We start from the raw sequence: 41,942 nt of genomic DNA, 5'->3' as shown, positions 1-41,942 counted from the left end.
CGTTGCGCCGGGGGGGGGGGGGTGGTTGGGGGGTGGGGTGCGGGGCCTCGGGGGCGTGGTGTGTGGACTGCTTCGCTTTACGTCCACACACCAGGCCCCTCCGGCCCGTCCCCTCCCGTAGGGGGAGTGAGTACAGGTGAGTGGGGGCGGGCGTCGCCCAAGGGCATTTCCACGATCTCGCCGAGCCGCACCGGACCAGCCGCCCAAGCCCCCACCCACCGTTTTTCCCATCCCCCAACGGGAGGGGACGGGTCGGAGCGGGGGGGGGGGGGGGGGGGGTAAACCCGCCCCCCCCCCCCCCCCCCCCCCCCCCCCCCCCCCCCCCCCCCCCCGCCCNNNGGTCGGAGCGGGTGGGGTGTGCCGGACGTAAAGCGAAGCAGTCCGGCACACCCCACCCGCGCAGGCCCGTCACCGCACCCGACAGCCCCGCGCAGCGGCAACGCCCGCCGCAGGCGCAACGGCGAGTACCAGACAAGCATCGGCCGAGGCAAAGCGCAGCGAACCGGCGAGCAACAGACAAGCATCGGCCGAGGCAAAGCGCAGCGAACCCCCACGGCGGGAAAGACAAAAACGTGGGGCCCAAAGAATTTCCTTGCGCCACACCCCTGCGGCTAACCTCCTGGGAGTCACCTTTCTTACGCAGGAGAAACTCCATGGCCCACGCCGCACAGGTCCAGCGCATGTCCCGCTTGATGATCAAGACACTGCGTGACGACCCGGCCGACGCCGAGACCGCCAGCCACAAGCTGCTCGTCCGCGCCGGGTACGTCCGCCGCTCCTCCGCCGGCATCTGGACGTGGCTGCCGCTCGGCAAGAAGGTCCTGGAGAACGTCTCCCGCGTGGTGCGCGAGGAGATGGACGCGATCGGCGGTCAGGAGGTCCTGCTGCCGGCCCTGCTCCCCAAGGAGCCCTACGAGGCCAGCAACCGCTGGGAGGAGTACGGCGACCTGCTCTTCCGCCTCAAGGACCGCAAGGGCGCCGACTACCTCCTCGGCCCCACCCACGAAGAGATCTTCACCCTCACGGTCAAGGACCAGTGCTCGTCCTACAAGGACCTGCCGGTGATCCTCTACCAGATCCAGACCAAGTACCGCGACGAGGCCCGCCCCCGCTCCGGTGTGCTGCGCGGCCGCGAGTTCCAGATGAAGGACTCGTACAGCTTCGACACCACCGACGAGGGCCTGGCGGAGTCCTACGCCCTGCACCGCGAGGCCTACCAGAAGATCTTCCAGCGGCTCGGCCTGGACTACCGCATCGTCTCCGCCGTCTCCGGTGCGATGGGCGGCTCCGCCTCCGAGGAGTTCCTGGCCCCCGCCGCGGCCGGTGAGGACACCTTCGTCGACTGCCCGGCCTGCGACTACGCCGCCAACACCGAGGCCGTCACGGTCAAGGTCGAGCCGGTCGAGGGCGCCGAGGACGGCCCCGTCGAGGAGCTGGACACCCCCGACACCCCGACCATCGAGGCGCTCGCCGAGTACCTGGGCGTCCAGGCCTCCGCGACCCTGAAGAATCTCCTGGTCAAGGTCGACGGCGAGATCGTCGCGGTCGGCGTCCCGGGCGACCGCGAGGTCGACCTCGGCAAGCTCGGTGAGCACCTGGCCCCGGCCACCGTGGAGCTGGTCACCGCCGAGGACTTCACCGGCCGCCCCGAGCTGGTCCGCGGCTACGTCGGCCCGCAGGGTCTGGCCGGTAAGGCGTTCCGCTACATCGCCGACCCGCGCATCGCCCCCGGCACGGCCTGGATCACCGGCGCCAACAAGGAGGGCAAGCACGCCAAGAGCGTCGTCGCCGGCCGGGACTTCGAGGTCGACGACTACCTCGACGTGGTCGTCGTCGAGCCCGGCGATCCCTGCCCGAAGTGCGGCACCGGCCTGAAGATCGACCGCGCCATCGAGATCGGCCACATCTTCCAGCTCGGCCGCAAGTACGCGGACGCCTTCGCGCTCGACGTGCTCGGCCAGAACGGCAAGCCCGCCCGGGTCACCATGGGCTCCTACGGCATCGGCGTCTCCCGCGCGGTGGCCGCCCTCGCCGAGCAGACCCATGACGAGAAGGGCCTGTGCTGGCCCCGCGAGATCGCCCCGGCCGATGTGCACGTGGTCGCGGCCGGCAAGGCCAAGCAGACCGAGCTGGCCCTGGAGGTCGGCGAGCAGCTCGGCGCCGCGGGCCTGCGGGTCCTCGTCGACGACCGGGCCGGTGTCTCGCCGGGCGTGAAGTTCACCGACGCCGAGCTGCTCGGTGTCCCGGCCATCGTGGTCGCCGGCCGCCGGGCCGCCGAGGGCGTCGTCGAGGTCAAGGACCGCCGCACCGGCGAGCGCGAGGAGCTGACGGTCGAGGAGGCCGTCGCCCGCCTCAGCGCGTAACCGTCGCACGGCGAACGGGCCGGTCCGGGGATGCCCCGGCCGGCCCGTTCGCGGTGTCCGCTACAGCCCGGCCGCGAACTCCAGCAGCAGCTCCCCGCGCTGCCGGTCGCCCACGGCCGCCTCCCGCACCCCGCTGTCCACGGCGTGGTACAGCGTCCAGTCGCGCAGCCGGTCCCGGTCCACGTCCAGGGAGTCGGCCAGCTTGGCCACCCGGCGGCGGACCGCGGCCGCCGCACCGGACCCGGCCAGCAGGTCCTCGAACCGGTCCAGCACCAGCGCCGCGAGGTCGTACGCCCGCTCACCGACCACCGGCGCCGGGCCGACCGCCAGCCACGGCGTCCGCGTACCGGCCAGCACCTTGCCCTGCCGGAACGCGCCGTGCAGCAGAAACTCCTCGTCGGACCCGGCCGGCAGGCCGCGCCGCAGTTCCGCCGCCCGCTCCACCAGCGGCTCGGCGGTCCGGATCAGGCCTCCGGCGGTGCGCAGCCCCGCCACGGCCTCCTCGGTCCGCCCGGCCAGCGTCTCGAAGGGGTGGCCGGGGTCCGGCCGCACCCACAGCCGGCGCACCGTACCGGCGGCCTCCAGCAGCGCCTTGGCCTCCGGCAGCGCCCGCAGCGACACCCCGCCCTGGAGCCGCTCCAGCAGCAGCGCACCGCTCGTGTCGTCGGACCGCAGCAGCCGCACCGCGCCCCAGCCGTCCCACACCTCCAGCGCCGCCCCCTCGTGCGCCGACACCCGCCCCGGCACCGGGAACTTCAGCGCCGCCGGCGTCCCGTCCTGCTGCCGTACGAGCGCCAGCAGACTGCTGCGGCCACCGGGCGCGTAGACCCGCTCCAGCGTCAGCTCCCAGGCGTCCAGCTGCTGCTGAACCAGCGTCGGCAGCGCCGTGAGCCACTGCCGCACCGGGCTCTCCGGATCGCCGCTCAGCGAACTCACCAACCGCTGTGGCGGTTCGATGGGGGCCGTTGCCATGCGTGAGCTGTCCCTTTCCTGGAGGCGGCGACCGCGGAGCGGCCGGTCGTTCAGAGCGCGCCCGCTGCGGGGCTCGCGGAGCCGGACGGAGCGGCGTCCCCGGCCCGTTCGACGAGCCCCGGGAAGGCTACGCCGCCGCCGCGCCAGCGCACCGACCGCACCGCGGCCTCGCGCAGCGCGGCCGCCGCCTCCCGGCGCCGCACCGCGCCACCGGCCCGTACGAGATCCGCGTACACGGCGGCCAGCCGGTCCTCCAGCTCCGCCGCCAGCCGGACCGCGGCCGCCGCGTCCGGCACCGGGAACGGCAGCTCGTAGGCGGCCGCCGCGGCCTGCGGGGTGCCGCCCAGGTCGCGCACCACACGGCGCAGCGCGTCCCGGCGCGCGCGATGTCCGTCGTACGCCGCCTGTGCCTCGGTGCGCCGGTCGCCGGCGATCCGCCCGCCCACCACACCGTAGCCGTACACCGCCGCGTGCTCGGCGGCCAGCGCCGCCTGCACGGCCGTCAGCTCCTCGTGGCCGCTGTCGTCGTTGTCGCGTCTGCTGCCGCGAGCCGTTCCGGCCGTCATCCGCCCGCTCCTTCGCTGGTCTGTGTCCGGTGCCCCGCCGTGCCCGTCATCCGGCCTTCTCCGCCAGCAGATACGCGTGCACCGCACCGGCCGCGGCGACCGAGGCCAGCAGCCGGGCCAGTTCCGGGGGCGCGGCGAGCAGCGCCTTGGTGCGGGTGTCGGCGAGCCGGCGTTCCGCGTCGGCGAGCGCCGAGCGGGCGGCACCCTCGTCCCGGGGGACCGCCGGACCGGACGGCCGGTCACCGTGCGGCGAGGGGCCGTCCGAGGGCGCCCCGGCCTCCCGCGCCGGGCCGTCGGAGGCCTCGCCGCCGGGGGAGGCGGCGGCGCGGTCGTCGCCGAACGCCTCAGCGTGCCGGGCGACTTCGGAGCGCAGCGGGCGCAGCCGCGACTCCAGCGCCGGGTGCGCGGCCAGCGTCGCGTCGTAGCGCGCCAGCAGGGCCGTGCTGTCGCGGGCCGAGCGTTTGCGCAGCCGTTCGGCGGCGGAGGAGTGTTCGGCCTGTTCGGGGCCGGAGTCCTCGGAGCAGCCCGCGAGCAGCGCCACGCCCCCGAGGGCGGCGCCGGCCAACAGGGTCCTTCTACGCGCGTACGCCACATTCGGCACGTTGCACTTCCCGGGGTCTTCCGTCGTGATCACCGCAGGCGAGAGTATCCGTGACCACCCACCGAATCGTCAGTACCCCGCCGGAACCGATAGGCTTTGACCCGACACGCGACCTACCCACAACAGCACACGCGGCCGAGGAGTCACCCGGATGAGCACCACCCAGAGCGAGAGGCTGCGCGGACTGCTTGAACCGCTCATCGCCGCGCGCGACCTGGATCTGGAAGAGATCGAGGTGACACCGGCAGGCAAGCGGCGGGTGCTGAGGATCGTGGTCGATTCCGACGAGGGCGTCCAGCTGGACGAGTGCGCCGCGCTGAGCCGCGAGGCCTCCGAGGTCCTGGACGACTCCGACGTGATGGGCGGCGCCCCGTACACCCTTGAGGTGACCTCACCGGGCGCCGACCGCCCGCTGACCGAGCTGCGGCACTACCGCCGCGCCGTCGGCCGCCTCATCAAGGCCCAACTCCACGAGGGCGGCGAGCTGGTGGCGCGGATCACCGCCGTCGACGACGCCGGACTGGACCTTGAGGTGCCGGGCGTCAAGGGCCGCAAGCCGACCGCCCGCCGGGTCTCCTTCGACGAGATCGCCAAGGCACGCGTCGAGCTGGAGTTCAACCGTAAGCCTGACACGTCGGACAAGCGCGACGCGCAGCACGACGAGAAGATCGACGAGAACAAGGAGGAGGCGTAGCCGTGGATATCGACATGAGTGCCCTGCGGGGTCTGGTGCGGGAGAAGGAGATCTCGTTCGACCTGCTGGTCGAGGCGATCGAGTCGGCCCTCCTCATCGCCTACCACCGCACCGAGGGCAGCCGCCGTCGGGCGCGGGTGGAGCTGGACCGCAACACCGGGCATGTGACGGTGTGGGCCAAGGAGAACGCCGAGGACCTCACGGACCTCCCGGAGGGCGAGGAGCCCCGCGAGTTCGACGACACCCCCTCCGGCTTCGGGCGGATCGCGGCGACCACGGCCAAGCAGGTCATCCTGCAGCGGCTGCGGGACGCCGAGGAGGAGGTCACGTTCGGTGAGTACGCCGGACGGGAGGGTGATGTCGTCACCGGCGTCGTCCAGCAGGGCAAGGACCCCAAGAACGTCCTGGTCGACATCGGCCGCCTGGAGGCCATCCTGCCGGTGCAGGAGCAGGTCCCGGGCGAGGACTACGCGCACGGCACCCGGCTGCGCTCGTACGTCGTACGGGTGGTCAAGGGTGTCCGCGGCCCGTCCGTGACGCTCTCGCGCACCCACCCCAATCTGGTGAAGAAGCTCTTCGCCATGGAGGTCCCGGAGATCGCGGACGGTTCGGTGGAGATCTCCGCCATCGCCCGCGAGGCCGGCCACCGCACCAAGATCGCCGTACGGTCGACGCGCTCGGGCCTGAACGCCAAGGGTGCCTGCATCGGCCCGATGGGCGGCCGGGTGCGCGCCGTGATGGCCGAGCTGCACGGTGAGAAGATCGACATCGTGGACTGGTCGGACGACCCGGCGGAGCTGGTGGCGAACGCGCTGTCGCCGGCGCGGGTCAGCAAGGTCGAGGTCGTGGACCTGGCGGCGCGCTCCGCCCGGGTCACCGTGCCCGATTACCAGCTGTCACTGGCCATCGGCAAGGAAGGGCAGAACGCCCGGCTCGCCGCCCGTCTCACGGGCTGGCGGATCGACATCCGTCCGGACACCGAGCACGCGCCGCAGGACTGAGAGCGTCCGAGGCGGCCGGGCGCCGCGGCCTCCGAAAATTCGGTGGTGCCGCGGCGCCCGGCCGGGAATTCTGGGCAGCTGTCCGGCCCTCACCCCATCGGGGGCGGACCGCTGCGGGGAGGTAGACTTAAGCAGTGTCTGGCCGGACGCATGCCCGCGCATGCCCTGAGCGCACCTGTCTGGGATGCCGGGAGCGAGCGGCCAAGGGCGATTTGCTGCGCATCGTGGAGATCGAGGGTGAGTGTGTCCCCGATCCTCGCGGTACGCTGCCCGGCCGGGGTGCATACGTGCACCCCACAATGGTCTGTCTCGACCTGGCGGTTCGCCGCCGGGCGTTCAACCGGGCCTACCGGGCCCGGGGACCGTTCGACGCGACGGCCTTGCGCCAGTACGTCGAACGCACCGAGCAGCCCCTGCAATAACGCACAGCACCACATGCACAGCGCACGGAAAACCGTGCGGTCAGGTACCTCGCGAGTCGGAAGTAGGTCGAGATTGCGATGAGCACTCGATGAGTACGCGATGAGTACGCCCATGAAGTAGCGACGGTCCGGTGGACAAACCCGGACCTAGAAGGAGCGAAGTGGCTAAGGTCCGGGTATACGAACTCGCCAAGGAGTTCGGCGTTGAGAGCAAGGTCGTCATGGCCAAGCTCCAAGAACTTGGTGAATTCGTCCGTTCGGCGTCCTCGACGATCGAGGCGCCGGTTGTTCGCAAGTTGACCGACGCTTTCCAGGCAGGCAGTGGCAACGGCCGCGCCGCCGGTAAGCCCGCGGCGCCGCGCAAGTCGGCCCCCGCGAAGCCGTCCGCGCCGTCCCCGGCGCAGGCGGCACGTCCTGCTGCCCCGAAGCCGGGCGCCCCCAAGCCGGGCCCCGCGGCTCCGGCAGCCCCCGAGGCACCGAAGGCCCCCGAGGCCCCGGTGGCTCCCAAGAGCACTCCCGCCGCCGGCCCCACCCCGGGCCCGCGGCCCACGCCGGCGCCGAAGGCTCCGGCACCCAAGCCCGCTCCGGCCGCCCCCGCGCAGCCCGAGTTCCAGGCTCCGCCGTCCGCGCCGGCCGCTCCCGCCGCCGGCCAGTCGGCTCCCCGTCCGGGTGCCACCCCCGGCCCGCGTCCGGCCCGTCCGGCGTCCGGTCAGGGTGGCCAGGGCGGTCAGGGCGGCCAGGGCCGCGGTAACGCTCCGCGTCCCGGTGGCGAGCGTCCCGGGCCGCGTCCCGGCGCCCGTCCGTCCGGCCCCCGTCCGGGCAACAACCCCTTCACGTCCGGCGGCTCCACGGGCATGGCCCGTCCGCAGGCCCCCCGTCCCGGTGGCGCGCCGCGCCCCGGCGGTCAGGGTGGTCCCGGTGGTCCGCGTCCGCAGGGCGGCGGCCAGGGTGGTCCCCGTCCCCAGGGCCAGGGCGGCGCGCGTCCGACTCCGGGCGGCATGCCCCGTCCGCAGGGTGCGGCTCCCGGTGCCGGCGGCCCCCGTCCCGGTGGCGGCGGCGGTAACCGTCCGAACCCGGGCATGATGCCGCAGCGTCCCGCTGCCGGCCCGCGTCCGGGCCCCGGCGGTGGCGGCGGTCGCGGTCCCGGCGGTGCCGGTCGTCCCGGCGGCGGCGGTCGTCCCGGTGGTGGCGGCGGCTTCGCCGGTCGTCCCGGTGGCGGTGGCGGCGGCGGTCGTCCCGGTGGCGGCGGCGGTTTCGCCGGTCGTCCCGGCGGTCCCGGTGGTGGCGGCGGCTTCGGCGGTCGTCCCGGCTTCGGTGGCCGTCCCGGCGGTCCCGGTGGCCGTGGTGGCACGCAGGGTGCGTTCGGCCGTCCCGGCGGTCCGGCGCGTCGTGGCCGCAAGTCGAAGCGGCAGAGGCGTCAGGAGTACGAGGCCATGCAGGCCCCGTCGGTCGGCGGCATCATGCTGCCGCGCGGCAACGGCGCGACGGTTCGCCTGTCGCGTGGTGCCTCGCTGACGGACTTCGCCGAGAAGATCAACGCCAACCCGGCGTCGCTGGTCCAGGTCATGCTGAACCTGGGCGAGATGGTCACCGCGACCCAGTCGGTCTCCGACGAGACGCTGCAGCTGCTCGCCGACGAGATGAACTACGTCGTCGAGATCGTCAGCCCGGAGGAGGAGGACCGCGAGCTTCTCGAGTCCTTCGACATCGACTTCGGTGAGAACGAGGGCGGCGAGGACATGCTCGTCGCGCGTCCGCCGGTGGTGACCGTCATGGGTCACGTCGACCACGGTAAGACCCGGCTGCTCGACGCGATCCGCAAGACGAACGTCATCGCGGGCGAGGCCGGCGGCATCACCCAGCACATCGGTGCCTACCAGGTCGCGACCGAGGTCAACGAAGAAGAGCGGCGCATCACCTTCATCGACACCCCCGGTCACGAGGCGTTCACCGCCATGCGTGCCCGTGGTGCCAAGTCGACCGACATCGCGATCCTCGTGGTGGCGGCCAACGACGGTGTCATGCCGCAGACGATCGAGGCGCTGAACCACGCCAAGGCGGCCGAGGTGCCGATCGTGGTCGCGGTCAACAAGATCGACGTCCCGGGCGCCGACCCGACCAAGGTGCGCGGTCAGCTGACCGAGTACGGCCTGGTGGCCGAGGAGTACGGCGGCGACACCATGTTCGTCGACATCTCCGCCAAGCAGGGCGAGAACATCGAGTCCCTGCTGGAGGCCGTGGTCCTCACCGCGGACGCGGCGCTGGACCTGCGGGCCAACGCCGAGCAGGACGCGCAGGGTCTCGCGATCGAGGCCCACCTCGACCGCGGCCGCGGTGCCGTGGCGACCGTCCTGGTCCAGCGCGGTACCCTCCGCGTCGGTGACACGATGGTGGCCGGCGACGCGTACGGCCGCGTGCGGGCGATGTTCGACGACAAGGGCAACAACGTCGAGGAAGCGGGTCCGTCGACCCCCGTCCTGGTCCTGGGTCTGACCAACGTCCCGGGCGCCGGCGACAACTTCCTGGTCGTCGACGAGGACCGTACGGCCCGTCAGATCGCCGAGAAGCGCGCGGCGCGCGAGCGCAACGCCGCCTTCGCCAAGCGCACCCGCCGGGTGTCCCTGGAGGACCTGGACAAGGTGCTCAAGGCCGGCGAGGTCCAGCAGCTCAACCTCATCATCAAGGGTGACGCTTCTGGTTCCGTCGAGGCCCTGGAGTCCTCGCTGCTCCAGCTCGACGTCGGCGAAGAGGTCGACATCCGGGTGCTGCACCGCGGCGTCGGTGCGGTCACGGAGACCGACATCAACCTGGCGTCCGGCTCCGACGCGATCGTCATCGGCTTCAACGTGCGCGCCGAAGGCCGTGCGACGCAGATGGCCGAGCGCGAGGGCGTCGACGTCCGGTACTACTCGGTCATCTACCAGGCGATCGAGGAGATCGAGGCGGCCCTCAAGGGCATGCTCAAGCCGGAGTACGAGGAGGTCGAGCTCGGTACCGCGGAGATCCGCGAGATCTTCCGCTCGTCCAAGCTCGGCAACATCGCGGGTGTGCTCATCCGCTCCGGCGAGGTCAAGCGCAACACCAAGGCGCGCCTCATCCGCGACGGCAAGGTGGTCGCGGAGGACCTCAACATCCAGGGTCTGCGCCGGTTCAAGGACGACGTCACCGAGATCCGCGAAGGCTTCGAGGGCGGTATCAACCTCGGAAACTTCAACGACATCAAGATCGACGACGTCATCGCGACGTACGAGATGCGCGAGAAGCCGCGCGGCTGATCGTGCAGCGGCCCGTGCGGAGTGCGGTCCACCCCGGTGGTGGCCGCGCGACGTACGGGCGGCCGGCCGGGGCCGGTCGGCGGAAGAATTTCCGTCGATCGGCCCCGGCCGTTCCGTGTACGGTTCGAAATGACACGGACACCTAAGGCCCCACGGGTGGCTTCACCCGTCATACATGTACGTAGGGACACTGTCCTTCGACCTGCTTCTCGGCGACGTACGGTCGCTGAAGGAGAAGCGCTCCGTCGTCCGCCCGATCGTCGCCGAGCTGCACCGCAAATTCGCGGTGAGCGTCGCGGAGGTCGGGGATCAGGATCTGCACCGCAGGGCCACCATCGGCCTGGCGGTGGTCTCCGGGGACACGGGGCATCTCACCGATGTCATGGACCGCTGCGAGCGCCTGGTCGCCGCACGGCCCGAAGTGGAGCTGCTGTCGGTACGCCGGCGGCTGCACGGCGACGACGACTGACCTGACGACCAGGCATCCCGCCGCCGGCGGAAGCACAATTGTGGAAGAAAGAAGGAGACGGACCAGTGGCCGACAATGCGCGGGCGAAGAAGCTGGCGGACCTCATCCGGGAGGTGGTCGCCCAGAAGCTGCAGCGCGGTATCAAGGACCCGCGGCTCGGTTCGCACGTGACCATCACGGACACCCGGGTCACCGGCGACCTGCGGGAGGCTACGGTCTTCTACACGGTCTACGGGGACGACGAGGACCGCGCCAGCGCCGCCGCCGGACTGGAGAGCGCCAAGGGCATCCTGCGCTCCGCGGTCGGTGCGGCGGCCGGTACGAAGTTCACGCCGACCCTGGCGTTCGTGGCGGACGCCCTGCCGGAGAACGCCAAGACCATCGAGGACCTGCTCGACAAGGCACGGGCCTCCGACGCTGCGGTGCGCGAGGTCTCCTCGGGCGCGCAGTACGCCGGTGAGGCCGACCCGTACCGCAAGCCGGGCGAGGACGAGGACGACGAGGGCACCGCAGCAGAATGAAGCGTGAGAGCAACAAGCCGGGCGGGCTCGTTATTGTCGACAAGCCGTCCGGCTTCACTTCGCACGACGTGGTGGCGAAGATGCGCGGGATGGCGCGTACCCGCCGGGTCGGGCACGCCGGCACACTCGACCCGATGGCCACCGGCGTCCTCGTCCTGGGCATCGAGCGGGCCACCAAGCTGCTGGGCCATCTCGCGCTGACGGAGAAGGAGTACGTCGGCACGATCCGGCTCGGCCAGACGACGGTCACGGACGACGCCGAGGGCGAGATCACCGCGTCGAAGCCGGCGCACGGCCTGGCCCGTGACGACATCGACGCGGGCGTCGCCGAGCTGTCCGGCGCGATCATGCAGGTGCCGTCGAAGGTCAGCGCCATCAAGATCAACGGCAAGCGCTCGTACTCGCGGGTCCGCGAGGGCGAGGACGTGGAGATCCCGGCCCGTCCGGTGACCGTCTCCTCGTTCCTGGTGCACTCCGCGCACGAGGCCGAGGCCGAGGACGGCACCCCGGTGACCGACCTGCTGGTCTCCGTCGAGTGCTCGTCGGGTACCTACATCCGCGCGCTGGCCCGCGACCTGGGGGCCGGGCTCGGGGTCGGCGGCCATCTGACCGCACTGCGCCGTACCCGCGTCGGCCCGTACAAGCTGGACCGGGCGCGCACCCTCGAACAGCTCCAGGCCGCGGTGGACGACACCGAGGGCGCGGGCCTGCCGGTCATGCCGCTCGGTGACGCGGCCGCCGCGGCGTTCACCCGCTGGGACGTCGCCGAGCCGCAGGCGCGGCTGCTGCTCAACGGGGCGCGGATTCCGATGCCGCGCTTCGAGGGCCCCGGCCCGATCGCGGCCTTCGGGCCGGACGGCCGGTTCCTGGCGCTGGTGGAGAACCAGGGCGGCAAGGCCAAGAGCCTGGCGGTGTTCGCGGTCTAGCGGCTGCGTGCCTGATACAGGGGCCGGGTCCGGGCGTGGAGACACGCTCCGGGCCCGGCCTTTCGCATAGCCGTATATGGGGGCCGAGGCGCCACCGCGGCGACCGCCGGACCGGACCGCCCCTCTGCCACCCCGCGCGCCACCCTCCCCCTCCCCGCCCTCTTCTCCGACAGGTTTCGGCCATTCACTCATTCGGTGAGGCGCTCGAAGTGAACCGAGGTGTGGACGGGGGCGCGTTGCTTGGCCTCCCTCCCGCGACGATCACCGCCTGCCTACCGTGCGGGGAACTGGACAGGGCGAGAGGACCGACGATGGCACTGCTGGACGCCGATGCGGACGCGGCGCTGGTGCGAATCCGCGATCTGGCAGGCCGGACGCGGGGAACCGGCTTCCTCGCGGACCACGACGGCACCGTGGTCACCAGCCACGAAGCGGTGGACGGCGCGGCACAACTGGTGCTCCAGCCCATGGCCGACGGCGCGGGGAGCGGCGCGGCCGGGGGCGGCGGCTGGACCTGCCTGGTGGCGGCCGAGGCGATCACGCCCCTCCCGGAGGCCGGGCTCGCCCTCGTACGGACCGACGGGTTCGGGCCGCACCGGCTCGCCCCGCTGCCCATCGCCACGGGCCGGCCGGCGCCGGACACCCGCGTCCGGCTCTGGGCGGGCGGCTGGCTGGACGGCACGGTCGCCGGGCCGGGCTCCGGGGTGATGTACACCGCCGCCGACCGCGTCCATCTGCTCGAAGAAACGCTGGAACTGGGCCTGTGCGCAGGCGGCCGGGAGGCGCTGCGGCTGGGAGGTCCGGCGGTCGGCGGGCCGGTGCGGGACGCCCGCACGGGGGTGGTGCTCGGGGTGCTCGGCACCGCGCTGCACCCCCAGGCCCCCGGCGCCGTCCGGACGGGGCAGACCCCCGGGCGCCGGGTGGGCGGCTTCGCCGTCCCGCTGCGCGCGGTCGCCGACGCTGCGCCATGGGGCCCGCTCGCCGCGCTCCTGGAGCGCAATGCGGTGACCGTCCCGGCATACGGCAGCGAGCTGAATCCGGCCGGCGCGCGGCATCTCGCCGACGTGGCGCTGGGCTCCGCCACCCGGCCGCGACCTTGGCGCGAACCGGTTGAACGGCCGGACGTGACCGCGGAGTTCACCCGCTTCGGGGACGGCGGGGCGGCAGGCGCCCGGGTGCTGGCACTGGTGGGGGAGCCGGGAACGGGGCGGAGCACCGAGCTGGCCGGGCTGGCCGCCCGCCGGGCGCGGGGACCGGCGCCCGCGCCGACGGTCTGGCTGCGCGGTGCGCAGCTGTGGCCTGACGACGACGGCGTCCGCAGCGCGGTCGAGCGCGCGCTGCGCTCCGCCGGCCGGACCGTCGCCGCCGCGGGCGGAGCGGCCGGTGACCCGGCGGACACCACGGCACAGGGCGTGGCCCGCGCGGCGGCCGCGGCCGGCTGCCCGCTGCTCGTCCTGCTCGACGGGCCGGAGGAGATGCCGGCGGGCCTGCTGCGGCGGCTGGCCGACTGGACCGGGGCGACGGCCGACTGGCTGGGCACGGCCGGGGTGCGGCTGGTGCTCGCCTGCCGCCCCGAGTACTGGGAGCGGGCCGGTGCGCTCTTCCCGCCCGGCCTGCTGCACCGCCCGTACCGCCCGGTGCCCGCACTGCCCGCCTGTGTGGAGCTCGATGACCTTCCTAGGGAGGCGGCGGAGCGCGCCCGCGCCCACTACGGCCTGCCGCCCGGCGCACCGGCCGGGCCGGACGCCCGCCATCCCCTGGCCCTGCGGCTGCTCGCGGAGGTCCGGGCCGCGCTCCCCAAGGGCGGTACGGACGCACCGGACGCCGGGCCCGGCACAACGGACGCCGGGCTCGGCACACCGGATCGCCACCAGATCTTCGACGCCTACCTGGACCTGGTGTGCCTGCGCATCGCCGTACGGATCGCGGCCGCGCAGCGGCCCGTACTGCGCGGCACCGCCGTACGCCGGCTGGCCGCCCAGGTCGCCGGCCAGGTGCACGAGGCGGCCCGCCGCTGTCTCGGCCGCGGTCCGGGAGCGCTGGACCGTGCGTCCTTCGAGGAGGTCTTCCCGCGGGCGGCCGGCTGGGCCTCCGCGGTGCTCACCGAGGGGCTGCTGGTCCCGGCCGGGACCGGATACCGCTTCGCGCACGATGAGTTCGGCGAGTGGCTGCAGGGCGCCCATGTGGACCTCGATCTGCTGCCGGTCCCCGGGCACCGTGTGGGGCCGGTGGTGCAGGCGCTGCTGCGGCTCGCCGGACGTGAGGGCTCGGTGCAACTCACCTTCCGGCTGGCGGAGTTGGTACCGATGGCGACCGCCCCCGCCGCCGGGACACCCGCCCCGCACGCCGTGGACGGCCGCTGGTGGGCCGCCCGCGTGCTCTCCGGGGTGCTGCTCCGGGTCCCCGACGCGGGGCCGTACACGGGCGTGCTGCGGCTGCTCGCCGACCGGATCACGGAACGGTCCCTGCGCGCAGGCGGTTTCGTGCACACCGGGCTGGAGGTCTTCGGACCGTGGTTCTGGGAACGGCTGGCGCTCGCGGACGGCGACCGGATGGACCTGCTGCGCCGCTTGCTCCCGGCCGACGGCCCACCGGCCGGCGCGGGCCGGGGGGCGGGTGGTGCGGAGCGGGATGGCGTGGAGCGGGGAGCCCTGGAGGGGGGTGGTGCGGAGCCGGGAGGTGTGGCGCCGGGTGGTGGTCGGGCGGATGTTGTGGAGGGCGCGCCGTCGGGGCCGCCTCCGCCGCGTACCGGCGGGGTGTCGCCGGCGGCTGCTGTGGCTCCGGGGGCTGCTGTGGCTCCGTCCGGTGTGCTGGCGTCCGGGGCGTCTTCTGGTGCGGCGTCGCCCGAAGCGTCCTCGGGCGAGGCGTCTTCCGGTCCCGTATCGCCCGGCACCGCATCGTCCTCCGGCGGTGCGTCGGGTGAGCTCGTGTCCTCCGGGGAGGAGTCGTCCGGCGGTCGTGCCTTCGCCCGGCCTCCGCGCGTACGGGTGCACCCCACCGATGACCCGTCCGCCGGGCGGTCGTGCGGCGGGGCCTCGAAGGGCGGGACGCACCCGGCCAGGGTTCCCCGCGCGGTCGCCGGAGCGGGGACCGGCGACGGGGCGCCTCAGGCGATCGCCGGAGGGGACGCGGCCGGTGCGCCGCGCTCCGCGCGCTTCCTCGACGCCGCGGCCGAGTTGCTGTGCGCGGACCCCGAGCGGATGCAGCCGCTGCTGTGCGCCTGGTTCGACGACACCCGGCCGCTGCAGCGCCCCGGTGGCGCGGACCGCCGTGGCCCGGCGCCCGGTGAGATCACCGTGGCCGCCGCCGCACAGGCCCTGCTGCACACCCACCGGCGGCAGGCGCTCGACGGGCTCACGGAGGCGCTGGTGGTGGCCGCGCACCCCAAGGGCGACGAGCTGATGGACGCGCTCGCCGAGGACGAACCGGCGGCGGTGTGCCGCGCCGTGGACCGCTGGGCGCACGACGCCCGCCCCGAACGCCGCGCCGCCGCCGCGTCCTACGGCCTGCGGGCCGCCCCGTACGTCACCGCCGCGGCCGACCGCGCCCTGCTGCGCTACGCCGCGCTCTGCCTGCTCGCCCGGACCGCCGACAGCGCCCACCACGGCTCCGCGCTCGCCCTGCTCATCGGCGACCCGGCGACCCGGGAACGCTTCCTCGACCGGGCACTGGCCCGCTTCGTGGCGGGGGACCCGCAGCTGCCGCCCACGGCGTTCCGGGCCGCCCTGACCGACCACCCCGGGCCGGTGCTGGACGCCTTCCGGGCCCGGCTGGTCGGCGGTGCCGGTCCGCCGGTGGCCACCGGGCTGCTGCGGATGCTCGCCCGTACCGAGGAGCCGGTGCTCGCCGCCCGCATCGACGGGCTCGTCCGCGACTGCGCCCGGCACTGCCCGGACCGCGCCGCGCGACCGGTCGCGGAGTTCGTCGAACGCCGCCTGGAGCGCGGACCGGCCGCCCGCGCGGCGCTCCGCCCGCTCGCCGCCGAGCTGCTGACCGGATACCCCGTCCCGGTCCGGTGCGCGCTCGCGACGGTCGTGGCCGAGACCGGCTCCGGAGACTCGGCGCCGCTGCGCCGTGAGCTGCTTGAGGTGCTGCTGGCGCAGGAGGCGTCGTACGCGGCACCGCACGGCGGATACGGCGAGACCGGGCCGGACACCCGGGTGCTGGAGGCGCTGCTGGAGGCGGCCGCGGAGGGGGCGGAGCGGCGGCCGGCCGGGCGTACCCGGGAGCTGGTGCACCGCACCGGGATGCTGCTGGCCCGGACGCCCGAGGGCGCGGCGCGCTTCGACCGGCGGCTGGTGGAGCTGGGGCGGCGGGTGCCCGGGTTCGCGCGGCGGGTGCAGGACTGGGTGGCGGACGAGCCGGGGGAGTGGGCGGCGGTGGTGGGCCCCGGCGCCCGCGCCACGCTCGCCGGAAGCCCCGGCTGACCGGCCGGACCAGGGGGCGAGCGGGGCCGCCTTTCCGGTCCGGCGCGCGCCGCAGTAGCGGTCCGCGCCCGCGGCCCGTCCCTGTGGAGGTGCTGTTCGCCTCCGCAGACCGGTGGCGGGCGGCCGCCTGGGCCACCCTTCGCGCGGAGCACCACCCGCGGCATGGCAGTCTTAGACCTGCGCCATGCCGACGTGGCGCAATGGACGGACAAGGGTTCGGGCGAGGAGCGGGCACAGTGCAGCGCTGGCGTGGCTTGGAGGACATCCCCGAGGGCTGGGGACGCAGCGTCGTCACCATCGGCTCCTACGACGGAGTGCACCGCGGCCACCAATTGATCATCGGCAAGGCCGTCGCGCGCGCCCGTGAGCTGGGGATTCCGGCCGTGGTCGTCACCTTCGACCCGCACCCGAGCGAGGTCGTGCGGCCGGGCACCCACCCGCCGCTGCTGGCGCCGCACCACCGGCGCGCGGAACTGATGGCCGGGCTGGGGGTGGACGCGGTGCTGATCCTGCCGTTCACCAAGGAGTTCTCGAAGCTGTCCCCGGCCGACTTCGTGGTCAAGGTACTGGTCGACAAGCTGCACGCGCAGGTCGTCGTCGAGGGCCCCAACTTCCGCTTCGGGCACAAGGCGACCGGCAACGTCGAAACCCTCGCCGAGCTCGGGACCACCTACGACTACACGGTCGAGGTCATCGACCTCTTCGAGCGCGGTGCGGCGGGCGGCGGCGAGCCGTTCTCCTCCACGCTCACCCGCCGGCTGGTGGCCGAGGGCGATGTGGCCGGTGCGACGGAGGTCCTCGGACGACCGCACCGCGTCGAGGGCGTCGTCGTACGCGGTGCCCAGCGCGGCCGCGAACTGGGCTTCCCCACGGCCAACGTGGAGACCGTCCCGCACACCGCCATCCCGGCCGACGGCGTCTACGCCGGCCTGCTGCAGGTGGAGGGCGAGGCGATGCCGGCGGCCATCTCGGTCGGCACCAACCCGCAGTTCGACGGCAAGGTGCGCACCGTCGAGGCGTACGCCATCGACCGCGTCGGCCTGGACCTGTACGGCCTGCACGTCGGGGTGGACTTCCTCGCCTACATCCGCGGCCAGGAGAAGTTCGACACGCTCGACGCCCTGCTGGAGCGGATGGCGGTCGATGTGAAGCTGGCACGGGGGCTGATCGCGGCGGCGGCCGAGTGAGGGGTCGGCGGGGGGGGGGCGTTGCGGCGCTGCGGTGCTCTCGTCTGGGGTTCTCGGCTGCAGTTCTCTCGTCTGGGGTGCCTCGTCGTTGTGCGGCTTTTGTTGAGCCTTTGAGCCCTTGAGGCGTTCAGGCCTTCAGCTGTTGAGCCGTTGAGTCGTTCTCGCCTCGGCTTTCCGCCGCTTCCGTTTTTTCCCCGCCGCCCACCCCCCTTCGGGGGGTGGGCGGGTGTAGACGTGCGGACGCGCGGCAGTGCGGATGCAGTCAGGTCACAGTTTCCTCAACTCGGCTGGTTCCACGCAGAGTTCGGCGTGAATTGTTTCGCTCGTCCGGGGGATGACGTGATACGGGGCGGGGCCCGACACCTGAGTGGTGTCGGGCCCCGCCCCGTATTGCCCTACGTCCGCCTCACTGCGGAGGCGGCTGCTGCTGCCACCCCGGCCCCAGGCCCGGGCCCTGCTGCTCGGGCTGCGGTGCGTCCGGAGCGGGCTGTTGCTGCTGCCACTGCGCCTGCTGCTGGCCCTGCTGCGGCTGCTGGGTCCAGCCGCCCTGCTGCGGCGGGTAGCCGGCCGGCGGCTGGCCCTGCTGCGGCTGCTGCTGGCCCTGCTGTGCGGCGTACTGCTGTTGCGCGTACGGGTCGCCGCCCATCTGCTGCTGCGCGTACGGGTCCTGGCCCATCTGCTGCTGGGGGTACATGCCCTGCGCCTGCTGAGCCCGCGCGAAGTCCTCGGCCACCAGGGCCGAGAGGTTGAAGTACGCCTCGCGGGTCTTGGGCCGCATCATGTCGAGGTCGACCTCGGCACCGGCGGCGAGATGCTCGTCGAAGGGTACGACCACGACACCGCGGCAACGGGTCTCGAAGTGCGACACGATGTCATCGATCTTGATCATCTTGCCGGTCTCACGGACCCCCGAGATGACCGTGATGCCGCGCTGCACCAGGTCCGCGTAGCCGTGTGCGGAGAGCCAGTCCAGGGTGGTGCTCGCACTGCTCGCACCGTCCACGGACGGGGTGGAGATGATGATCAACTGGTCGGCGAGATCGAGGACTCCCCGCATCGCGCTGTAGAGCAGCCCGGTACCCGAGTCGGTGAGGATGATCGGGTACTGCCTGCCGAGGATGTCGATCGCCCGCCGGTAGTCGTCGTCGTTGAAGGTCGTCGAGACGGCCGGGTCGACGTCGTTGGCGAGGATCTCCAGGCCCGACGGGGCCTGCGAGGTGAACCGGCGGATGTCCATGTAGCTGTGCAGGTGCGGGATGGCCTGCACCAGGTCACGGATGGTCGCACCGGTCTCACGGCGCACCCGTCGGCCGAGCGTGCCGGCGTCCGGGTTGGCGTCGATCGCGAGGATCTTGTCCTGGCGCTCGGAGGCGAGGGTGGCACCCAGCGCGGTGGTCGTGGTGGTCTTGCCGACACCGCCCTTGAGGCTGATCACCGCGATCCGGTAGCAGGACATCACCGGAGTACGGATCAGCTCCAGCTTGCGCTGCCGCTCCTCCTGCTCCTTCTTGGCGCCCAGCTTGAACTTCGACGGCTGCGCGTTGGCGCCCGGCTTGCGCTTCTTGGGCTGGTTGCGCAGCAGCCGGTCGGAGGTCAGCTCGACGGCGGCGCTGTAGCCGAGCGGCGCGCCGGGAGCGGCCCGCTGCTGCGGCTGCTGCTGACCCGGCGGCGAGTACGACGCGTAGTTGGCGGCGGCGTTCGGGTCGCCGGTCTGCTGACCGGGCAGCTGCTGGTACTGCGCCTGTTGCTGGGCCTGTTGTGCCTGGGCCTGCTGAGCCTGGGCATGCTGCTGTGCCTGTTGGGCTTGCTGCGCCTGCTGCTGGGCCTGCGCGTGCTGTTGGGCCTGAGCCTGCTGTGCCTGGGCCTGCGCGTGCTGCTGCTGAGCTTGGGCGTGCTGCTGGGCCTGCTGGGCCTGGGCCTGCGCCGCCTGGGCCTGAGCCTGTGCCTGCTGTGCGTGCTGGGCCTGAGCCTGCGCCGCCTGCTGCGCGGCCTGCTGCTGGTGGTAGCCGGACTGGGCCTGGCCCTGCTGTGGGTAGCCCTGGGCACCGGTCTGCGGATAGCCGTAAGCCGGCTGCGGCGCGGCCGCGTGCGGCTGCTGTGCCTGCTCCGCGTGCGGCTGCGGCTGGGCCTGCTGGGGGTATCCGTACGCGGGCTGCGGATAGCCGTACGCGGGCTGCTGCGCGGGCGCGCCCTGCTGGGCCGGGTAGCCGGCCTGCTGCGCCGCCTGCTGCTGGGCGTACCCGGACTGGGCCTGCTGCGCCTGCGGTTGCTGCTGCTGGGCCGGTGCCTGCTGGGCCTGCTGCGGCTGCTGTGCGGCCGCCTGGCCCTGCGCCATCCGCGGGTCCGCGGGCTGGTACTCCGGCGGCAGCGGCAGCGGCGGCACCGCGCCCTGTCCGGGCGCCCCCTGCTGCTGACCGTCCGCCGCGGCACCCCAAGGAGCGCCCTGCTGCGGAACACCCTGCTGGGGAGCCGCCTGCTGCGGCGTCGCCTGCTGGGGCATGCCCTGCTGCTGCGGCACACCCTGCTGAGGAGCCGTCTGCTGCTGCGGAATCCCCTGCTGCGGCACACCCTGTGCGGGCCCGCCCTGCTGGGGCACGCCCTGGTGCGGCTGGGCCGGTGCGGGCTGTGCGCCCTGCGCGACGGCCTCGGGGCCCGGCTGTGCGGGAATCGCGGCGTCAGGGGCCGGTGTTCCGCCCTCGACGGGGGCGATCGTGGCCGAGGTCTCCGGCTTCGATGTCACGTCGGTGGACGCGGCCTCGGGCTCGGAAGCGCTCGCGCTCTCCGCCTCCGTATCCTCGTCCACCGCGCCCGTGTCCTCGTCGTCGTCCCAGAGGGAGGCCGACGGGTCGACGCCTGTGCCCGAACGCCGATTACCGCCGTCGGACTCCTCGTTCGACGCCGGCGCGGTCTCGGCGGAAGGCTCCGGGGCGGCCGGGGGAGTGGTGGCGGCCGGGGCGTCCTCGCCCGTTTCCTGCGGGCGCAGCGTCGGGAATCCCGGCGGCGCGGCCTCCGCGGGGCCGGGGAGCGGCTGGCCCACGGGCGGCCCGACGGGGGGCTGGGCCCCGGCGGGCGGAGTGGTGGGCGAAGACGCAGGAGGAGCCGCGGACGAGCCGGTGGCACTCGTGCCGCCACCACTGGTGTCGTTATTCGCGTACCAGGCCGGTGCGGTGAAATCGATCTTGAACTCACCGGTCAGGTCGAACTCGGACTGGTCGTCGTCAGGATCGTTTCCGTCCGGACGGAAAGCCTCCTGCTCGTTCACTGTGCCTCCTGGTGTACTGCAACGCACCTGAACGGCAAGACCGGATACAGGCGGATCGATCGGATGGAGCGGAAGTCGGAACACGCCACCCGGGGTTGCGCCAACACTAGCTGTCTCCATCCCCGTCTCGACTGCCGTCGTGCTGTGCTCCTGCGGCTCTCCCATACAGCCTAATCAAGAGTCGGCCCATAACGGCAGTCGGTGTCATGTCGTCTTCATCCCTTTCGGCACGCTGACGGGCGCACCCGTGGATGCGCCCGTGAGTCGTGCCTCGTGGCCGGTGGCGTACGTGCTGCGCGGACGCCCGGCCCGCCGTGCGGTCAGTCCATCCGGCGCGGCCCGCCGAGCAGGTTGGTCTCCGCCTCGGTGGGCTGCGTCATGACGAACTGGTGGCCGTCGCGCGAGCACCACAGCATCGCGTTGTCGCTGAGCGTCGGCAGCACCGCGCCGATCTGCTCCGGCAGTCGCATGATTCGCGTCACAACCTCCGCCTCTTCCGGCGAAAGCCGCTGCAGACCGACCAGGTCGGCGCGGCCGAGCATCTGCGGCGACCGCGGCCCGAGGAACGGCAGGACGGTCAGCACCGACTGCCAGGGGCTCGGGGCCAGCTGATTGCGCGGCGGCCGCGCACCCATGTCCCGGACCACCAGCACCGGGCTGGAGACCGACGGCCCCTGCGGTGCGATCTGCCGTACCTCGTGGACCGACACGCACTGCTGTCCGCCGCCCGCGGCCTGTGCCATCTGGCCCCAGGCCTGCGGACGTGCCGTCTCGACCGCGACCCGGGCGCCGACGGCGACCGTGCGCAGCGCCAGCACCTGCGCCATCCACATGCTGCCGACCAGCGCGATCTCCATCGGTGCCGGCCGCAGCAGGCTCACCACGGCGGGCTCGTTCTGCGGGTCGATGCCGATGATCACGCCGTCGTCGCCGACCGGCAGGGTCAGGGAGGCGAGCGACTCGGCGGTCAGTACGTGCGGGCTGCGCCGCGGACCGCGCAGACCGTAACCGGGCCGCAGCTTCGGACCGGTCGGCCCCGACTGCTCCTCGTCCGGGCGCGGCTGGTGCGAGAGCCGACTGCCGCCGTCACCGCTGCTGAGCGGGGGGTTGCGCCAGCCGTTGCCGCTGGTGTTGACGCGGGGCTGATAGGTGGGAGAGGCCATCAGCGGGTACCTCCGAGGGGAAGCGTGGCCAGCAGGCCGGGCAGCTGTTCCCGGTCGAGGCGTACGAGGCCGACCTTGGCGGAACCGGAACGGCGCTCCAACTCGCTCTGGGCGGCGGAGAGTTCGTTCTCGCTGCGGGTGGAAAGGCGGATGTAGCCCGAGATGGCCGGGGCGCGGCCGCCGCCGTGCGTGGCGGTCAGCGCGAAGGTGCTGGCCATCGCCCTGGTGCTGGTCAGCAGCTGGGTGACGGCCGCCAACGGCGCACCGCCCTGGCCCAGTTGGGGCCACCGGCCGATCCAGTACGTGGAGTGCCAGCGGTCGTCACAGCGCACCGCCCGGGTCGTCTCCTGGGTGCGGCGGGCCGCGCGGCCGTCCCGCCCCATCGCGCCGCTGGCGGCCCGCGGGCTGACGCACACCGCGGTACCGATCGCGGCCACGACCTCACGCTCGGCGAGCACCTTGGCGCGCACGCCGTGCGCGGTCAGCCGGCTGACGAGCTGGTCGGCGGCGCGCAGCAGGGAACGCTTGGCCCCCTCCATCCCGCCGCCGCGGGCCTCGATCGCCTCCGCGCACAGCTCGGGGTCGAGCTTGAGCGCGATCCACGTCAGCTGCAGGCCGGGCGTCTGCGACTGGGCCTGCAGCGGCGCGTACGAGCGGGCCGCGACGGCCTGTTCGGGCAGGTGCGGGGCCGGTGCGGGCTGGGTGTACTGGACGAACTGCACCGACTCCAGGTGGATGTCCTCGATGTCGAGCGCGGTGTGCAGCACCTCCAGCGGCAGCATGTGGCTGCCGCGCTGCGGCCGCAGCGGCTCGTCACGGGCGTCCACCTGGACGAGGGCGGTCAGGAACGTGCCGTCACCGACGAACCCGATGGCACGCTGGTCCGCCTCGGTCGTGAACTCATAGGTCCGCAGCGCCGGTTCGCACTCCACCACCGGGGCGATCGCCGGGTCGACGCCCTGTGTGGCCGCGAGGGCCGCGGCGCTCTCCTTGCCGCGGCGCTTCATGGCGCGCACGGTGGTGATCCATTCCGGCAGCGGAATCCGCCGGCGCCGGCCGAGCGCGAAAATGACCAGAACCGCCGCGAGCACAATGGCCACGGTCAGGGCAGCCGGATGGATCGACCAGCCCACCAGTACCAGGGCCGCGGCGAGTTCGATGATGGCCAGCTGCTGAACGCGCACCCCGCCGATGGTTCCTGCCTGTTGGCGCAGCCGTGGTGCCACCGGACCTGCCGGGCGGGCCGCGGAACGCCGGCCGCCATTTTCTCTGTTGCCCGGAGCTGTACCGTTTTGGCCGCCATTTCCCGCGTATTGCGGTGCAGCGGAAGGCTGTTGTTGCTGTTGCCGCCCGTTGCGGCGTCGAGCCCTGGTGGCGCTGGACATCCCCCGGCCTGCTCCTCTACTGGTGGTGTGGGCTTCTGGGTGTATCGGTCGCCACTGAGGCTGGTGCGCTGGAAGGTGGCACCCGTACCGTACGGGTCGATCGACACACGGCATAGTAGAGGGCGCTACGGCGTGAGTGCCGGGGGCGGTCGAGGTAGATCCGACAGGCGGGGAGAAAAAGCAACAATGGCATCACGTCGGGACGAGCTGAATGCGTATTCGTTTGCTCGAAAGCGCACGAATGCGGCATTTCTGAAGCCGCTGCCGAACGGTTCGATCGAGAGCGCCCCCCGACCCCTCAAGGCGGTCGTGCCCAGCATCGTGATGGGCGTCGTCGTCCTGGTGGGATTCGGCGCCTGCGGCATTCTCAAGCCCGTTGCCCCGCAAGGCTGGGACGAGGTCGGCAAGAATGTCATCGTCGGGGACAAATCCACCACGCGCTATATCGTCCTGGACAATGGTAAGGGCAGCCAGAAGCTGCTGCACCCGATCCTCAATCTCGCCTCCGCCCGACTGCTTATCGACCCGAATTTCACGGTGGTCAAGGTCAAGGAATCCGAGCTGGACGGAAAGATTCCGCACGGCCCGGCCATCGGCATTCCCTACGCCCCCGACCGGCTGCCCGGCAAGGAGGACGTCGACAAGCCGAAGACCTGGGCGGTGTGTTCGCGCCCCGGCAGCGGTTTGCACAGCAAGCCCCAGCAGTCCGTCTTCGTCCTGGGCGGCAAGGACAAGAAGGCCGTCGAGGACAAGGGCAAGCTGGACCCCCGTCAGGCGCTGTACGTCCAGGACCCGGACGAGAAGCGGTGGCTCGTCGACAGCGAGGGCAAGGCCTTCGAGTTCAGCGGTAGCGAACCGGTCAACGAAAGGCTGCGCCAGATCCTCTTCGGCCCTGCCAAGCCGCAGCAGGTGTCGCAGCAGTTCATGGATACCCTCCTTCGCGTTCCGCGTCATTTCGGGATCGGCATGCCCGTCGTCGACGGGGCCGGCAGCGGCGAGACCACCGACCCGAGGGTCCCGGCGCAGGCCAAGAAGATCGGCTCGATCCTCGAAGACAGCAACGGCCAGAAGTACGTGGTGCAGCGGGACGGCGTCGAGCAGGTGTCGGACTTCGTCGCCACCCTCCTGGAGCAGGGCGCGAACGCGGACAAGGTGAACGGCGACAACACGCCGATCAAGCCTGTACCGGTCGCCGCCATCGTCCCGAAGAAGGACGCCTCGGGGGAGCCGACGGACTTCTACGGCGAGTTGGACGGCCTCCCCTCCCCGTGGCCGACGGAAAGCCTCTCGGTGGCCAACAACTTCGAGCGTGGCTCCATGACCGGCGGACTGACGCGTCCCACACGCAACGGTGTGTCGTGCAGCGTCTACAACGGCAAGAACATCAAGCTCCCGGGCGGCGCCGAGAAGGATCTCGGGTACCCGAACGGCGTGCCCGAAATGCAGGCTTGGGTCGGCACGGACTACCCGGTCAAAATCGCCACCGGGGCCAACTCGTATGTCACGCCGGGCAGCGGTCTGCTCTACACGCAGGTGCGGACTGCCCAGGAGAAGACCGGCACCCAATTCCTGGTCACCGACACCGGACTGCGCTATCCGCTGCCGCGGAACAATGACAGCAGCGACAAGTCCGGCAAGGCCGACGACGAACAGGACAAGGCCAAGATCCACCTCGGCTACGAGGCCGCGCATCCCCCGCTGATCCTGAAGGCCTGGTCCGATCTCCTCTCCACCGGCCCGTCGCTGGAGATTGACAGCGCCAGGAAGCCGCAGTCGTCCTGATATGAGCGGAAGGCCGCGCCGCGCACCGGAAAACGGGGCATTCGGCGCGGCCTTCGCCGTACCCGGATTCCGCCGCCCCGGTTTTCCTCCGGGGTGCGCCGCGTTCTTCTCGGCGTGATCTTCACCGGTCGGCCCCGTTGGTGAATGACCGATAGCGGTACATCTGTCCGTTTCTTGTGAACGACGTTTCACCAACGGGCAGTTGACATTGTTGTGATCGCGTCACAACAGCCCGCCCCCTGTTGGGAACAGGCATATCGAGTGGTTAAAGTAGCCAAAGGCGTCAGCAGGAGATGCCTGCCGCGCGAGCGCCTGTGGCTGCCCGGTGCGGTACGACGTACGAGTCTCATGGGGGACGTTGACTATGGCTGGTCAGCAGTACACAACCACCGAGGAGGAGATGGTCGCGTTCAGCGGCAAGATCTCCTCGGTCAACCAGTCGATCCAGGGCGAGATCTCGCGCCTGAACACGGTCGTCGACACCATCACGTCTGGTTGGAAGGGTGCTGCGGCCTCCTCGTACAACCAGCTCCAGTCAAAGGTGAACGAGGACGCCAACCGTCTCAACCAGCTGCTGGGTGAGATCAAGGAAGCGATCGACGAGACCACCAAGAACTACTCCGCCTCCGAAGAGGAGCAGGCGCAGTCGATCTCGCACATCTCCGCCTCGGCTTCCCCGTTCGGATGATGGGGCCGCGTCGCTGACCGCGGCGCGACGGCCCAGCCGCCACAGTCCGGGGCCGCGGTCCGTCCGCCGGCCCGCTGTGGTGTGTGAATCGACCAGCTTCATCAACTCCTGAGGAGACACCATGTCAGGCCAGATCCTCGTTAATTTCGCGACGATCTCGCAGGCCAGTTCCGACGTGCGCGGTACGGCCAACAACATCCGCCAGCAGCTCGACGACCTCGAGGCGGGCGTCAAGAAGATTGCCGCGAGCTGGGAAGGTGCGGCGCAGGAGGGCTACCAGGCCCGCCAGCGCGAGTGGGACCAGCGTGCCGCTTCCCTGCACTCGACGCTCGAGGCCATCGCCAAGGCGCTGGACCAGGCCGCTCAGAACTACCAGTCCACTGAGCACAAGAACTCCGGTATCTGGGGAGGCTGACCCCCGGTCGGTCGAGCCGGAGACGGCCAGACCTGAGCAGCCCGGCTGCTCGCACAGTGGTCCATGAGGGCGAGCGCGCTGCATCAGTGCGCTCGCCCTTCTGCCGTCCACCACTCCTTCACCCCTCCGCCTCCGTCTCCTCACCTTTCGTTCCTGCCCAATTCGCCACACATGGAGAGCAGAAAGCCCGTGGGATCTCGCGCCATTCACCGACCCGGGCACCGTCGCCGAGCGGCGGGTGCACTGGTCACGGCGGTGTGCATCGTCGGCCTGTCGAGTGTCACCGCCGCCCCGGCGGTCGCGGACCCGAACGTGCCGCTCAACAGTGGTGAGTGCAAGTTCGGCACCAACAACATCCCAGAGACCCCCTGGTCGCTCCAGCGCCTCCTGACCAACCAGATGTGGGCCGACACCCACGGGGAGGGCGTCCGGGTCGCCGTCATCGACACCGGTATCGACGCCGGCAACTCGCAGATCAAGCCCAGCATCGAAGGCCCCGGGAAGAGGTTCGTCCCCGGCGGCAAGCCGACCGTCGATCAGGTCGGCCACGGCACCAAGGTCGCGGGCATCATCGCCGCGCAAAAGCAGTCCGGTTCGGGTTTCTACGGCCTCGCTCCCAAGGCGAAGGTCATTCCGCTGCAGCAGACCAGCGAGGAAAAGGCCGGCACCGCCGACAGCCTTGCCGACGCCATCGACTACGCGGTCAAGCAGAACGTCGACATCATCAACATCTCCCAGGGCACGGACGCCAGCCCGGACAAGCTGCACTCCCTCAAGGCGGCAATCCAGCGCGCCTCCCTGCGGAAGATCCTCATCGTCGCGTCGGCCGGAAACGACGGCGCGAGCGGCAAGGACAAGAAGATGTTCCCGGCCGCCTTCCAGGAATTCGACAACGTCCTGTCCGTGGCCGCCTCGGACCGCAACAACGAGCGCGCGCCCTTCTCGCAGTCCGGCGACTGGGTCGACATCGCCGCGCCGGGCGTGAACATGGTCTCCACCGTCCCGGACGGCGGCAACTGTGTCGACCAGGGCACCAGCTTCGCCGCCCCCTACGCCGCGGGCGCCGCGGCCCTCCTGATCTCGAAGCACCGGCACGAGGTCCCGAAGTGGACGCCGCAGCAGGTCATCTGGCACCTGGAACAGACCGCGGAGCGCGTACGCCCGAAGGCCGACCGGAACATCGGCTGGGGCGTCGTCGACCCGGTCGCCGCCCTCAACGACAACACCAGGCCCACCGCCGAACCCCAGCCGGACAAGCCCTCCAACGCGGCTGACGGCTCCAACATCCAGCCGACCGCCGTCACCATCGGCGAGTCCGCCGAGGAACGGCGCGCCCGCATCTCCATCTACATCGTCGGCGCCGGGCTTCTTGCCGTCGGCGCGGTCGTCGGCTCCTCGATCGCAATCCGCGACTGGCGCCGGAAGAACGGACTGACATCTCACGGGGAGGCCAGTAATGGCTAAGGAATATCGGGTTGATCTGGATGCTTTGGACCAGGTGGTCAGGGAGCTGAACAGTGTCCTGAAGGACATGGGTGAGGCGAAGGGGAAGGCCAAGAACCGGACCTACCTGCCGGACAGCGCGCTGGGCAAGAACTTCGGCGAGCGCAAGAGGATGCATGACTCTCACAACGAGATGAAGAGTTACATCGAGGACAACATCGTCTCCTTGATCGAAAAGATGGTCGATGAATTCGGCAAAAAGACCAAGAAGGCGAAGGAAGCCTACGACGACGCCGAGCACAAGAATAAGCTGAAGTGACATCGGCAGTGGTTTGGTTGGCCATCAGCTGAAGGAGAAGGGGGACGACAGGTGAGTTCAGGTACGGGCGGATCGCCCGAAGACGGTTTCGTGGACAATCGGTTCCACACCAAGTTCAACGAGCATGACTTCGACGGCCTGAAGGGCATGCTGGACGGAGCCAGCGTCGAGACGGTTCGTACGGTTGCGCACCACTGGATGATCCTTGAGGGCGACTTGCTCGACCTGCGCGAGAAGTTCTCCAAGGCTGTGGACAAGGTGCTGGAACACTGGCACGGGGACTCGGCTGACCGCTTCCGCGCGAAGGCTGAGGAGGTCAAGGCGAACTTCAAGCACGCAGCGCCCTACGCCAAGCACACGGCGGGGGTCATGGGTGCAGTGGCTGACGACCTCCAGAAGGCCATCGACAAGATTATTCCGGTCGATGACAGCTGGAACTGGAGCGACGACGTCTGGGGCGAGACGTGGTTCTCGGACAATATCGACGATGACGACCTGAACGATGCGCTCAAGAAGGGCGCGAGCACGCGGGGCGTCCTCGAGGCGAACAAGGACGAACTGTCCGGGCACCAGAAGCATCGGCTCGAGGCCGCTGTGGCCATGGAGAACTTGGGTACGGCGTATGTGGTGCGCTCCGCGTCCCTGAAGCCTCCGAAAACAGGCGTGAATGACGACAAGGTTCCTGAGCACAAGGACCCGACGGACGGGGCCGGACTGGGGCCCATCCAACAGCCCATGGGTTTGGGAGGTGGGCCGAAGGGCGGCGGTGGCGGACTCAAGCTTCCGACGCGAGGGGTAAAGACCGGCGGCACTCCGAAGATGCCCAACTCTCCCGAGCTCAAGACGCCCCGTCAGCCGGGCATCAGTGGTGGTTTGGGTTCAATGAAGCCCAAGACGCCCGAGGTGGGAACCGGTCTCAACGGTCTCAATGATGGTGGTGTCGGCGGGGGCGTCAAGATCCCTGGCGGCGGCGCCGGAGGCGGTGGCCTGGCCGGTGGTGCCGGCGGTGGCGCCGGCGTCCACGTGCCTGGTGGTGCTGGTGGCGGAGGTGTCCAAATGCCGGGTGGCATGGCAGGCGGTGCCATGGCCGGGCGTGGCGGTGCCGGCGTCAAGGGCGGTGCTTCTGGTGCTGGTGCCGGTGGTGCAGGTGCCCGTAGCGGCCGCGCCGGTATGCCTGGAATGGGTGGTGCACATGCTGGTGGTGCAGGGAAGGGCGCGGGCGGAGGCCGCCAGGGCGTGAGCACCGGTGGCGCGCAGGCCCGGCAGAAGGGCGGAACCATTGGGACGCCTGGCGGAAAGGTCAGTGGTGCCGGCCAGGGTGGCTCCGGTCTGCACCGCAGTCGAGGAGGAACCGCGGCGGGAGCCGGCGGTTCAGGTAGTCGCCGTCCGGCAGGCATGATGGGCGCACCCGGCGCGCACGGAGCCAAGGGCGAAGGCAGGGGAAGCGACGCAAGCCGTCCTGACTACCTCGTGGAAGAAGAGGAAACCTGGACGCCGGAGCGTAATGTGGCACCCCGGGTCATCGAGTAGGAACGGCTGGACGAGCAATCGGCAGACACGCTTGGGGCCTGCAGCCCTTGGGCTGCAGGCCCCAACTCTGTGAGAAAGGTGTTATGGCATGAGCTTCACGCGGACGCTGCGTGCGGTGGGCGGCGCGGTAGTGGCGGGAGCACTGCTCTTCGGCACCGCGCCGGTTGCTTCGGCCGACCAGATCAGGAAAGACCAGTGGCCGTTGACGGCCTTCGGGGCTAACGACATCTGGAAAGTGTCAACAGGTAAGGGCGTTACCGTCGCGGTTATCGACCAGCCGGTGGATGGAAATCACCCTGATCTCAAGGGGAACGTACTTCCCGGAAAGAACTTCTCAGCCGGGGGAACGGCGGATCGTGCTGATGGGAAGCAAGAACATGGTACCGCCATGGCCTCGCTCATCGCTGGGCACGGGCACGGCGCCGGTGGTTCCGAAGGGGTGAAGGGGCTGGCGCCAGACGCCAAGATCCTCCCTCTCGGGATGGACTTTGAAGGATCTGGAAATAGCGCTGAATTCGGTAAGGGGTCCATTTCGTACGCTGCGCCGCTGAGATATGCCGTTGACCACGGTGCGAGCATTGTGAACATGTCGTTCGACACTGCGAATACGGAACCGTCCCCCGCTGAGCAGGCGGCTGTAAATTATGCGAGGAAGCACGACGTGTTGCTGGTCGCATCGTCGGGAAATGCTGGGGTCGAGACTCCTCGCAACCCGGCGGCAGCGCCTGGAGTCCTTGCCGTGGGAGCGGTGGACGTTGACCTCAAGGTCTGGAAGTACTCCAATTACGGACCGCATATCAAGCTGCTGGCCCCTGGTGTTCATATCCGCTCGGCGGGAGTCGAGGACCCGTACAGGCTGGCCAACGGCACCTCGGACGCCGCGGCGTACGTGTCCGCCGCCGCTGCCCTTCTCCGCGCCAAGTTCCCGGATCTGACCGCCGGTCAGATTGCCAACCGGCTGGTGAAGTCCGCAGTGGTGCCGGACGACAAGAAGGGCGCGAAGCTTCCTGACCCGCACTACGGTTACGGGACCATCAGGCCGTACACCGCCCTGACCAAAGACATTCCCGCCGGTTCGAAGAACGGCCCGTTGCCGGCGCTCGACGGCGGCTCGTCTCCTGGCTCCGCCAAGGATGCTGAACAGGGCGCCAAGATTGACAGCGACAAAGGCATGAGCACCGGTGCCCTGGTCGGCATCTTTGCGGGTGGGGCGGTCGTCCTCGCCATCGTCCTGGGCATCGTGATCGTCGCCGTGCGGAAGAAGAACCGTCGTAATGGTCCGCCGTCGGGTGGTCCTGGTGGCTATGGCGGTCCGGGTGGCTCCGGCGGCTTTGTGCCGCATCCGCCGAACCCGAACTCGTATCAGCAGCAGCCGAGTGGGCCCGGTTCGTATCCGTCGGCGCCGCCCACGCAGCCGCCCGGTCGGTAATTTCGGATTGTTCCACCAACGGTGGGGCCCGCAGCTTTTGGCTGCGGGCCCCATCTCTGTGAGGAAGGTGTGATGTACGGCATGGGCTTCACGCGGACGCTGCGTGCGGTGGGGAGTGCGCTGGTTGCGGGGGCGTTGCTCGTCGGTATCGCGCCGGTTGCTTCGGCAGATCAGATCAGGCATGAGCAGTGGCCGTTGAGGTCCTTCGGCGCTGACGATGTCTGGAAGGTGTCGACAGGCAAGGGCGTCACGGTCGCGGTCATCGACGATCCGGTGGATGGCAGTCATCGAGACCTGAAGGGAAATGTGCTTCCAGGGAAGAGTTTCTTCACTGGAGGAACGGCAGATCATCCTTTCGGAGAGCGGGAGCACGGCACGGCCATGGCTTCGCTCATCGCTGGGCACGGGCATGGGCCTGGGGGCGGTGACGGTGTCAAGGGGCTGGCGCCTGACGCCAAGATTCTTCCTGTCGGGATCGACCTTGGAGATCCCGACGAGGGCTCTGATTCCAGCGGAAAGAGACTCTCCTACGCTGAACCGTTGAGGTATGCAGTAGACCACGGTGCGCGTGTGGTGAACATGTCGTTCATGGCTGACGATGTGGTGCCCTCGGATGCTGAACAGGCAGCCGTTGACTATGCCCGGCAGCACGATGTGCTGGTAGTCGCCGGGTCAGGAAATTCCGGGGTCAGCTCTCCACGCAATCCGGCAGTGGCGCGTGGGGTTCTTGCCGTGGGAGCGGTGGACATCGACCTGAAGGTCTGGAAGTTCTCCAATTACGGTTCACATATCAAGCTGTTGGCGCCGGGGCTTCATATTCGGTCGGCGGGGGTTGAGGCCCCGTACCGTTTGGCGAATGGCACCTCAGACTCCACAGCGTACGTTTCCGCCGCCGCAGCGCTCCTCCGCTCCAAGTTCCCGGAGTTGACCGCCGGGCAAATCGCCAACCGCCTGGTGAAGACCGCTGTTCTGCCGGACAGCATGAAGGGGAAGAAGCTCCCCGACTCTCACTACGGTTACGGCATCGTCAATCCCTGGCAGGGGCTCATCAAGAAGCTTCCCGCAGGCTCGAAGAACGGCCCGCTGCCTCCCCTAAGCGATGCCTCATCCAAGGCGGCTGGTGACGGCAAGGCAGTCAAGAGCGACACCGATGAGGGCATGGGCATGGGCCTCATCGTCGGCATTGTTGGTGGTGTGGTCGGTCTCCTGGTCGTCGTGCTGATCGTGGTGCTGGTGGCCAAGAAGAAGAGCGGGCGGAATGGTCCACCTCCGGGGGGTTCCGGTGGGTACGGTGGTCTCGGGGGGCAGGGTGGGCCTGGTGGATTTGTGGGGTATCCGGTGAATCCGAATCCCTATCAGCAGCAGCCGGGTGGGCCCGGTTCGTATCCTTCGGCGCCGCCTGTGCAGCCGCCGGGGCGGTAGGTTCTGACGTTCATCAAGGTGTGGCCCGTGGCTTTCGAGTTGGGGGCCGCTGCTTGTTGGGGAGAGGTGTTGTACGGCATGGGCTTTACGCGGACGTTGCGTGCGGTGGGGGGCGTGGTGGTGGCCGGGGCGTTGCTCTTCGTTGGCGCGCCGAGTGCTTCGGCGGACTACATCAGGGACGGGCAGTGGGCGCTTGACGCGTTCAATCCGCAGAAGGTGTGGAAGGAGTCGACCGGGAAGAACGTGACGGTGGCCGTCATTGATTCCGGTGTCAATGGGGATCACGTCGATCTCAAGGGCAATGTGCTTCCTGGGAAGAGCTTTGCCGACGGGGGTGGGACGGCAGATCATGAATCCGGTGACGACCACGGCACGGCTATGGCGGCTCTGATCGCGGGGCATGGGCACGGCCCCGGTCACGCTGACGGCATCATGGGGCTGGCGCCGGATGCGAAGATCCTTCCGGTCAAGAGGAACGAAACGTTCGGCGGAGACGCGAACGAGGTCGACGGCGCCATTCGCTACGCGGTCGATCACGGCGCGAAGGTCATCAACATGTCCTTTGCGGGGCCTTACGAACTGACCGAGGGCGAGAAGAGCGCCATCGGCTATGCCGTGAAGAAGGACGTGCTGCTGGTCGCCGGTTCCGGTAACGACGGCACCGGTGAGCCTTTGTATCCGGCTGCGGAGCCCGGTGTCCTGGCGGTCGGCGCCGTTGCCGAGGATGGTCAGGTCCTCGGCAAGTCAAATTACGGATCGCACATTCGGTTGATTGCTCCCGGCGAGCGGATCTACTCCGCCGGAACCCACCCGAAGTACCGGCAGGCCACCGGCACTTCCGACGCGACGGCCTACGTATCCGCCGCCGCAGCCCTCGTCCGCTCGAAGTTCCCTGACCTCACCGCGGGGCAGGCCGCCAATCGGCTTACGAAGACGGCGATTAGTCCAGATGGCAGGACGGGCATCGCGTCTCCCGACCCGAAGTACGGGTACGGCGTCATCCGCCCGTACCGGGCCCTCTCCGAGGACATTCCTCCTGGGGCGAAGAACGGGCCGCTCACCATGCCGGAGGATTCTGATCCTCCGGCCGGCGCGGGGACGGATGCTGAGGGGAACGGGACCCGGGACGGTGCGAGCGAGGTGGTGGGTGGGCTGAGTCCCCTCGCTGTGGCCGGAATGGCGCTTGGCGTGGTGGTCGTCGTGCTGGGGGTTGTCATCGGGGTGGTCGTTGGCCAGAAGAAGCGCCGCAATGGGCCGCCTCCTGGTGGCCCCGCTTTCGGTGTACCGATGGGCGGAGTCGGCGTCCCGCCACAGCAGCAGTTCGGGTACGACCAGCAGCCGGGTAACCCGGGGCCTTACCCGCCAGCACCTCCCACTCACCCTCCGGGCCAGTGAGTTCTCCTTGAGTTCGTCAAGGGACGGGGCCCACAGCCGTGCAGGCTGTGGGCCCCGTCCTATTGGAGGGTGAATGTGGTGATCGTGGGGCGTGGGGTGTGTCGGCTCAGCCGAAGACCGAGCGGACCTCGTCCGTGACGTCCTGGTGGCGGGTGGCGGCGCCGCCGGTGTGGCGGTCGGTACGGCGTTGGGCGGCGTCCAGGCCCCGGGTGGTGAGGTCTTCCCTGGCGTGGTCGATGTAGGTGCCGGGGTCGGTGAGGCTGGTGACGCCGTCCTTGTAGTCCTGGGCGCCTTCCTTGATGCCGTCGACGTATTCGCCGGCCTTGTCCTTGGCGATGTCGGTGGTTTCGCCCCAGTCGATTCCGTCGCGGGCGCCGAAGTGGCTTTCGATGCCCTGCTGTGTGACGTTCTGGGCCATCTCCGTGGCGGCTTCCTGGGCCTTGGCCTTGCCCTCTTCGACGATCTTCTCGCGGGCGATTTCCTTCGCCTGGTCGACGACCTTGTCCTTGACGGTTTCCTTCACCGTCTTCTTCACGTAGTCCGCGGCGATCTTGCGGGCTTCCTTGGACACGGCCTTCTTCGCCATCTTCTTGATGGCGTCCATGGTGGCGTGCTCCATGGCCTTGGTGGCCGCCTCCATGACCTCGCGTTTGATCTTGTCGAGGATTTCGCGGACGAGTACCCGTGTCGCCTGAGTGGCTCCCGCGGCGCCGAGTTCGGACAGGCCGAGTGTGAAGGGCGCGGCGGCCTGGGCCGCGATGATCTCGGCGGCCAGGATCACCAGCTGGACGATGACCGCGATTTTGCCGGCGAGAACGGCGATGGCGGCCGCGTCGAAAGCGAGGGCGATGACTTCGGCCGCCGCTGCGGCGTCACGGAGGTAGTTGTCGCCGCTGTCTCCGCCGCCGGAGAAGGAACCCCATTCGTTCGCAAAGCCCTCGATCGCTTCGCCGGAGTTCGCGGAGACGACTTCACCGGCTGCCGAAGAACCCTGGGAGGACGCTTGATTGACCGCCTCGGCGAAGTTGCGCCAGACCTGCGCGCATTCGTGGAGCTTGTCCTCGTCGGCGTCCGGCCAGTTGTAGCCGAGGAGGTCCAGTACCCAAGCAACCTCGCTTGGCAGCGTCAATGACACAGCGATCGTCCCCCGTGCAGTTGTAGCCGATTGCGGAGTGGAATGGTGGTGGTGAGGAAAAGGAGAGAGCGGGCGGCGCGCGTGTCAGGGCGCGGGGCCTCGCAGGCAGGGGCGCGCCCGAGTTCCTGCGCGGTGCGCCGGGCGTCAGATCGCCGGGCGGCCGACCGCGCTGATGGTGTGGATGCCCTGCTCGTCGGACTCGGTGTACGAGTGGGCCATGTTCTGGAGCTTGTCGCCGATGTCTTCGAGGCGCTCGCCCAAGGAGTCCATCGACTCGAACATGCCGTCCCTGATGGGCGTGTAGATCGTTTCGAAGATATCGCCGAAGTCGCAGTTCTCCCAGGGGCTGCCAAGGCCTTCAAGATCGTCCTGAAGCTTCTTCGACGCCTTGGAGAAACCGCTGCCGATGTGCGCGAACGCGTTGCCCTGCGTACGCAGCACATCCGGATCTACGTCGAATGCCTTGCCTGCCACCATTGCCCCCGTTTTGCGGTGTGTACCGCGCGACATCTGTCGCGTTCTTAGTGATCCCACATTAGGTGATCTGAATGCAGGCATGTCAAGGCGAGGCGTGTGGAGGGAGCGTGGGAGTTGTGGCCCGTCAACGTCCCTGGGGGGGGCGGGGAATTGGCCTGCCAGGGGATTGGGGTGATTGGAGAATTTTGTGGATGGCGCGGATGCGGTCTCTCCGGCGACGCAATGAAAGGAGAGGTTAAATATTGGTACGGGGTTGGTCAATGTTTGGGAACTGGTGACCGGCATCCGGCATCCGGGACGCGGCATCCGGCGTCCAATGGCCCGGAGTTGCGTGCCGTTTCCTTCGGGACCGGTGGCTGAGTGAGTGTTCCGGTCCCGGGCGGCGAGGAATCCGGTCCGTTGGGGAGGGTGGGGCTAATCGGCGGGAGTCCGGGGCGAGTTGCGGCCCGGTCCGGGGATCGGGCCATGCCGACGATCATCCGTCCCGTAGCATTCCCGGTCATGGACATACCCGCCGATGAAGAGCCCCTCCCCGAGAATCCAGGGAATCGGGTGGGTCTGACCCCTCGTCAGGCCCGCCGCGTACGCATCGTTCTGGCCTCGGTGTTGATGGCCGCGATGGCGGGGGTGCTCGTGGTGCGCCTGGCCTCGCGTACGTCGGTGCTGGTGGTCGGGGTGTACGGGGCCGCGCTGGTGCTCTGCGGTGTGGTGATCGAACTCAGCCGTCACGGGCGTACCCGGCTCGGCACCTGGCTGCTGGGCATCGGCCTGGCGGCCGCGCTCGCCTCGGACTGGCTGCTGCTGCCCTGAGGCGACCGGCAAGGGGGAGAGGGGAGAGCCGCCCCCTCTCGTGCCCGCTCAGCCCCTCAACCCCCTCACTCCAAGCCCCCAACGGCCCAGTTCCCTCAGAACAACCCATGCCACATCTGCTCGATGATCAGTGACCACCAGTTGCTGTCGTCGTCCAGGGCCCAGGAGTCGATCGCCGCGATCTGCTCCTGGAAGGTGGCGACCGCCGTGCCCGCCGCGTACGGGTCCATGCCCTGCATCTGCCGGCGCGTGGTGACCAGCAGGGCCAGCGAGCGGAAGTAGGCGGACAGGGAGCGGTTGACGAAACGGCCGCCGCCCGAGGACGGCTGGACCGCCCAGACGGTGCCGACCATGTTCTGGCTCTCCTCCGGTGCGGTGCACTGGAGGGCGAGTGTGTAGAGGCCGTCGGTGCCGATCCGGACGTAGCCGGCGAGAGTGGCCAGGGTCTGCTCCCGGGCCTCGGTGCCGGTTTCGCGCAGGGCGGTCGCCACGTCCGGGAACAGCCCGCCGGCGGGCGGGGAGTCCGGCCGGTCGGCGGTGAAGAAGTACGGCACCTGAGCCGGGAGGCCGGCCCAGGTCAGGGTGTTCTTGGTGGCCTGGGGCAGCTGGGCGGGGAGGTCGTCGGCGTCCGGGCGGGTGACGCCCTGGGGCCCGAAGACCTCCACCAGGTGCTTGCCGAGCGCCACGTCGCGCATCGGCGGTGCGGCCTCGACCCGCTGCGGTACCGGCAGCCGGTGCGGCCGCGGCGGTGCCTGCTGACCCGCCAACTGGTGCATCAGCGCGACGTGCTGCAGCAGTCCGGCGACGCCCTCGGCGCGCTCCTCGGCCCGCATGCCGTAGCCCTGGGTGCAGGAGAACGAGGCGTTCGGGAAGGTGCGGAGGATGAAGTCGCCGGGGTAGCCGCCGGGCAGCAGTGCCGACCGCAGATCGGTGTGCAGCGCGCGGACCGCCGAGGGGTGCACGCCCAGCCGCTGCAGCTCGTCGTGGAGCTGGTACTCGGCGGGCGGCTGTCCGGGCGCCGAGACGCGGGCGAGGCTGGTCTCCTCGCCGGTCGACGGGTCGGCGTAGGTCGCGACGGCGGTGTTGCCGGGGCCGGTGACCGGCGGCTCGGCGGGGGCCGCCGGAGCCGCGCCGCCCGCGGTGCCGTGCTTCTGCTGATACATCCGGACGACCTCGTCGACCGGTACGGACGGCCACACCGTCAGCTCGCCGGACGCCCGGTCGACGACCCCGCAGGCCGCGCCGACCTCGGCGGGCGGACGCCGCTGGCCCGTATGCGGGTCGACCTCCGGGGGCGGCGGAACGGCCCACACCACCCAGCCGAGGTCGAACTCCTGCATCGCCACCTCGCGCGCAGGACCCTGATGTCCCTCGGGGTTGAGCCAGCGGGCGGTGGTGGCGTGTGCCTGCGCCTGGTTGATCACGAGTGGTCTCCTTCGAGGCCGTCGGAAGCGTCGGAGTCGGCGGCGCCGGTGCGCTGGGCCGGCACGGTGGGGGCGGCCGGGGGAGCCGCGGCGAGGATCTGCCGGGCGGTCACCCCGCGCGCGGTGGCGACGACGAGCACCCCGTCGGGCGAGAGATCGGCGCCGGTGAGCGGGGTGTCCGAGAGCAGCGCGGCCACCACCTCCTGGCCAGTGCGGGCCCAGACCCGCAGATAGTCGGCGCCCCGGCTGAAGCCGAACGGCGCCGCCGCCCTCGCCTCGTCGGAGGGCAGCTGCACCTGCGCCGGGTCGGCGTCGACGAATCCGGGCCGCAGCAGATCGTGCACGAGCAGCGCGGAGTCGCCGGCCTCGGAGGCGTCGCCGCCGGGGCCGGGCACCGTACGGGAGCCGGGGGTGCCCTCGGGGACCACGAAGGCGGCGACAGGACGGGGCGCGGTGGTGGCGGAGGCCGGTGCCGGTGCTTCCCCGGCGGCCCCCTCCGCGCCGTCCTGCGGCAGGGAACCGGTGGTCACGGCGCGGACGCCGGCCAGCGGCACGCTCCACAGCGTGCGCCACGGCAGGGCGAAGCCGAGGGTGTGCAGCGCCTCCGCGTACGGCAGCAGACCGTCCTCGACGAACGCGGTCTCCAGGAATGCCGCCCGCATCCCGGCCGGGGCCTGCGAGCGGGTCAGCAGCGGAGCGGTGCGCAGGTACGTACGGGCCGGTGCGCCCAGCTGTTCGAGCGGTACGGCCTCGATGGCGGCCCGCAGCGTCACCGGGTCGGCGTGCGCGAACAGGCCCGGGTCGGTGAGGAGTTGGGGGAGCAGACCGGCGTCGAGGGTGTGGGCCGCGAGATGGTCGCGGACATACGGGTCGGCCCGGGACCAGTCCTGCTGCGGCACCGCTTCCAGCAGCTCCATGGCGATCCTGGTCTGGGCGTCCCGGACGTCCGGCAGACCGGCGCGGATCTCCTCGGCGAGCGCCGGGTGCGCAAGCCGCAGCAGCGTACGGCCGCCCTCGGCCCCGGCCTCGCTCCCGGCCGCCGCGTCGTCCGCGTCCCCGTCGGCGTCCTCGTCCGCGTCCGCCGGATCGACGACCTGGAGGAACGGCGCGGTCAGCAGCATGCCGTCGGCGAGTTCCTGGCTCATGTCCCGTTCGGCCACGGCGTTCACCAGCGCACCCCACAGCGCGACGGGCAGCCCCTCGCCCTCCGCGAGCGCGAGCGGTGCCAGCAGCAGCCGCAGGGTCTGCGGATCGGCGCCCAGCCGGCGGGCGTGCAGATCGACGGCCGCACCGATACCGCCCGGGAGCAGGGTCTCGTCCGCCGGGTCGAAGCCCTCGGGCTGCATCAGCAGCGACTGCACGGCGAGCTGGACGGTCAGCCGGTTGCCGTCCGCGCGCCGGGCGAGGGCCTCGGCGAGCGGACGCCGTACGGCCGGGTCGGTGGTGAAGGGGAGGTCCGGCGCCCCGGCATCCGGGTCGAGCGCGGTCGCGGCGTGCAGCACCAGGCCCTCGGGGTCGGCCCACTCGGGCGCGTCGAGGTCGATGATCTGCGCCTGGCCGGGCGGCAGCGACTCGGCCAGCTCCGCGGCCAGTTCGCGCGGCACATCGGCGACCAGCTGCACCGACTCGGTGGCGGCGAGCGGCTTGAGCACCTCCCGTACGAGACGGGCCGGCTCCTGCGCGGCACGTACCGGGCCGGCCCGGTCGACGTCCGGCACCACAATCGTCACCGGCTCTTCACGAGCGGCGAGTTCGGGGAAGATGTCTTCGCTGCGGCTCGCGCTCAGTCCGAAATGATCGGCGAGGAGCCACAACAGCTGTGCCGCGGTGCGCCCCGCCGGGTTCGGCACGGCGGGGGCCGGGAGGTCCGGGGGCACGGTCGCCGGGTCCAGGTCGCCCAGCGGCAGCTGCTTGCGGTAGCCGGGGTCGCACAACATCAGGAAGCCGGTGACCAGGCGTGAGCGCCCGCTGCCCGGGTCTCCGGTGAGCACGATGACGCGCGGGGCGCCGGGCCACCGCATCCGCCAGGCCGAGAGCGCGCGGAGCACCGCGGTGCGGCCGCCGACGTACGGATGAGGTGCGTATCCGGCCGCTGCGGAGTTTTCTTCGGCTGAGGCGCTCATGGCTTCCTCGTCCCCCATCAATCCCGCCTCCACTTTTGTGGATTCCTGCGTGTACCGGCCCGATCCTATGATCCGGATCGCCGGCCCGGTGACGCTGCGGGGGTGGCTGTGCCGGAACTGGAACACCCAGGCCGGGCGCCTTGCCGGGGGACGGCGCCAGATGATTCCGGGACGCCCGTTAAGTGAGGTGTCCCTGTGGTGTGGTGTGGAGAAAACGGGAATGCCGTGTGCGGTCCTGTGCGGAAAGGAAGCAGATCCGCCGGGTGAATCCGGCGGCGGATCTGCATTCTTCCGTCATCTCCGCAGAGACCCCCGCAGGCGCTGTTGCCGCTATGAACTCTTTGAACGGATTTCGGCGGCGGAAGGAACGCCGGCCGCCGCACTCCGGCCCGGGGCGCGCACCGCCGCCCGGCGCCGCGCACCGCCCGCGCGGGGGCCGGATCAGCCCCGGTGCCCGCCACTCCGGCCGCGCCGCGGGGCGGTCACGATGTTGCCGGACGGGCCGTCACGCTCGGCGCGCTCCGCGTCGTCCTTGGCCTCCTGCTCCTTCTGCCAGGCGGCGAACTTCTCGCGCGAGGCCTCGCGCTCCTCCATGGTCTGGTCCTCCGCGGCCCGCCGGATCTCGTTCATCCGGTCGCCCAGCGCGTCCATGTACCCCGGCGTCTGGATCGCGTCCTTCATGCCGATACGGCCGGAGAGTACCTCCTGGGCCATCTCCTGGAGCTTGCCGCCGACATTGGGGTTGTCCGCCAGGACCTTCAGTGCCTTACGCAGCCGGTGTGCCTGCTCCGCGTCCTGGGCGACGTCCATCAGGTCCTCGTCCTGGATCTGCCGCTCGTTGTTCATCCCTGCCCCCTTGAACGTGATGGCACAGCAACCGCGTGTGCTGCACCGGCGTCCTGGAGTCTAATGACGGGTGTGAACAGGTCGTCAAGGCGGGGGTTGTCGGTATTGCCGCATATTGCTCCGTATGCATTCCGCAGTTCGCCGCCGGTGCGCTCCGGAGCGGCCTTCGGGCCTATTGCGGGTGTGCTAGACCTGAGGCGATGTTGGCAGGCAGCTGTCATTCAATTCGGGGAGAAATGATGTCCGACGAAGTCCGGCTCAGTACCGAGGAGTTGCACAAGCTCGGTGCGACCTTCGAGATACGCGCAGAAGAACTGAGCCGGCAGCTGGCCGCATTCAGACGACGGGCCGCTGCCGAGGCCCTCCGGGACGGCTTCGGCGACGACGAGGAGGCCCGGCCGTTCCGTGAGCTGTACGAGCAGGCCGAGCACGCGCTCGTCCAGCTCCAGCAGCGGCTCGCCGAGGTCGGCGGGGGACTCAAGGAGACCGTCGTGAACACCCGGGCGGCCGAGGAAGAGCTGATCGAGATGATGCGGAGCGTCAAGTGAGCGAGCGGCGCAACCCCGAGGCCCTGCACGAGGCGGCGGCCGGCTGGCGGGAGATGGGCAAGCACCTCGACGGCCTGGTCCGCGACCTGGACCGGCATGTCGGCACCGCCGCCGCGGCCAACTGGCACGGCCCGGCCGGCGAGGCCTTCGCGGGGGAGTGGCACCGTCTCAAGCGGTCCGTCGACGACTCCCTGCCGGCCTTCGAACTGGCCGCCGCCGACCTGGAGAACGCGGCCGCCGCGCCCCCCGAGGACAAGGGCGGCGAGGGACACCACACCGCGCCGCCGGTGAACGACTCCGCCGCCTCCTCGTCGTCGTCCGGCACCCAGGTCGCCTACGGCTTCATGGCGCTCGGCCAGCTCGCCAACGGCCTCGGTGGCGCGTTCGGCAAGCGCGGCGGGGGCGGCGGCTCGTCACGGGGACCGGCCGTACGCCACACCTGGGACACCTCCACCGCCGCGCAGGGGCCCGACCCGTTCGGACCGGCGAAGGACGGCGCCGCCAGGACGCGGGGTGGTGAGGGAATCGCCAAGGGCGTACGGACCCAGTCGGGCGGCGCGGAGGCCGCGGACGAGACCCCGAAGGCCGGGCGGGAGCAGAAGGGGACGGCCGCCGGGCCCGGCGCAGCCGGCACCGCCACCACAGGCGACGCCAAGGGCACCCCCGCCAAGGCCGCTCCCGCGTCCGGCGGTGAGGCTCCCGGTCAGCCCGGCCCGGACGTCACCCAGCACGGCGCGTTCGGCTGACCGCGGCCGGGCCGGGCGCCCGGCAGCGGCGCGGACGCACCGCGCACCGACAGAAAACGGCGGTGGGGGGGCCCCCCCACGGGGGGCGCCCCCCCCCCCGGGGCGGGGGGGGGGGCCGGGCGGGGGGGGGGGGCGGCCGGCCCCCCCGCCGGGCCCGCCCCGCCCCCCGCGTGCGG

33 protein-coding genes are annotated in these 41,942 nt (G+C 70.9%); 22 read left to right on the top strand and 11 right to left on the bottom strand.

Annotation, left to right across the window (positions count from 1 at the left end; translation table 11 throughout):
• Positions 1 to 653 precede the first annotated feature (653 nt).
• A complete protein-coding gene (locus ACGFN2_RS34755; RefSeq protein ID WP_393366874.1) occupies positions 654 to 2,363 on the top strand; it encodes a proline--tRNA ligase in 1,710 nt (569 codons plus the stop codon).
• A gap of 60 nt (positions 2,364 to 2,423) precedes the next feature.
• Here ACGFN2_RS34755 and ACGFN2_RS34750 read toward each other — a convergent pair whose 3' ends face one another.
• The 3 genes from ACGFN2_RS34750 to ACGFN2_RS34740 are packed head-to-tail and all read right to left on the bottom strand — an operon-like array spanning position 2,424 to position 4,493.
• Positions 2,424 to 3,335, bottom strand: coding sequence for an aminoglycoside phosphotransferase family protein (locus ACGFN2_RS34750; protein WP_393366872.1), 912 nt, complete (start codon positions 3,333 to 3,335; stop codon positions 2,424 to 2,426).
• Positions 3,336 to 3,385: 50 nt separating this feature from the next.
• Positions 3,386 to 3,901 carry a ferritin-like domain-containing protein gene (locus ACGFN2_RS34745; RefSeq protein WP_393366870.1) on the bottom strand — a complete coding sequence of 172 codons (516 nt, stop codon included), beginning with the start codon at positions 3,899 to 3,901 and terminating at the stop codon, positions 3,386 to 3,388.
• Positions 3,902 to 3,947: 46 nt separating this feature from the next.
• On the bottom strand, positions 3,948 to 4,493 hold the full coding sequence (locus tag ACGFN2_RS34740; RefSeq protein ID WP_393366876.1) for a hypothetical protein: 546 nt from the start codon (positions 4,491 to 4,493) through the stop codon (positions 3,948 to 3,950).
• Positions 4,494 to 4,653: 160 nt separating this feature from the next.
• Here ACGFN2_RS34740 and rimP point away from each other — a divergent pair, with 160 nt between their 5' ends.
• From rimP to ACGFN2_RS34695, 9 genes are all read left to right on the top strand, one after another.
• Entirely contained in the window at positions 4,654 to 5,196 is a 543-nt protein-coding gene (gene rimP, locus ACGFN2_RS34735; protein WP_362612051.1) for a ribosome maturation factor RimP, read from the top strand.
• Positions 5,197 to 5,198: 2 nt separating this feature from the next.
• On the top strand, positions 5,199 to 6,197 hold the full coding sequence (gene nusA, locus ACGFN2_RS34730; protein ID WP_362612052.1) for a transcription termination factor NusA: 999 nt from the start codon (positions 5,199 to 5,201) through the stop codon (positions 6,195 to 6,197).
• Between the two features lie 134 nt (positions 6,198 to 6,331).
• Positions 6,332 to 6,619: a YlxR family protein gene (locus ACGFN2_RS34725; protein ID WP_362614545.1), complete on the top strand. Its 288-nt coding sequence runs from the start codon at positions 6,332 to 6,334 to the stop codon at positions 6,617 to 6,619.
• 161 nt (positions 6,620 to 6,780) lie between these two features.
• Positions 6,781 to 9,894, top strand: a complete 3,114-nt coding sequence (infB, locus tag ACGFN2_RS34720; RefSeq protein ID WP_362614544.1) for a translation initiation factor IF-2 — start codon at positions 6,781 to 6,783, stop codon at positions 9,892 to 9,894.
• Positions 9,895 to 10,069: 175 nt separating this feature from the next.
• On the top strand, positions 10,070 to 10,363 hold the full coding sequence (locus ACGFN2_RS34715; RefSeq protein ID WP_033269483.1) for a DUF503 domain-containing protein: 294 nt from the start codon (positions 10,070 to 10,072) through the stop codon (positions 10,361 to 10,363).
• Between the two features lie 65 nt (positions 10,364 to 10,428).
• Complete coding sequence (gene rbfA, locus ACGFN2_RS34710; RefSeq protein WP_362614542.1) at positions 10,429 to 10,884, top strand: 30S ribosome-binding factor RbfA; 456 nt, start codon at positions 10,429 to 10,431, stop codon at positions 10,882 to 10,884.
• On the top strand, positions 10,881 to 11,810 hold the full coding sequence (gene truB / locus ACGFN2_RS34705) for a tRNA pseudouridine(55) synthase TruB (protein WP_362614539.1): 930 nt from the start codon (positions 10,881 to 10,883) through the stop codon (positions 11,808 to 11,810). The genes rbfA and truB overlap by 4 nt, the downstream gene beginning before the upstream one ends.
• A 311-nt stretch (positions 11,811 to 12,121) precedes the next feature.
• A complete protein-coding gene (locus ACGFN2_RS34700; RefSeq protein ID WP_393366866.1) occupies positions 12,122 to 16,237 on the top strand; it encodes a hypothetical protein in 4,116 nt (1,371 codons plus the stop codon).
• A gap of 236 nt (positions 16,238 to 16,473) precedes the next feature.
• Positions 16,474 to 17,424, top strand: coding sequence for a bifunctional riboflavin kinase/FAD synthetase (locus ACGFN2_RS34695; RefSeq protein ID WP_393366864.1), 951 nt, complete (start codon positions 16,474 to 16,476; stop codon positions 17,422 to 17,424).
• A 406-nt stretch (positions 17,425 to 17,830) separates the two neighbouring features.
• Here the strand turns inward: ACGFN2_RS34695 and ACGFN2_RS34690 are convergent, their stop codons facing one another.
• The 3 genes from ACGFN2_RS34690 to eccE all read right to left on the bottom strand — a co-directional run bounded on the left by ACGFN2_RS34690 (position 17,831) and on the right by eccE (position 23,033).
• On the bottom strand, positions 17,831 to 20,686 hold the full coding sequence (locus tag ACGFN2_RS34690) for an SCO5717 family growth-regulating ATPase (protein ID WP_393366862.1): 2,856 nt from the start codon (positions 20,684 to 20,686) through the stop codon (positions 17,831 to 17,833).
• Between the two features lie 320 nt (positions 20,687 to 21,006).
• Entirely contained in the window at positions 21,007 to 21,849 is an 843-nt protein-coding gene (locus ACGFN2_RS34685) for a hypothetical protein (RefSeq protein WP_362612804.1), read from the bottom strand.
• Positions 21,849 to 23,033, bottom strand: a complete 1,185-nt coding sequence (gene eccE, locus ACGFN2_RS34680) for a type VII secretion protein EccE (protein WP_362612805.1) — start codon at positions 23,031 to 23,033, stop codon at positions 21,849 to 21,851. The genes ACGFN2_RS34685 and eccE overlap by 1 nt, the downstream gene beginning before the upstream one ends.
• A 387-nt stretch (positions 23,034 to 23,420) precedes the next feature.
• Between eccE and ACGFN2_RS34675 the strand changes: the two genes are divergently transcribed.
• The 9 genes from ACGFN2_RS34675 (at position 23,421) to ACGFN2_RS34635 (ending at position 33,657) form a co-directional block, all read left to right on the top strand.
• A complete protein-coding gene (locus tag ACGFN2_RS34675) occupies positions 23,421 to 25,016 on the top strand; it encodes a type VII secretion protein EccB (protein WP_362612806.1) in 1,596 nt (531 codons plus the stop codon).
• A gap of 364 nt (positions 25,017 to 25,380) precedes the next feature.
• Entirely contained in the window at positions 25,381 to 25,704 is a 324-nt protein-coding gene (locus ACGFN2_RS34670) for a WXG100 family type VII secretion target (protein ID WP_085927375.1), read from the top strand.
• 121 nt (positions 25,705 to 25,825) lie between these two features.
• Positions 25,826 to 26,119, top strand: a complete 294-nt coding sequence (locus tag ACGFN2_RS34665; RefSeq protein WP_327154522.1) for a WXG100 family type VII secretion target — start codon at positions 25,826 to 25,828, stop codon at positions 26,117 to 26,119.
• A gap of 189 nt (positions 26,120 to 26,308) precedes the next feature.
• The gene (mycP, locus tag ACGFN2_RS34660) at positions 26,309 to 27,583 is read left to right on the top strand and encodes a type VII secretion-associated serine protease mycosin (protein ID WP_393366859.1); all 1,275 of its coding nucleotides are present in this window, start codon (positions 26,309 to 26,311) and stop codon (positions 27,581 to 27,583) included.
• Positions 27,576 to 27,881 carry a hypothetical protein gene (locus ACGFN2_RS34655; protein ID WP_393366858.1) on the top strand — a complete coding sequence of 102 codons (306 nt, stop codon included), beginning with the start codon at positions 27,576 to 27,578 and terminating at the stop codon, positions 27,879 to 27,881. The genes mycP and ACGFN2_RS34655 overlap by 8 nt, the downstream gene beginning before the upstream one ends.
• 51 nt (positions 27,882 to 27,932) lie before the next feature.
• Positions 27,933 to 29,411, top strand: a complete 1,479-nt coding sequence (locus ACGFN2_RS34650; RefSeq protein ID WP_393366856.1) for a hypothetical protein — start codon at positions 27,933 to 27,935, stop codon at positions 29,409 to 29,411.
• Positions 29,412 to 29,499: 88 nt separating this feature from the next.
• Positions 29,500 to 30,840 carry a S8 family serine peptidase gene (locus ACGFN2_RS34645; RefSeq protein WP_393366854.1) on the top strand — a complete coding sequence of 447 codons (1,341 nt, stop codon included), beginning with the start codon at positions 29,500 to 29,502 and terminating at the stop codon, positions 30,838 to 30,840.
• A gap of 72 nt (positions 30,841 to 30,912) precedes the next feature.
• A complete protein-coding gene (locus tag ACGFN2_RS34640) occupies positions 30,913 to 32,262 on the top strand; it encodes a S8 family serine peptidase (protein ID WP_393366852.1) in 1,350 nt (449 codons plus the stop codon).
• Positions 32,263 to 32,289: 27 nt separating this feature from the next.
• Positions 32,290 to 33,657, top strand: coding sequence for a S8 family serine peptidase (locus ACGFN2_RS34635; protein WP_393366850.1), 1,368 nt, complete (start codon positions 32,290 to 32,292; stop codon positions 33,655 to 33,657).
• A 106-nt stretch (positions 33,658 to 33,763) separates the two neighbouring features.
• Here ACGFN2_RS34635 and ACGFN2_RS34630 read toward each other — a convergent pair whose 3' ends face one another.
• Entirely contained in the window at positions 33,764 to 34,792 is a 1,029-nt protein-coding gene (locus ACGFN2_RS34630) for a PE-PGRS family protein (RefSeq protein WP_362612822.1), read from the bottom strand.
• A gap of 144 nt (positions 34,793 to 34,936) precedes the next feature.
• Complete coding sequence (locus tag ACGFN2_RS34625; protein ID WP_362612824.1) at positions 34,937 to 35,269, bottom strand: hypothetical protein; 333 nt, start codon at positions 35,267 to 35,269, stop codon at positions 34,937 to 34,939.
• Positions 35,270 to 35,821: 552 nt separating this feature from the next.
• Between ACGFN2_RS34625 and ACGFN2_RS34620 the strand changes: the two genes are divergently transcribed.
• Positions 35,822 to 36,079, top strand: coding sequence for a hypothetical protein (locus tag ACGFN2_RS34620; protein ID WP_393366847.1), 258 nt, complete (start codon positions 35,822 to 35,824; stop codon positions 36,077 to 36,079).
• A 95-nt stretch (positions 36,080 to 36,174) separates the two neighbouring features.
• On the opposite strand, the gene ACGFN2_RS34615 is transcribed toward ACGFN2_RS34620, so the two are convergent.
• The 3 genes from ACGFN2_RS34615 to ACGFN2_RS34605 form a co-directional block, all read right to left on the bottom strand.
• On the bottom strand, positions 36,175 to 37,503 hold the full coding sequence (locus ACGFN2_RS34615) for an SUKH-4 family immunity protein (RefSeq protein WP_393366845.1): 1,329 nt from the start codon (positions 37,501 to 37,503) through the stop codon (positions 36,175 to 36,177).
• Positions 37,500 to 39,626, bottom strand: a complete 2,127-nt coding sequence (locus ACGFN2_RS34610; RefSeq protein WP_393366843.1) for an ATP-binding protein — start codon at positions 39,624 to 39,626, stop codon at positions 37,500 to 37,502. Before ACGFN2_RS34610 ends, ACGFN2_RS34615 begins: the two co-directional genes overlap by 4 nt.
• Positions 39,627 to 40,067: 441 nt before the next feature.
• Positions 40,068 to 40,472: a hypothetical protein gene (locus tag ACGFN2_RS34605; RefSeq protein WP_362612833.1), complete on the bottom strand. Its 405-nt coding sequence runs from the start codon at positions 40,470 to 40,472 to the stop codon at positions 40,068 to 40,070.
• A 239-nt stretch (positions 40,473 to 40,711) separates the two neighbouring features.
• On the opposite strand from ACGFN2_RS34605, the gene ACGFN2_RS34600 reads away from it, so the two are divergent.
• Positions 40,712 to 41,020 carry a hypothetical protein gene (locus ACGFN2_RS34600; RefSeq protein ID WP_362612836.1) on the top strand — a complete coding sequence of 103 codons (309 nt, stop codon included), beginning with the start codon at positions 40,712 to 40,714 and terminating at the stop codon, positions 41,018 to 41,020.
• Complete coding sequence (locus tag ACGFN2_RS34595) at positions 41,017 to 41,766, top strand: WXG100 family type VII secretion target (RefSeq protein WP_393366840.1); 750 nt, start codon at positions 41,017 to 41,019, stop codon at positions 41,764 to 41,766. Before ACGFN2_RS34600 ends, ACGFN2_RS34595 begins: the two co-directional genes overlap by 4 nt.
• The last annotated feature ends 176 nt before the right edge of the window (positions 41,767 to 41,942 follow it).

Source organism: Streptomyces sp. NPDC048612 (assembly GCF_043199295.1).
Taxonomy (GTDB): Bacteria; Actinomycetota; Actinomycetes; order Streptomycetales; family Streptomycetaceae; genus Streptomyces.
The sequence above is the reverse complement of the archived record's forward strand: the minus strand, read 5'-3'. Positions and strand labels throughout refer to the sequence as shown.

Coding starts and splice junctions, on each gene's coding strand:
- ACGFN2_RS34715 (WP_033269483.1), top strand. CDS start 10,070: ATGTACGTAGGGACACTGTCCTTCGACCTGCTTCTCGGCGACGTACGG.
- ACGFN2_RS34655 (WP_393366858.1), top strand. CDS start 27,576: ATGGCTAAGGAATATCGGGTTGATCTGGATGCTTTGGACCAGGTGGTC.
- ACGFN2_RS34640 (WP_393366852.1), top strand. CDS start 30,913: ATGTACGGCATGGGCTTCACGCGGACGCTGCGTGCGGTGGGGAGTGCG.
- truB (WP_362614539.1), top strand. CDS start 10,881: ATGAAGCGTGAGAGCAACAAGCCGGGCGGGCTCGTTATTGTCGACAAG.
- ACGFN2_RS34605 (WP_362612833.1), bottom strand. CDS start 40,472: ATGAACAACGAGCGGCAGATCCAGGACGAGGACCTGATGGACGTCGCC.
- ACGFN2_RS34675 (WP_362612806.1), top strand. CDS start 23,421: ATGGCATCACGTCGGGACGAGCTGAATGCGTATTCGTTTGCTCGAAAG.
- ACGFN2_RS34600 (WP_362612836.1), top strand. CDS start 40,712: ATGTCCGACGAAGTCCGGCTCAGTACCGAGGAGTTGCACAAGCTCGGT.
- ACGFN2_RS34665 (WP_327154522.1), top strand. CDS start 25,826: ATGTCAGGCCAGATCCTCGTTAATTTCGCGACGATCTCGCAGGCCAGT.
- ACGFN2_RS34700 (WP_393366866.1), top strand. CDS start 12,122: ATGGCACTGCTGGACGCCGATGCGGACGCGGCGCTGGTGCGAATCCGC.
- ACGFN2_RS34750 (WP_393366872.1), bottom strand. CDS start 3,335: ATGGCAACGGCCCCCATCGAACCGCCACAGCGGTTGGTGAGTTCGCTG.
- rimP (WP_362612051.1), top strand. CDS start 4,654: ATGAGCACCACCCAGAGCGAGAGGCTGCGCGGACTGCTTGAACCGCTC.
- ACGFN2_RS34670 (WP_085927375.1), top strand. CDS start 25,381: ATGGCTGGTCAGCAGTACACAACCACCGAGGAGGAGATGGTCGCGTTC.
- ACGFN2_RS34645 (WP_393366854.1), top strand. CDS start 29,500: ATGAGCTTCACGCGGACGCTGCGTGCGGTGGGCGGCGCGGTAGTGGCG.
- ACGFN2_RS34625 (WP_362612824.1), bottom strand. CDS start 35,269: ATGGTGGCAGGCAAGGCATTCGACGTAGATCCGGATGTGCTGCGTACG.
- ACGFN2_RS34755 (WP_393366874.1), top strand. CDS start 654: ATGGCCCACGCCGCACAGGTCCAGCGCATGTCCCGCTTGATGATCAAG.
- ACGFN2_RS34685 (WP_362612804.1), bottom strand. CDS start 21,849: ATGGCCTCTCCCACCTATCAGCCCCGCGTCAACACCAGCGGCAACGGC.
- ACGFN2_RS34610 (WP_393366843.1), bottom strand. CDS start 39,626: ATGAGCGCCTCAGCCGAAGAAAACTCCGCAGCGGCCGGATACGCACCT.
- ACGFN2_RS34745 (WP_393366870.1), bottom strand. CDS start 3,901: ATGACGGCCGGAACGGCTCGCGGCAGCAGACGCGACAACGACGACAGC.